At 33.5% G+C, this 56,953-nt stretch carries 63 protein-coding genes (1 of these 63 cut by a window edge); 44 read left to right on the top strand and 19 right to left on the bottom strand.

The window, feature by feature from the left end; all coding sequences use genetic code 11:
* A protein-coding gene (locus IKS50_RS03875) for an ATP-dependent helicase (protein ID WP_292845663.1) crosses the window boundary here: on the bottom strand, positions 1 to 2,002 show its 5' portion. The gene continues 596 nt to the left of window position 1, outside the view; 2,002 of the gene's 2,598 nt are visible here — the first part of the coding sequence; its start codon is at positions 2,000 to 2,002; its stop codon lies off the left edge, out of view.
* 268 nt (positions 2,003 to 2,270) lie between these two features.
* Between IKS50_RS03875 and IKS50_RS03870 the strand changes: the two genes are divergently transcribed.
* The gene (locus tag IKS50_RS03870) at positions 2,271 to 3,041 is read left to right on the top strand and encodes an SDR family NAD(P)-dependent oxidoreductase (protein WP_292845660.1); all 771 of its coding nucleotides are present in this window, start codon (positions 2,271 to 2,273) and stop codon (positions 3,039 to 3,041) included.
* 86 nt (positions 3,042 to 3,127) lie between these two features.
* Positions 3,128 to 3,973, top strand: a complete 846-nt coding sequence (locus IKS50_RS03865; RefSeq protein ID WP_292845657.1) for a HEAT repeat domain-containing protein — start codon at positions 3,128 to 3,130, stop codon at positions 3,971 to 3,973.
* Here IKS50_RS03865 and IKS50_RS03860 read toward each other — a convergent pair whose 3' ends face one another.
* Together IKS50_RS03860 and IKS50_RS03855 are read right to left on the bottom strand one after the other, a co-directional pair.
* Entirely contained in the window at positions 3,974 to 4,801 is an 828-nt protein-coding gene (locus IKS50_RS03860; protein ID WP_292845654.1) for a carbon-nitrogen hydrolase family protein, read from the bottom strand. It abuts the gene before it with no gap.
* A gap of 41 nt (positions 4,802 to 4,842) precedes the next feature.
* Positions 4,843 to 5,562, bottom strand: a complete 720-nt coding sequence (locus IKS50_RS03855) for a PsbP-related protein (protein WP_292845651.1) — start codon at positions 5,560 to 5,562, stop codon at positions 4,843 to 4,845.
* 68 nt (positions 5,563 to 5,630) lie between these two features.
* Here IKS50_RS03855 and IKS50_RS03850 point away from each other — a divergent pair, with 68 nt between their 5' ends.
* Complete coding sequence (locus IKS50_RS03850) at positions 5,631 to 6,110, top strand: hypothetical protein (RefSeq protein WP_292845648.1); 480 nt, start codon at positions 5,631 to 5,633, stop codon at positions 6,108 to 6,110.
* On the opposite strand, the gene nucS is transcribed toward IKS50_RS03850, so the two are convergent.
* Complete coding sequence (gene nucS / locus IKS50_RS03845; RefSeq protein ID WP_292845645.1) at positions 6,107 to 6,889, bottom strand: endonuclease NucS; 783 nt, start codon at positions 6,887 to 6,889, stop codon at positions 6,107 to 6,109. The genes IKS50_RS03850 and nucS overlap by 4 nt on opposite strands.
* A gap of 123 nt (positions 6,890 to 7,012) precedes the next feature.
* Here nucS and IKS50_RS03840 point away from each other — a divergent pair, with 123 nt between their 5' ends.
* From IKS50_RS03840 to IKS50_RS03830, 3 genes are all read left to right on the top strand, one after another.
* Complete coding sequence (locus IKS50_RS03840) at positions 7,013 to 7,963, top strand: alpha/beta fold hydrolase (RefSeq protein WP_292845643.1); 951 nt, start codon at positions 7,013 to 7,015, stop codon at positions 7,961 to 7,963.
* On the top strand, positions 7,953 to 8,228 hold the full coding sequence (locus IKS50_RS03835; RefSeq protein WP_292845640.1) for a DUF5750 family protein: 276 nt from the start codon (positions 7,953 to 7,955) through the stop codon (positions 8,226 to 8,228). The genes IKS50_RS03840 and IKS50_RS03835 overlap by 11 nt, the downstream gene beginning before the upstream one ends.
* A 150-nt stretch (positions 8,229 to 8,378) precedes the next feature.
* The gene (locus tag IKS50_RS03830; RefSeq protein ID WP_292845637.1) at positions 8,379 to 9,329 is read left to right on the top strand and encodes an alpha/beta fold hydrolase; all 951 of its coding nucleotides are present in this window, start codon (positions 8,379 to 8,381) and stop codon (positions 9,327 to 9,329) included.
* Positions 9,330 to 9,339: 10 nt separating this feature from the next.
* Here IKS50_RS03830 and nadA read toward each other — a convergent pair whose 3' ends face one another.
* The 3 genes from nadA to rnz are packed head-to-tail and all read right to left on the bottom strand — an operon-like array spanning position 9,340 to position 11,910.
* Positions 9,340 to 10,257, bottom strand: coding sequence for a quinolinate synthase NadA (gene nadA / locus IKS50_RS03825; RefSeq protein ID WP_292845634.1), 918 nt, complete (start codon positions 10,255 to 10,257; stop codon positions 9,340 to 9,342).
* A complete protein-coding gene (locus tag IKS50_RS03820; RefSeq protein WP_292845631.1) occupies positions 10,235 to 11,002 on the bottom strand; it encodes a mechanosensitive ion channel family protein in 768 nt (255 codons plus the stop codon). Before IKS50_RS03820 ends, nadA begins: the two co-directional genes overlap by 23 nt.
* Positions 11,003 to 11,007: 5 nt before the next feature.
* Positions 11,008 to 11,910 carry a ribonuclease Z gene (gene rnz / locus IKS50_RS03815; protein ID WP_292845628.1) on the bottom strand — a complete coding sequence of 301 codons (903 nt, stop codon included), beginning with the start codon at positions 11,908 to 11,910 and terminating at the stop codon, positions 11,008 to 11,010.
* A 69-nt stretch (positions 11,911 to 11,979) separates the two neighbouring features.
* Here rnz and nadC point away from each other — a divergent pair, with 69 nt between their 5' ends.
* A complete protein-coding gene (gene nadC, locus IKS50_RS03810) occupies positions 11,980 to 12,810 on the top strand; it encodes a carboxylating nicotinate-nucleotide diphosphorylase (RefSeq protein ID WP_292845625.1) in 831 nt (276 codons plus the stop codon).
* On the opposite strand, the gene IKS50_RS03805 is transcribed toward nadC, so the two are convergent.
* Positions 12,805 to 14,325 carry a DEAD/DEAH box helicase gene (locus IKS50_RS03805; protein WP_292845622.1) on the bottom strand — a complete coding sequence of 507 codons (1,521 nt, stop codon included), beginning with the start codon at positions 14,323 to 14,325 and terminating at the stop codon, positions 12,805 to 12,807. The genes nadC and IKS50_RS03805 overlap by 6 nt on opposite strands.
* A gap of 203 nt (positions 14,326 to 14,528) precedes the next feature.
* On the opposite strand from IKS50_RS03805, the gene carA reads away from it, so the two are divergent.
* Both carA and carB read left to right on the top strand, forming a co-directional pair.
* Entirely contained in the window at positions 14,529 to 15,611 is a 1,083-nt protein-coding gene (carA, locus tag IKS50_RS03800; RefSeq protein WP_292845619.1) for a glutamine-hydrolyzing carbamoyl-phosphate synthase small subunit, read from the top strand.
* Between the two features lie 14 nt (positions 15,612 to 15,625).
* The gene (gene carB / locus IKS50_RS03795) at positions 15,626 to 18,802 is read left to right on the top strand and encodes a carbamoyl-phosphate synthase large subunit (protein WP_292845616.1); all 3,177 of its coding nucleotides are present in this window, start codon (positions 15,626 to 15,628) and stop codon (positions 18,800 to 18,802) included.
* Positions 18,803 to 18,820: 18 nt separating this feature from the next.
* Here the strand turns inward: carB and IKS50_RS03790 are convergent, their stop codons facing one another.
* Positions 18,821 to 19,414 (bottom strand): zinc ribbon domain-containing protein, encoded by a 594-nt coding sequence (locus IKS50_RS03790; protein WP_292845613.1) that lies wholly within the window; start codon positions 19,412 to 19,414, stop codon positions 18,821 to 18,823.
* Positions 19,415 to 19,543: 129 nt separating this feature from the next.
* Between IKS50_RS03790 and IKS50_RS03785 the strand changes: the two genes are divergently transcribed.
* The 4 genes from IKS50_RS03785 to IKS50_RS03770 are packed head-to-tail and all read left to right on the top strand — an operon-like array spanning position 19,544 to position 22,512.
* Positions 19,544 to 20,698 (top strand): amidohydrolase family protein, encoded by a 1,155-nt coding sequence (locus tag IKS50_RS03785; RefSeq protein WP_292845610.1) that lies wholly within the window; start codon positions 19,544 to 19,546, stop codon positions 20,696 to 20,698.
* Between the two features lie 38 nt (positions 20,699 to 20,736).
* On the top strand, positions 20,737 to 21,162 hold the full coding sequence (locus tag IKS50_RS03780; RefSeq protein WP_292845607.1) for a universal stress protein: 426 nt from the start codon (positions 20,737 to 20,739) through the stop codon (positions 21,160 to 21,162).
* A gap of 41 nt (positions 21,163 to 21,203) precedes the next feature.
* The gene (locus IKS50_RS03775; RefSeq protein ID WP_292845604.1) at positions 21,204 to 22,043 is read left to right on the top strand and encodes a CBS domain-containing protein; all 840 of its coding nucleotides are present in this window, start codon (positions 21,204 to 21,206) and stop codon (positions 22,041 to 22,043) included.
* Between the two features lie 10 nt (positions 22,044 to 22,053).
* On the top strand, positions 22,054 to 22,512 hold the full coding sequence (locus IKS50_RS03770) for a hypothetical protein (protein WP_292845601.1): 459 nt from the start codon (positions 22,054 to 22,056) through the stop codon (positions 22,510 to 22,512).
* Between the two features lie 154 nt (positions 22,513 to 22,666).
* Here IKS50_RS03770 and IKS50_RS03765 read toward each other — a convergent pair whose 3' ends face one another.
* From IKS50_RS03765 to IKS50_RS03755, 3 genes are read right to left on the bottom strand one after another with little or no spacing between them, the layout of a single operon-like run.
* The gene (locus IKS50_RS03765) at positions 22,667 to 23,320 is read right to left on the bottom strand and encodes a TfuA-related McrA-glycine thioamidation protein (RefSeq protein WP_292845598.1); all 654 of its coding nucleotides are present in this window, start codon (positions 23,318 to 23,320) and stop codon (positions 22,667 to 22,669) included.
* A gap of 4 nt (positions 23,321 to 23,324) precedes the next feature.
* The gene (locus IKS50_RS03760; RefSeq protein WP_292845595.1) at positions 23,325 to 24,527 is read right to left on the bottom strand and encodes a YcaO-related McrA-glycine thioamidation protein; all 1,203 of its coding nucleotides are present in this window, start codon (positions 24,525 to 24,527) and stop codon (positions 23,325 to 23,327) included.
* A 1-nt stretch (position 24,528) separates the two neighbouring features.
* A complete protein-coding gene (locus tag IKS50_RS03755) occupies positions 24,529 to 25,170 on the bottom strand; it encodes a site-2 protease family protein (protein ID WP_292845592.1) in 642 nt (213 codons plus the stop codon).
* Between the two features lie 49 nt (positions 25,171 to 25,219).
* On the opposite strand from IKS50_RS03755, the gene IKS50_RS03750 reads away from it, so the two are divergent.
* The 7 genes from IKS50_RS03750 (at position 25,220) to IKS50_RS03720 (ending at position 30,891) form a co-directional block, all read left to right on the top strand.
* The gene (locus tag IKS50_RS03750) at positions 25,220 to 26,236 is read left to right on the top strand and encodes an aminopeptidase P family protein (RefSeq protein ID WP_292845589.1); all 1,017 of its coding nucleotides are present in this window, start codon (positions 25,220 to 25,222) and stop codon (positions 26,234 to 26,236) included.
* Positions 26,237 to 26,418: 182 nt separating this feature from the next.
* Positions 26,419 to 27,129: a DUF4013 domain-containing protein gene (locus IKS50_RS03745; RefSeq protein WP_292845586.1), complete on the top strand. Its 711-nt coding sequence runs from the start codon at positions 26,419 to 26,421 to the stop codon at positions 27,127 to 27,129.
* A gap of 34 nt (positions 27,130 to 27,163) precedes the next feature.
* Complete coding sequence (locus tag IKS50_RS03740) at positions 27,164 to 27,928, top strand: Cna B-type domain-containing protein (RefSeq protein WP_292845583.1); 765 nt, start codon at positions 27,164 to 27,166, stop codon at positions 27,926 to 27,928.
* A gap of 70 nt (positions 27,929 to 27,998) precedes the next feature.
* Positions 27,999 to 29,396, top strand: coding sequence for an MFS transporter (locus IKS50_RS03735; RefSeq protein ID WP_366664915.1), 1,398 nt, complete (start codon positions 27,999 to 28,001; stop codon positions 29,394 to 29,396).
* Positions 29,397 to 29,444: 48 nt separating this feature from the next.
* Entirely contained in the window at positions 29,445 to 29,639 is a 195-nt protein-coding gene (locus IKS50_RS03730) for a hypothetical protein (RefSeq protein ID WP_292845577.1), read from the top strand.
* A gap of 144 nt (positions 29,640 to 29,783) precedes the next feature.
* Positions 29,784 to 30,716 carry a type II secretion system F family protein gene (locus IKS50_RS03725; RefSeq protein ID WP_292845574.1) on the top strand — a complete coding sequence of 311 codons (933 nt, stop codon included), beginning with the start codon at positions 29,784 to 29,786 and terminating at the stop codon, positions 30,714 to 30,716.
* Positions 30,709 to 30,891: a class III signal peptide-containing protein gene (locus tag IKS50_RS03720; protein ID WP_292845571.1), complete on the top strand. Its 183-nt coding sequence runs from the start codon at positions 30,709 to 30,711 to the stop codon at positions 30,889 to 30,891. The genes IKS50_RS03725 and IKS50_RS03720 overlap by 8 nt, the downstream gene beginning before the upstream one ends.
* Here IKS50_RS03720 and IKS50_RS03715 read toward each other — a convergent pair.
* Positions 30,884 to 31,450, bottom strand: a complete 567-nt coding sequence (locus tag IKS50_RS03715; RefSeq protein ID WP_292845568.1) for a TMEM175 family protein — start codon at positions 31,448 to 31,450, stop codon at positions 30,884 to 30,886. The two genes, IKS50_RS03720 and IKS50_RS03715, sit on opposite strands and share 8 nt — an antisense overlap.
* Complete coding sequence (locus tag IKS50_RS03710; RefSeq protein ID WP_292845565.1) at positions 31,440 to 32,021, bottom strand: TMEM175 family protein; 582 nt, start codon at positions 32,019 to 32,021, stop codon at positions 31,440 to 31,442. Before IKS50_RS03710 ends, IKS50_RS03715 begins: the two co-directional genes overlap by 11 nt.
* Before the next feature lie 49 nt (positions 32,022 to 32,070).
* On the opposite strand from IKS50_RS03710, the gene IKS50_RS03705 reads away from it, so the two are divergent.
* Positions 32,071 to 33,483, top strand: a complete 1,413-nt coding sequence (locus IKS50_RS03705; protein WP_292845562.1) for a lactaldehyde dehydrogenase — start codon at positions 32,071 to 32,073, stop codon at positions 33,481 to 33,483.
* Between the two features lie 15 nt (positions 33,484 to 33,498).
* On the opposite strand, the gene IKS50_RS03700 is transcribed toward IKS50_RS03705, so the two are convergent.
* Entirely contained in the window at positions 33,499 to 34,221 is a 723-nt protein-coding gene (locus IKS50_RS03700; protein WP_292845559.1) for a tRNA-binding protein, read from the bottom strand.
* A gap of 167 nt (positions 34,222 to 34,388) precedes the next feature.
* Between IKS50_RS03700 and IKS50_RS03695 the strand changes: the two genes are divergently transcribed.
* From IKS50_RS03695 to IKS50_RS03680, 4 genes are read left to right on the top strand one after another with little or no spacing between them, the layout of a single operon-like run.
* Complete coding sequence (locus tag IKS50_RS03695; protein WP_292845556.1) at positions 34,389 to 34,793, top strand: PRC-barrel domain-containing protein; 405 nt, start codon at positions 34,389 to 34,391, stop codon at positions 34,791 to 34,793.
* A 52-nt stretch (positions 34,794 to 34,845) separates the two neighbouring features.
* Positions 34,846 to 35,610: an aspartate dehydrogenase gene (locus tag IKS50_RS03690; protein ID WP_292845552.1), complete on the top strand. Its 765-nt coding sequence runs from the start codon at positions 34,846 to 34,848 to the stop codon at positions 35,608 to 35,610.
* Positions 35,611 to 36,333, top strand: a complete 723-nt coding sequence (locus IKS50_RS03685; protein WP_292845549.1) for a tRNA(His) guanylyltransferase Thg1 family protein — start codon at positions 35,611 to 35,613, stop codon at positions 36,331 to 36,333.
* Positions 36,330 to 37,016 (top strand): Mov34/MPN/PAD-1 family protein, encoded by a 687-nt coding sequence (locus IKS50_RS03680; RefSeq protein WP_292845546.1) that lies wholly within the window; start codon positions 36,330 to 36,332, stop codon positions 37,014 to 37,016. The genes IKS50_RS03685 and IKS50_RS03680 overlap by 4 nt, the downstream gene beginning before the upstream one ends.
* 26 nt (positions 37,017 to 37,042) lie before the next feature.
* Here IKS50_RS03680 and serA read toward each other — a convergent pair whose 3' ends face one another.
* Entirely contained in the window at positions 37,043 to 38,614 is a 1,572-nt protein-coding gene (serA, locus tag IKS50_RS03675) for a phosphoglycerate dehydrogenase (protein ID WP_292845543.1), read from the bottom strand.
* A gap of 287 nt (positions 38,615 to 38,901) precedes the next feature.
* On the opposite strand from serA, the gene IKS50_RS03670 reads away from it, so the two are divergent.
* Positions 38,902 to 39,240, top strand: a complete 339-nt coding sequence (locus tag IKS50_RS03670) for a heavy metal-binding domain-containing protein (RefSeq protein ID WP_292845540.1) — start codon at positions 38,902 to 38,904, stop codon at positions 39,238 to 39,240.
* A 7-nt stretch (positions 39,241 to 39,247) separates the two neighbouring features.
* Positions 39,248 to 40,042 (top strand): hypothetical protein, encoded by a 795-nt coding sequence (locus tag IKS50_RS03665; RefSeq protein ID WP_292845537.1) that lies wholly within the window; start codon positions 39,248 to 39,250, stop codon positions 40,040 to 40,042.
* Here the strand turns inward: IKS50_RS03665 and IKS50_RS03660 are convergent.
* Both IKS50_RS03660 and IKS50_RS03655 read right to left on the bottom strand, forming a co-directional pair.
* Positions 40,039 to 40,425 (bottom strand): hypothetical protein, encoded by a 387-nt coding sequence (locus IKS50_RS03660; RefSeq protein ID WP_292845534.1) that lies wholly within the window; start codon positions 40,423 to 40,425, stop codon positions 40,039 to 40,041. The genes IKS50_RS03665 and IKS50_RS03660 overlap by 4 nt on opposite strands.
* A gap of 9 nt (positions 40,426 to 40,434) precedes the next feature.
* Positions 40,435 to 41,367, bottom strand: a complete 933-nt coding sequence (locus IKS50_RS03655) for a transcriptional regulator (protein WP_292845531.1) — start codon at positions 41,365 to 41,367, stop codon at positions 40,435 to 40,437.
* Between the two features lie 55 nt (positions 41,368 to 41,422).
* On the opposite strand from IKS50_RS03655, the gene IKS50_RS03650 reads away from it, so the two are divergent.
* From IKS50_RS03650 to IKS50_RS03610, 9 genes are all read left to right on the top strand, one after another.
* The gene (locus tag IKS50_RS03650; RefSeq protein WP_292845528.1) at positions 41,423 to 42,682 is read left to right on the top strand and encodes a tRNA(Ile)(2)-agmatinylcytidine synthase; all 1,260 of its coding nucleotides are present in this window, start codon (positions 41,423 to 41,425) and stop codon (positions 42,680 to 42,682) included.
* A gap of 162 nt (positions 42,683 to 42,844) precedes the next feature.
* Positions 42,845 to 43,753, top strand: a complete 909-nt coding sequence (locus IKS50_RS03645; RefSeq protein ID WP_292845525.1) for a DUF3100 domain-containing protein — start codon at positions 42,845 to 42,847, stop codon at positions 43,751 to 43,753.
* The gene (locus IKS50_RS03640) at positions 43,737 to 44,237 is read left to right on the top strand and encodes a hypothetical protein (RefSeq protein WP_292845522.1); all 501 of its coding nucleotides are present in this window, start codon (positions 43,737 to 43,739) and stop codon (positions 44,235 to 44,237) included. Before IKS50_RS03645 ends, IKS50_RS03640 begins: the two co-directional genes overlap by 17 nt.
* 69 nt (positions 44,238 to 44,306) lie before the next feature.
* The gene (locus IKS50_RS03635) at positions 44,307 to 45,716 is read left to right on the top strand and encodes an MmgE/PrpD family protein (RefSeq protein ID WP_292845519.1); all 1,410 of its coding nucleotides are present in this window, start codon (positions 44,307 to 44,309) and stop codon (positions 45,714 to 45,716) included.
* 5 nt (positions 45,717 to 45,721) lie between these two features.
* A complete protein-coding gene (locus tag IKS50_RS03630; protein WP_292845516.1) occupies positions 45,722 to 46,624 on the top strand; it encodes a peptidase in 903 nt (300 codons plus the stop codon).
* Between the two features lie 4 nt (positions 46,625 to 46,628).
* On the top strand, positions 46,629 to 47,501 hold the full coding sequence (locus tag IKS50_RS03625; RefSeq protein ID WP_292845513.1) for a fumarate hydratase: 873 nt from the start codon (positions 46,629 to 46,631) through the stop codon (positions 47,499 to 47,501).
* Between the two features lie 54 nt (positions 47,502 to 47,555).
* Positions 47,556 to 48,350 carry a citryl-CoA lyase gene (locus IKS50_RS03620; RefSeq protein WP_292845510.1) on the top strand — a complete coding sequence of 265 codons (795 nt, stop codon included), beginning with the start codon at positions 47,556 to 47,558 and terminating at the stop codon, positions 48,348 to 48,350.
* Positions 48,351 to 48,354: 4 nt separating this feature from the next.
* Positions 48,355 to 48,864: a nitroreductase family protein gene (locus IKS50_RS03615; protein ID WP_292845507.1), complete on the top strand. Its 510-nt coding sequence runs from the start codon at positions 48,355 to 48,357 to the stop codon at positions 48,862 to 48,864.
* Between the two features lies 1 nt (position 48,865).
* A complete protein-coding gene (locus tag IKS50_RS03610; protein WP_292845504.1) occupies positions 48,866 to 49,204 on the top strand; it encodes a hypothetical protein in 339 nt (112 codons plus the stop codon).
* On the opposite strand, the gene IKS50_RS03605 is transcribed toward IKS50_RS03610, so the two are convergent.
* Positions 49,197 to 49,523 carry a hypothetical protein gene (locus tag IKS50_RS03605; protein ID WP_292845501.1) on the bottom strand — a complete coding sequence of 109 codons (327 nt, stop codon included), beginning with the start codon at positions 49,521 to 49,523 and terminating at the stop codon, positions 49,197 to 49,199. The genes IKS50_RS03610 and IKS50_RS03605 overlap by 8 nt on opposite strands.
* A gap of 63 nt (positions 49,524 to 49,586) precedes the next feature.
* Here IKS50_RS03605 and IKS50_RS03600 point away from each other — a divergent pair, with 63 nt between their 5' ends.
* From IKS50_RS03600 to IKS50_RS03565, 8 genes are all read left to right on the top strand, one after another.
* Complete coding sequence (locus IKS50_RS03600) at positions 49,587 to 49,937, top strand: hypothetical protein (RefSeq protein WP_292845498.1); 351 nt, start codon at positions 49,587 to 49,589, stop codon at positions 49,935 to 49,937.
* Between the two features lie 165 nt (positions 49,938 to 50,102).
* Positions 50,103 to 50,417: an HrpE/YscL family type III secretion apparatus protein gene (locus tag IKS50_RS03595; protein WP_292845495.1), complete on the top strand. Its 315-nt coding sequence runs from the start codon at positions 50,103 to 50,105 to the stop codon at positions 50,415 to 50,417.
* Positions 50,418 to 50,428: 11 nt separating this feature from the next.
* Positions 50,429 to 52,429 (top strand): V-type ATP synthase subunit I, encoded by a 2,001-nt coding sequence (locus tag IKS50_RS03590; protein WP_292845492.1) that lies wholly within the window; start codon positions 50,429 to 50,431, stop codon positions 52,427 to 52,429.
* Between the two features lie 63 nt (positions 52,430 to 52,492).
* A complete protein-coding gene (locus IKS50_RS03585) occupies positions 52,493 to 52,978 on the top strand; it encodes a V-type ATP synthase subunit K (protein WP_069573492.1) in 486 nt (161 codons plus the stop codon).
* A gap of 13 nt (positions 52,979 to 52,991) precedes the next feature.
* Entirely contained in the window at positions 52,992 to 53,609 is a 618-nt protein-coding gene (locus IKS50_RS03580) for a V-type ATP synthase subunit E (protein WP_292845489.1), read from the top strand.
* Between the two features lie 15 nt (positions 53,610 to 53,624).
* Positions 53,625 to 54,779, top strand: coding sequence for a V-type ATP synthase subunit C (locus IKS50_RS03575; RefSeq protein ID WP_292845486.1), 1,155 nt, complete (start codon positions 53,625 to 53,627; stop codon positions 54,777 to 54,779).
* Positions 54,776 to 55,093 carry a V-type ATP synthase subunit F gene (locus IKS50_RS03570; RefSeq protein ID WP_292845484.1) on the top strand — a complete coding sequence of 106 codons (318 nt, stop codon included), beginning with the start codon at positions 54,776 to 54,778 and terminating at the stop codon, positions 55,091 to 55,093. The genes IKS50_RS03575 and IKS50_RS03570 overlap by 4 nt, the downstream gene beginning before the upstream one ends.
* Entirely contained in the window at positions 55,090 to 56,832 is a 1,743-nt protein-coding gene (locus IKS50_RS03565; RefSeq protein WP_292845481.1) for an ATP synthase subunit A, read from the top strand. The genes IKS50_RS03570 and IKS50_RS03565 overlap by 4 nt, the downstream gene beginning before the upstream one ends.
* Positions 56,833 to 56,953: the final 121 nt, after the last annotated feature.

Here is a 56,953-nt window from a genome sequence, read left to right as displayed (position 1 = left end):
CTTTTCTACCGAATAATGAATGGAAAATTACGAATTTCCTCCCGCCAAATCCTTTATAGTATTCAATGAGTAAGCAGCGATTGGAGGGGATTTTCGCATATTTGTATTGCTCAACAAAGTATTCATAAATGGAATTGGCTGCAAAATCATCAACATATAAATAATCATAAATAAACTCCATAATCTCTTCTTTGCTTCGCCTATACTCAAATCGGGTTTCCATATGTGATCTGAACTTTTGTATATCCATTGCAAGGTCAAAAGATAATGGGAGCTGTTGTGAAAACCATGAAGGTATTGTAGGGGGTCCGCTTGCGGGAGTTACATTGATTGTCATTCCTTTACCATAATTAAACCGGTAAGTTTTACCTCCCAGAACAAACGTGTCTCCTTTTTTCAGTCTTTCCATAAATGACTCTTCTATTTTTCCGACGGTTTCCCCATCATATTTAACAAGGACTCCCGAGGAATCAGGTATTGTTCCGATATTTGTCGAATAAAGCATTCTGGCTAATTTTCCCCGTTTTCCAAAAGTGTTCTCTTTATAATCAATCCAGATTTTTGCATATACATAACGTTCTTCAAGTTCAGGGTATTCCCCGGCCATATAACTTAAAACATCTTCGTAATCATCACGTGTGAGGTCTTTATAACAATAACTTTTTCGTATTACATCAAAGGCATAATCAATATCCCATTTGTTTTCAATACTCATTCCGTAAATATGTTGTGCCAATACATCTAAACAATTTGTGGGGATAGTTATTTTATCAATTCTTCCTTCTTTAGCATTTTTCAATAAGACGGAGCACTCTACTAAATCATCGCGATCAGTAACTATAATTCTGCCCTTTGATTTTTCATGCAATTTGTGTCCGCTGCGCCCGATTCTTTGAAGAGCTCTTGCAACCGATTTTGGAGAGTTGATTAAAACCACCAAGTCTATATACCCAATATCAATTCCTAACTCTAAGGATGTCGAAGAAACTACTGCTTTTAATTTTCCTTCTTTTAGTTTGTTTTCTGTTTCTAGCCTAACTTCTTTTGATAATGATGAATGATGAGCCATTATATTGGAATCGTTATAGTTCATAGGATACATTTTCTTTAAATTATAAACAAACCTTTCAGTTCCACTACGGGTGTTTGTAAATATTAATGTGGTCTTATTTTCTTGAATCAAATCATCCAATAAATCATACATTCCAAGACGGGTGTCTTCTTCATCAGCAAGTACGATATCGCTTACAGGACACATCACTTCCATATCCAGTTCTTTTAAATAGTTTATGTTAACTATCTTACAGTTTCTCTCAACTCCATACTCATAACCTACAAGAAAACGCGCAACCTCTTTAATGGGGCTGACAGTTGCAGACAGTCCAATTCTTGTATATTGTCCAATTAAATGCTGTAATCGTTCTAGGGATAAACTTAAATGCACTCCCCTTTTGTTTTCAGCCAACGAATGAATTTCATCCACAATAACATATTTGACATGGCTTAATTTTTCTCTAAACTTGGGGGCAACGAGTAAAATGGATAGTGTTTCAGGTGTTGTAATTAAGATATGCGGCGGTGTTTTAAGCATTTTTTGTCTTTGATATTGTGTAGTATCTCCGGTTCGAACTGCTTTTCTGATGCCGAGATTTTTTCCAGCTATTTTTTCTATTCCTTTAAGCGGTTCATCTAAATTCTTTTCAATATCATTATCTAATGCTTTTAGAGGGGAGATGTAGATACAATAAACTTTATCTTCTAATTCACCTTTTTCAGCAAGGGTTGTCAATTCACTTATCACCGATAAAAATGCGGTTAAGGTTTTACCTGAACCTGTTGGTGATGAAATAAGTATGTTGTTATTTTTGTGGATATCAATGATTGATTTCTTCTGAGCAGGGGTAAAATCATCAAATTGAGAGTCAAACCATTGCCTAACCCAAGGATGCAATGTTTTGAATATCTCTTTTTTTGAATAATCTTTTGTTTGCTCTTCAATCATTTTTTCCCCTCTGTTTTTCGAAAAAAATTTCTTACATTGTATTATTTTTTTAAAAGTATTTAATAATACTTGTATACTTTTGATATATTTATTTGTACAGTTTCGAAAATGCCGACTTAGTTTTTTAATCAGTTCATTCAAAAATTTTATTATTTTTTTGGATTTGTATATATTTTTAATAAAATATGATAAAAAATCATATAAAAATTATTAAATAGTTTAAAATATCATATATTTAAACATAGTCATATGACTAGGTGGTATAAAAATGAAAAACTATTTCGATATAAAAGACAAAGTTGCAGTTGTCACTGGAGCTTCCTCAGGACTCGGTTGGCAAATTGCACAAGCATACGCAAGCCAAGGTGCTAAATTAGCATTATTTGCTAGAAGAGAAGAAAGATTACAAGAAAACGTTGCCGAAATCGAAAAGGAATTCGGAACTGAAGTAATGTACGCTGTATGTGATGTCGGAGATTATGACAGTATCACCGCTGCTGTTGCAAAAGTTATGGATGCTTATGGAAGAATCGATATTCTTGTTAATGCAGCAGGTATGGGTAATAACAAAATGGTAGTTGACCAAACCAATGAAGAATGGGACAGACACATTCACATTGACTTAACTGGTGTATACTACATGTGTAAAGCTGTTGGAGAAATCATGATTGAACAAGAATACGGTAAAATCATTAACATTGGTTCAATCCACTCCAGAGTAATCTTCCCAGGAGGAGGAATCAGTGCATACTCCTCAGCTAAAGGTGCAGTAATGAACTTGACCAAAAACTTAGCTGTAGAATGGGCAAAATACAACATTACCGTAAACGCAATCGGTCCTGCAGTATTCGAAACAGAATTAACTGTAGATTCCATTGAATTACCAGGATTCATGGACCTTATTGCAGCATATTGTCCAGCAGGTCGTTTAGGTAAACCTGGTGAATTGGACGGTATTGCAATTTACTTAGCATCCGATGCATCCAGTTTCTGTACCGGTCAATTAATCTGTATTGACGGTGGATGGACTGCTATTTAAATAAGAGAATTTTTCTCTTATTTCTTTTTTTATTTTTTCACTACTTTTTGTTAAAGATTATATATTTTTAAAATCTAATTATAATCATGTCAAATTTAAGTTTTAATGAAGCTATTAATAATTTATCAGATGATGATGTTAAGGTCAGAAAACAAGCTGTTGAATCATTAGTCGGAGTCACTGATGAAGAAGCTATTGAACCTTTAATTAAGGCCACTACTGATGAAAATGCACAAGTAAGATTTAAAGCCGCTGAAATTTTAGGCAGTATGGGAGATGTGGCTGTTGATAAATTAATTGAAGAATTTAAAAATGCAGAAGGTAAAGATAAACGTTTCCTTGCTTTCGCGCTTAAAGAAACTGAAGATAAAAAAGTAATTCCTTATTTTGTCGAATCAACTGAAGATGAAGACTTTGGAGTTAGAAAGGTTGCAGTACGTGCATTAGGCGAACTCCAAGCGGAAGATGAAATAGATTCAATTGCAAAATGCCTTGAGGATGAAGACTGGGGAGTTAAACTTGCAGCCATTCAGGCATTAGGCGATTTAGCAACTGACGAATCAATAAAATTAATCAAGGATGCAAGAAAAGCTGAAGATGATAAAGACTTCAAAAAATCATGCAATAAAGCTATAAAAAAAGCTGAAAAAAGAAAAAAAGCAAAAGCATCTGGTAAAGCGGTTGTTAAAGTTATTCCAATGAGCACAATAAAAGAAATGGAAAAAACCAATATTCAAAAAGCCATTAAAGAATATGAACGTTACGTTGAAGCAAAACAACCAAAAGATGCTCCATATAAAAGGTTATGTGTTTTATACAGAAAAGAAAATGACTATGACAATGAAGTTAGAGTCATAGAAACAGCTATTGAAGTATTTGCAGGTACTAAAAAAGTAGATTACTTCGAAAAAAGACTAGCAAAATTGAAATAGTTATTTTTGGATAACTTCATAGAGATCTTTTCTTTTATTTTTTAAAAGAGGAATCTCTTCCCTTATTTTTTTTATTTCACTCAAATCAATTTCACAAATAATTAAATCTTCTTTTTCATCCGCTTGGGCTACAACTTCTCCCCACGGGTCTGTGACGATTGAATGACCATAACTATGGTAGCTAGCATCCATATTTAATGCAGGAGCAACGCCAACACAGAAAACCTGATTGTCCAACGCTCTTGCACGGAATAATAACTCCCAATGTGCCGGCCCGGTTGTCATGTTAAATGCACCAGGATAAAAAAGTATTGATGCCCCATTTTCAACCATTATTCTTGCAAGCTCAACAAAACGAACATCATAACAGATTCCAATACCAATTCTGCCGAATTCGGTTTCAGCAAGGGTAAATTCATTGCCAGCAGTCAAAACATCCGATTCTTTAAAAGTAATCTTATCTTTAACATCAATATCAAAAAGATGTATTTTCCTATGTTTTGCTATAATTTGGCCTTCTTTATCAAATAAGTAGCTAGTATTAAATATCTTATCCTCTTCTTTTTCAGGAATGGATCCTGATAAAATGTAAACATTATTGTTCCTAGCCAGTTTTGAAATTGTATTTAAAGTAGTGCTGTCATGTTCTTCTTCCGCATATTCTATAAATTTGTCATTAGAATAAGGGCAGTTAAACATTTCAGGCAAAACTATAAAATCAGCATTATTATTCACACTATCGGCTATCATTAAGCTAGCTTTTTTGAGATTGGCCTCTTTATCATCAATTACATTCATCTGACAAAGAGCAATTTTAATTTTTGTCATGTTTTCACAAAAAATAGAAGAAAGTATGATTTAAATCATACTTAAGCAATATCTGCAGAACTTATAGCGCTGTTAATAGATTCAGAGGTAATAGAATTCTCTGAAGATCCCATTACTTTAAATACATATAACTTTCCATCACTAAACATTGAAACATATCTGGTGTAGTCCCCATCTGCATTTTCTAATAGCATATTTGATGAGTTTCTACCATCTAAAGTTATTGTTTCAACAAGTTCGACATAATCGCCTTGTTTTTGAGCATGGCTAATTCTTTGTTGAGTTATATCTTTTAATGATTTTGCATCACTAGTTATGTTGTAAAACTCTATTGTTACATTCTCCTCATTCACGAAGAATATAGCATCTTCATGGTCGCTATCGCTACCGTTTACCTGTTTCCAAGTAGTAGGATATTTGAATGAAAAATCACTTTCATTGTGCTCAAGTAAATTATTAGCACTGGATTGAAGTATAGGAGTAGAACTACTACTACTCTTAGAGTTATTATTTCCCATTAAAAAAATTCCACCAATTACAAGTAAAGTTATAAGCAATATTGCTCCAATAAGGAGTTTGTTTTCTTTAATAATACTTAAAATATCTTCATTATCGGAAGATTTTTTTTCTTTAGGTTCTTTTTGGAAAATATCCTCTCTTTTAGGAGCTACAATTTTTGGTTTTGGGAATTTGTAACCACAATTTCCACAAATAGGAGCACCATCATAACTAGGATTTCCACATTCAGGACATTTTTTCACAGCTTAACCTCCATTAGAATTACATTTATTATTTATATTATAAAAATATATTTAATTAATGTGATAACATGGCAGATGATAAAGTTATTAATCTTGATGATATAAATTATGCAGTTTATAAAATTGGTGAATGGAAAAATCATTATGAAATTAATCAGATAGGATTATCAAAAGAAATTCCAGCCACTAAAAATACAATTGACCATATTAAGTTTTCTATGGAAGAGATTAGAAATACTGAATTTTCCATATCCGATAAAAAAGTTAATGGATTTGTGGCTATCGCAATGCAATTAAGTTCTGTAGTTCAAGAAATGGAATTAGATGATGTCATTGAATTAGAAGAAAAAGAATTTCAAGATATTTTGGAAGAATTGGGAAATCTTGATGTTTTAAGTGACGATGATACCCTGCCTCTTGAAACCGATGAATATCTTATTTATAAATTAGAAAAACATTGCCATGTAACAACTTCAATTCCTGCAAATGAGTTCACTAAAAAATTCTATAAAGAGGAATTAAAGAAAATTGAAGAAGCTTTAGACTAAAAGAAATCTAAAGTTACTTTTTTATCTCTTTTTAACTCTCGAGGAGGTTCAACAGATACAAATTCAATGCCTTCCTCTTCAATCATTTCTAAGGCATCGTCCATAATCGATGGCGCAACAAGCAATCCTCTAATTTTTTTCTTTTCGGCTTTGCATTCCCTTAGATAATCATTATCAGTATTTTCCATATCTTGAATATATCGTCTAAGTTGTTTTACTGCTGTAACCCCTGCCTTCCGGGCTTTTAATTCCAGAATCATTAAATTATTTTCGCTGTCTTTTCCCAGAATATCAATAAAGCCGTGTTCAACGCTATACTCTCGGGTAGTTGGTTTAAAACCTTCTTCAATAATATGAGGTTTTTCCATTATCATATCGCTCATATCTTTTTCATATCCCGCCTGTTCAAGCTCTTCGAAGTCTTCAACATTAGCATAGTTAATAAATTGGATTTGTTTTATTTCAACGGTTAATAATTCTTTAGGTGTTCTCCTATGGCTTTCCAAGAATAAATTATCATTTTTAATATATGCTCTTGTTCTTGATTTAGGAGGCTGCCAATTCACTGGTTCTACCTTTTTCTCTTGATGGATTAAAAAAGCACCATCAGGCTTAATCATTATTATACGTTCTCCCCAGTTCAACTCACTTAATGCCCTTCCTTCATAATTTACTTTACAGCATGCAAAAATAAGTATTGTGGCTCTTTTTCTAAGCGCCTCTTCAATTAGATCATATGCCTCTTCGGGATTTGGTTTTTCTAAAATTTTATATTTCATCACAATAACATTGTTTAGATTAATTTAAATAATTTGTTTTTTAAAAAAATTATCATGGCCTTATTTGGAGGAATTTAAATTTACGATGATGAATATTTCGAAAGCAAAAAAGAGTATTTTACAATGGATTCATTCGAATTTGAAAATGGGGATGTTTTAAACGATGTTTTAGTGGAATTCATGACATTCGGCAGTCCAAAATATGATGATGAGGGCAATATTGTTAATGCTATTGTTTATAATGGGGGGTCTTTATCTAATTTTTCCAGCATTAAAAAGATCGCTCCTTTGGCTTGTCAAAACGGTCCTTTCGATAAGGATAAATACTTTTTCATTTGCCTTTCCCCATTAGGTTCATCAGGGTCATGTTCTCCTTTTCAAACTAATCTGAAAAATAAATTTCCCAAATATACAATGAGGGATGTTGCAAATTTCCAAAGACAGTTTTTAGCCGAAAAATTCAATATGACTCATATTTTAGGCATTATCGGCAACTCAATGGGAGGCTTTGTAGCATTAACACAGGCAATTTATAATCCTGAGTTTCTGGAGTTCATAATTTGTGGAGTGACTAGTTATAAGGTTGCAGGACATGATTTTATTTTATCAAAGTTTGTCGATGAAATCATAACGTCCGATCCGGACTATGCAAAAGGCGAATTGACCTACTCTCTAATTAGAACTTTAAGAATAGCTAATTTAGCAGAATTTAATTTTGGTCTTTCAAAAGAAGCTTTAAGGGAAATGTCAAATATTGAACTGGCCAGTGAGTTTGAAAGCTTTGGAAATGAAATGATTGAAATCGACATTTATGATTTAAAATATTGCAATGAATGTTCAATGAATTTCGATGTTGAAGATGAATTGGATAAAATCAAAGCTAAAACATTGATTATTTCATGTTATCAAGATCCGCATTTTCCGCCAGAACTTGATGCAATTCCAATGTCTAAAATGATAAAAAACTCTGAATTAATAATTATGGACTCAAAATTAGGGCATTTATGTTTCAATGAACTTGAAACAATCTCTGATGAGTTAAATGACTTTATGGAGGAGTTTAATGATTGTTAAAATTTTAGATTATGGGGAAGAAAATAACCAAAAATTCATCGAATATGGCGTTTTGGGATTAACTTTGAATCAGATGGAATTTCTAAATGAAAACCTAGAAGAGAAAACGGCTATTGATGATGATACTTTTAAGTTAAAAATGTATTTTTCCCGGGAATTATATCCCTTTCAAAGCGATGTTGCGAAATATCGTTTAGACGATTTTATGGCCCGTGAAGAAATTGAAATGAATATATTCTTATCTAGCTTCTTAGATGATATGTAAATTTTTTTTTACTTTATTCACTATTTTTTTAAAAAACTATATTTTTTTTAGCTTATACGAAAATATATATACTTTTAATTAACTATTAATTATTGTAAATAAGGTTGTGATATTATTCTTAGTTTATTAAATGAGAAGGGGATTCATGTAATGGATTCCTTTGAATTTGAATATGGGAGGGTCCTTGAAAATGTTGAAGTTTCCTATTCAACCTATGGAAATCCCAAATATGATGATGAAGGTTATATCACTAATGCAATCTTATTTTTCTCTAATTTTAAGGGAGCATACTCCTTTTTAACAGAATCACATCAATATATATTAGAGCATAGTGGTTTTATAGGTGATGAATTTTATTTTATTGTAGTCAATTCGTTAGGATCCCCAAATTCCTGTTCTCCGTCAACAACTAATCTAAAATTTAATTTCCCAAATTATACCTATTTAGATTTAGTTAATTTCCAAAGACAGTTCCTAGCCGAAAAATTTAAAATTAAAAAAATTTTAGGTTTAATTGGAGAGGGTTACGGAGCTTTTCAAGTTTTAACATGGGCATGTGAATATCCAGATGATATGGAATTCATTTTCGCTGTAAATGTTGCGGCTAAAATAAATGGTTATAAATTTATCATTGCAAAGGTCATTGATAATATTATTGACTCAATTGATGATTTTTATTCTGAAGAGTATAGTGTTTCAAAAACTAGGTCTCTTGTAGCAATTAATACATTAATTTTTGCCTTTTCTTCTTCTAAACGGGTGTTTAATGATTTAAACAATGAGGAAATGGGAGTTATTCTAGATGATTTCATCGATGAAGGTTTATTTTTAGATATTTACGATGTCAAATTTCATAATGATGCATTGATGCAATATGATATTGAGGATAAACTTTCTAATATAAAAGCTAAATCGTTATTTGTCCATACTAGTAGTTCTCATTATTTTGATTTTGAATCAGATATGTTGCCGTTAAAAGAATTAGTTAATGATTCAATAGTCATAAAATATGATAATATCATAGATGAGCAGTATTTCTCAGAAAAAGATTATGTTCCAATAGGAAAAGAGGTCATTTCCTTTTTAGAGCAATTTAAATAAGAAAATTAAGTTATTTAGATACATCTAACATATGTTGCACTGCTTTTCTAGATTTATCTGCAACTTCTTTTGGTAATGTAACTTCCGGAGCTTCATTGATTAATGAATCCCTTATTTTTTCAAGAGTATGCAGTTTCATAGTTTTACAAATGGCTCCTTCAAGTAACGGGTATAATTTTTTGCCTGGAACTTCTGAATTAATTCTTGTAATCATGTCAATTTCAGTTCCAATAACAAATTCCTCTTGGTCACTTTCGGCAATGTGCCTTAACATTCCTCCGGTGGACATTACGACATCACATGCTTTTTGAACTTCAATGTTACATTCTGGATGGCAGATTATCTCTGCATTCGGATATTCTTTTCTCTTAAGTTCAACATCTTCAACATGGAATAATCTGTGAACATAACAATGGCCATCTTTTGGAACTGGTATTATCTCTTTATCAATTTTTTCTGCAACATGAGTTCCTAAGTTTTTATCAGGTCCAAATAATATTTTATCATGAGGCAAACTTTCAGTGACTTTAACTGCATTGGCGGATGTACATAAGGTGTCTGCATGTTGTTTTGCTTCTGCAATACTGTTTACATAAAGAATAACTCCCGCATCAGGATGTTCTTCTTTAGCTTTTAATAATTCCTCTTCTGGAAGCATATGGGCCATAGGGCATTCTGCTTCAAGGGTAGGTATAACAATTTTTTTATTAGGATTTAAGATAAATGCAGTTTCTGCCATGAAATCCACGCCACAAAATATTACTAAATCTTTATCTTCAATTTTGGAAGCTTTGATGCATAATTCCAGAGAATCCCCAAGAAAATCTGCAATTTCTTGGACTTCTTTTGGTTGGTAGTTGTGTGCGAGGATTATAGCATTTTTTTCCTCTTTCAATTTTAAAATTTCATCTTGAATTGTATTGCTCATTGTTTCCACCTTGTTGTACATATTTTCTGATATCGTTTGTGATTATTATTTTATATTTATCTTTGTCATTAAAATTATTTACCCAAAAGGATACTTTTAACTTGCTTTCTTCAAAGGAAATTTCCTTAGCAAAAACTTGAGGGTTAGGAGTTTTAGCTATATCTTGATAGCTTTCCATTTTTTTAATAATATACTCCTTAAAATCTTCAATATCCTTATCCAATGCTAATCCAGTGATGATGTCGACTCTATACTTTTCAGGATTTTTAAATTTTGAATAAACATTATTTGTCAATGTTGAATTTGGAACAACATTTCTCACTCCAATATCATCAACAATTACAGTTGATCTAAGTGAAATCTTTTCAACAAAGCCTTTTTTATTGTTTATCTCAAGAGTATCTCCAACTTTAATACTTCTGCCTAAAATTAATATGATTCCTGAAAATAGGTTTGAAATAATGTCCTTTGCCGCAAAACTCACAGCAATACCTACAATACCCAAACTCAATAGAGTTCCCGCAAGATTAATTCCGAAGAATTGTAAGATTGTCATTAATGCTATAAAATAGATTACATAATCGATAATATCTCTAATAAGATAGATTGCGGTCATATCCTTTTTGAATCTATTCATTTTATTCATTAAAAACGCAATTACTCTAGTTAAAATAAATGCAATTATTATAATGGCAAAAATATAAATCAATGTTGTTGTCGGTTCATTAAATATTGTAAAATTCATATAAATCATTTAACTTCTATTTCTAATAAATCATAAGCTAATTCAGTATTTTCAAAGACTTCACGGGCTTCATTCAACATTTTTTCTTCATATTCTTTTGTATATCTTGAACTTATATGAGTCAAAATCAACTTTTTACTATTCGATTCTCGAGCGACATATGCCGCATCAACAGAAGTGGAGTGGGCATGTTCTTCTGCATTAAGTTTGTCCTCTTCGACAAATGTTGACTCGTGTATGAGTAATGTCGAATCGCGAGCAAGCATAATCATTTCTTCACAAGGTTTGGTGTCCCCGGAATAAGTAATTTTGGCTCCTTTTCTAGGTTCTCCAAGCACTTGCTCAGGTTTAATGATTTTCCCATCAATTTCAACTTCCTCACCATTATGCAAACGTCCGAAAGCAGGACCCACAGGAACGCCCAATTCAATTGCTTTTTCTCTTAAGAATCTAGGTTTTTTCTTTTCTTCAATCGAATAAGCTAATGTGGGAACATTATGCCTAACTCTTTCAGCTTGGATAAAATATTCTTCATTATCTTCAATTATTCCCGAATCTATTTCGATAAATTCGACAGGATATTCAATTGCACAGTAACCTAAAGAATAAATGGCATTTTTAACTTTATCCAATCCTTTTGGACCATAAATCGTTAATGTAGTTTCTCTGCCGTTCAAACTCATTGATTGCAGGAGTCCCGGAAGGCCTAAAATGTGGTCCCCATGATAATGGGTTATAAATATTTTAGATACTTTCATGGGACTAATATTGCTTGAAATCATTTGCTTTTGAGTTGCTTCACCACAATCAAATAATATAGTCTCACCAAATGCCTTAATGGCAATCGATGGATGATTTCTCTCATTTGAGTGAACTGCGGACGAAGTTCCTAAAAATGTTATTTGCATAATGTAATCACTTTTATATTTATGAATTACTATATATTCATAATAATATTAAATAATTTAGGTGATTTTTTGGACAAAATTATTGAATATATGCTGGCTGAAGATGAAGGATTTGGAGACATTACATCTAATGCAGTAGTTGAAGAGGGCAAAATTGTAAATGCGCATATCAAATCTAAAGATGAAGGTATTTTAGCCGGTATTGATGTTATCCGGGAGTTATTTGAAGAATATGGAGTTAATGTAACCTTTTGGTTAAAAGATGGGACTGAAATATCAAATAATGACGTGTTAATATCACTTAAAGGAGATGCAAGGACTATTTTGCTTTTAGAGAGAACTGCTTTAAACTTGCTTATGAGAATGAGCGGAGTCGCAACTGCAGCCAATCATTATGTTGGCATTGTTAAAGATTTTGAGGTTATAGTGGCAGGAACTCGTAAAACTTCACCTGCAATCGGAAAATTTGACAAATATGCTCTAAAAGTTGGAGGAGCAGATCCCCACAGATTTGGCTTAGATGATATGGTTCTGATTAAAGATAATCATATTGCTACATGCAAATCCCCTCTTGAAGCACTTTTAAAAGCAAAAGAAAACACCAGCTTTTCCAATAAAATAGAAATCGAAGTAGAAACACTAGAGGATGCAATAGATTGTGTTAAAAATGGTGCGGATATTGTCATGCTTGATAATATGAATCCAAATGAGGTTAAAGAAGTCCTTGATGAACTCGAAGAATTAGATGTTCGTCAAAATTCATTAATTGAAGTTTCAGGCGGAATCACTGATGAAACAATTTTAGATTATGCTTCCTTAGGCGTAGACATCATTTCAATCGGCGCTTTGACACATTCATCAAGAAGTTTAAATTTTAGTTTAAAGATTGAAGAATCATAATCTTAATGTTAAAACCTTTTTTAACTCTTCGTTTGTCATTTCGGTAAGGAACGTTTCATCATTACTGATTGATTTTTCAGCCAAATCAACTTTTCTTTTACTTATTGCATCAATGGCCTCTTCAAGGGTTCCTTTTGTAATGAGCCTGTATACCATCACATCCTTATCCTGTCCAATACGGTGCACCCTGTCAGTTGCCTGATTTTCCACAGCGGGGTTCCACCATAAATCGTAATGAATCACGTTTCTGGCGGCGGTCAGATTCAAACCGGTTCCACCAGTTTTAAGTGTTGCAACAAATATTTTATAGTTTTCATCTTCCTGGAAGGTTTCAATAATCCTTGTTTTTTCTTTCATTGATTGTGAACCGTGTAAGAATAATACTTCCTGTTTAAACTTTTTAGAGACCAACTCTTGAATGAGTTTGCCCATTTCAACATACTGGGTAAATATTATCACCTTTTCATCATTATCAAGAATGTTTTCTAAAATATTGATTAGCAATTCCATTTTTCCAGATTCTGAAATTTTAGGATTTTTAATGTCTAAAAACTGTGCAGGATGATTGCAGGTCTGCTTTAGGGCAGTCAATATCTTAAGGATTATTCCTTTTCTTTGGATTCCTTTTGAATTTTCAATATCAAAGAATATTTCTTCTAAAATCGCTGTGTATAATTTTACTTGTTTTTTCGTTAAGCTGCAGTAGATATCATTTACAAATTTCTCAGGCAATTCTTTTTTAATGTCTTCATCGCTTTTAAGGCGTCTCATAACAAAGGGTTTGGCTATTGTTTTCAGGTTTTCTAAAACTTCCTCATCTTCTAATTTTTCAATCGGCATGACGTAATTCCGTTTAAAGTCATCCTTTGTTGATAAATAGCCTTTATTTACAAAATCAAAAATTGACCAGTAATCCATTAATTTATTTTCAATTGGCGTACCTGTTAGGGCAACCTTAGTTGAAGCAGGAATTTCTTTAATTGCTTTTGTTTGCTCGGTATTTGGATTTTTAATATTTTGGGCTTCATCAATAACGCATAAAAACCAAGTTCTATCTAAGAACATATCCAAATCAAGCCTCACAACTCCATAGGAAGTTAAAATTATGTCATAGTTTTCCAGAGGAAATGTCCTGTTGGATCCGTGATAGATAAAATAAGTCAAATCCGGAGTGAATTTCTTTATTTCATTTTCCCAATTAGGTATTAATGTTGGAGGCACAATGATTAATGTTGATTCGTCTTCCAATATGTTATTTTCTTTAAAATATAATATTGCGGATAGTATCTGGATTGTTTTTCCAAGACCCATATCATCAGCCAATATGCTTCCAAATTTAAATCTGATGTTTTGAACTAGCCATGAATAGCCAATTTTCTGATAGGGCCGTAGCTCACCGGTCAATGATTTTGGAGGATTATAAACATTTGTCTGTCTGATTAATTTTTTAAATCTGGCATAATCTTTCGGATTTTTCAAATGTTTTTTAGCTAATTTTTCGACATTGGTGCCCATATTCACTTCTCTTTTAAATTCGATGTGTATAATTTAGTTTCTAATCAAATATTAATTTACTTATTCATTCATTTTTCATAGGTTTTTAACAAAATAATTTGAATGAATTTTTACAAAATTTTGTAAAAAAACAAAGTTTAATAATATATTAAAATAAAATATAATAAAGATAGTAAATTTTTATATCTTATTATGGTGATTGAATGGTAAAAATAGCTAAATTGGCTTTGGAAGATGGAACTGTTTTGAAAGGTGAAGCATTTGGTTATGAGACCACCAAATTAGGAGAACTTGTTTTCTCCACAGGTATGGGTGGTTACACTGAATCTTTAACCGATCCGTCTTTTAAAGGAGAAATATTAATGTCCACTTATCCTTTAGAAGGAAATCATGGGGTAAGTGAGGAATGGTATCAATCTGATAAAGTTCAGGTTGAAGGATTTGTTTGTCGTGAGGTTTGTCGTGAACTTTCTAATTTCGGACCTCAAAAAACATTAGATGAATTTTTAACTGAATTTAAAACCCCTGGAATAAGCGGAATCGACACTCGTGATTTAACATTAAAAATCAGAGAAAGAGGTTCACTTAAAGCAGCTATTACAACTGAAGATATTGACGATGATAAACTTTTAGAAATGGCTCGCTCACAACCTAGTATTGAAGATGTGGATGTTGTGCCGTTAGTTTCTACAAAGGAAATTAAAATTTTCAATGAAGATGCCGATAAAAAAGTTGCTTTAATTGATTGCGGTGTTAAAAAGAATATTATTAACTCATTTTTAGAAAGAGACATTGGCGTTATCTTATTCCCATATGATACTGATTATAAGACTATTTTAGATTACTCCCCTTCAGGATTAATGATTACATCAGGGCCTGGAAACCCGGATAGGGTATCCGAAACCATTGAGACCATGAAAAAATTATCAAACAGATTGCCAATATTTGGAATTTGTATGGGTCAACAATTGATTGCAAAATCATTCGGAGCAAGATCATATAAAATGAAATTTGGGCACCGTGGTGAAAATCAACCAGTTAAAGATTTAAATACTGGAAAAGTATTTATCACATCACAAAATCATGGTTTCACAATTGATAAGGAATCACTTAAAGAAACTGATTTAGTTTTAACCCAAATCAACTTGAATGATGGAACACCTGAAGGTATTTCACATAAAGAATTGCCATTGCATTGTATACAGTACCACCCTGAAGCGGGACCCGGTCCAAATGATACAAGACATATTTTTGACGAATTTAACCAAATGATGGATGATTATTAAAAGAGGGATTACATATGCCAGTTGATAAAGATATTAAAAAAGTATTGATTATTGGTTCCGGACCAATTCAAATCGGACAAGCTGCTGAGTTCGATTATTCCGGTTCACAAGCATGTAAATCACTAAGAGAAGAAGGTATTGAAACAGTACTCGTTAACAGTAATCCTGCTACTATTCAAACTGATTTAGGGATGGCCGATACTGTTTATACTGAACCATTAACTCCAGAAGTTGTTGCAAAAATTATTGAAGAAGAAGATATTGATGCTATTTTACCAACCATGGGCGGACAAACCGGATTAAATATTGCAACCGGACTTGGAGATTTAGGATTACTTGAAGGAATTAAAGTCATAGGGTCTGATGTTCAAACTATTAAAGATGTGGAAGACCGTGACTTATTCGCAAACCTTATGGAACAAATCGGAGAGGAGATTCCGAAATGTCAGGCTGTTGAAAGTGTTGAAGATGCACTTAAAGCGGTTGAAGATATCGGTTATCCGGTAATTGTCAGACCGGCTTTCACCTTAGGGGGAACCGGTGGGGGAATTGCCCACAACGAGGAAGAATTAATTGAGATTGCAAATCACGGATTGGACATGAGTTTCATTAACCAAGTTCTAATTGACGAATCTGTTCTCGGATGGAAAGAAATAGAATTTGAAGTAATGAGGGATAAGGAAGACACCTGTATCATCGTATGTACAATGGAAAACATAGATCCGATGGGTATTCACACAGGAGACAGTGTCGTAGTTGCCCCTATTCAATGTTTATGCGATGAGACAATTCAAAAAATGCGTGACGCATCAATTAAGATTATCAGAGCATTAGGAATCCGCGGTGGATGTAACATTCAGTTTGCTTTAAACCCTGAAAATGATGAATATAAAGTAATTGAAGTGAATCCGCGTGTATCAAGAAGTAGTGCACTTGCATCAAAAGCAACAGGTTATCCGATCGCTAAAATTTCATCAAAAGTGGCATTAGGTTTAACTTTAGATGAAATTAAAAACGACATTACAAAAGAAACCCCTGCTTCTTTTGAACCTGCCATCGATTATGTGGTTATTAAAATCCCAAGATGGCCGTTTGACAAATTTAAAGGAATCAGCCGTCAAGTGGGAGTTCAAATGAAAGCGACAGGTGAAGTAATGGCTATCGGAAGAACCTTTGAAGAAGCATTCCAAAAAGCATTAAGATCACTTGATATGGGCTTTGACGGATTTGAATATGTAGAATACACAGAAGAGGATTTGGCCAATCCGACAGATTTGATTTACTTCCAAATCTATTCCGCAATTAAGGATGGAATGGATATTGATAAAATCAGAGAACTAACCAAAATCGATAATTTCTTCTTATACAAAATCAGAAATATCGTAAACTTTGAAAACAGCGTAACTGCTGAAAAACTAAATGACGAAGAGTTTTTAAGAAAAGCAAAACAAATCGGTTGTTCCAATAAACGTTTAGCAGATTTATCTGGCCAAACTGAAGAATATATTAGAAACTTACTTTCAAGATACAATATTAAACAATCATATAAAATGGTAGATACTTGTGCTGCTGAATTTGAGGCAAAAACTCCTTATTACTACAGTAGTTATGATGAAGGTAATGAGCTGGTGTCTACCAATAAGAAAAAAGTTGTAATTTTAGGTGCAGGACCAATCAGAATAGGTCAAGGTATTGAATTTGATTACTGTTGTGTACACTCTTCTTTAGCTTTAAAAGAAGACGGAATAGAAACAATATTAATCAACAACAACCCGGAAACCGTAAGTACAGATTATGACATTTCAGATAAATTGTTCTTTGAACCATTGACATTTGAAGATGTGATGGGAGTCATCGAACAAGAAAAACCTGATGGAGTTATTGTACAATTCGGTGGTCAAACATCAATTAACCTTGCAGTACCATTAGCTAATGCAGGTGTAAAGATATGGGGAACCTCATATGATAGTATTGATAGAGTAGAAGACCGTGAATTATTTGCAGAGTTATTAGAAAAACTCCATATTCACCAAGCCCCATACGGAACAGCAAATTCATTCGAGGAAGCAAAAGAAATTGCAGAAAGAATCACATTCCCAGTCCTTGTACGTCCATCATATGTAATCGGTGGAAGGGCAATGGAAATTGTTTATGATATGAATGAACTTGAGGAATATATGAAGGAAGCCGTAAAGGTCTCACCGGATCATCCAATCTTAGTGGACAAATTCCTGGAAGATGCAATCGAGCTTGATGTGGACCTTTTATGCGATGGCGACGACGTATTCATTGCAGGAATCATGGAACACATTGAAGAAGCAGGTGTTCATTCAGGAGATTCAGCATGCGTAATACCTCCTCAAACACTTCCGAAACATATTCTAGACACAATTCGTGAAAATTCAAGAAAACTAGCTTTAGAATTAGATGTTAAAGGTTTAATGAACATTCAGTATGCAGTAAAACTTGATGAGGAAATGGTTTACATTATTGAAGCAAACCCGCGTGCAAGTAGGACAGTACCATTTGTAAGTAAAGCCATCGGCGTGCCTCTTGCAAAAGTGGCCACATGGATTATGAATGGGGCAAAATTAAAAGACTTCGGTTTGACCAAAGAAGTTAAAATAGACCATGTTGCTGTAAAAGAATCAGTATTCCCATTCTTGAAATTGCCGGAATCCGATACTGTACTCGGACCTGAAATGAAATCAACAGGGGAAAGTATCGGTATTGATGAAAGTTATGGAATGGCATTTTACAAATCACAGCTTTCAGCAGGTATGGAATTGCCTAAAGAAGGTAAAATATTCATTAGCGTTAAAGAATCCGATAAGAAAAAAATCAGACCTATTGCAGAAAAAGCAGCTAATTTAGGATTTAAGATTATGGCAACCTCAGGCACTGGAGATGCAACCGGCCTTGATTCAGTTGAAAAAGTCTTAAAAGTATCACAGGGGTCACCTAACATCAGGGATGCTATTTTAGACAAAGAGGTTGATTTGATTATTAACACTTCTGAAGGTAAACAATCTGCGAAAGACGGTTATATCATTAGACGTTTAGCTATTGAACTTGGTATACCTTATGTTACCACATTAGCTGGTGCAAGAGCGGTTTTAAATGCTATTGCAGCCGTTCAAAATAATGAAATCAATGTAAAATCTTTAAATGAATATGTAGATGGAGAATAATTATTCTCTATCCTTTTTTTAATTATTAAACAAATAATCTTTAATATTAATACCGCAGGAAGGACATTCTTCCACGCCGATTTTTAATTTGCTTCTACAATTAGGACAGTAATTTAATTGAACTTTATATCTCTTAGTTGGATCAATGACAATGTTGACTTCGATTTTTTGAGTAATATTTGTTTTTAAGACATTTTTATCCCAATTGTTGTCCATCAATAATTTTTTATAATAGAATGCTTCGGTCATGGTATCGTAATGGCCGATTATTTCATCACCTTTCTGAATGTAAAATTTACGAATTTTATGATTAAATAGAATTTCTCCTTCCCTTTCTTTTTTGTTAAATGTAGTTCCCTTAATTCTACCTTTTGGTCGTTTTTCGGGAAATGGTGGCAATTCCATATTCTCATATTTGTTTTCAAGATCACATTCGACTAGCAAATCATAATCGAAATTACAAAAAAATAGCGCATCCCTTTCATATAATGCATCAGATAATTTTCTAAACTCTCCATAGTCTTTATTATTATATTTAACCCTGTATACATCGCCAGTTTTTACAATGTTCCTGTAGAAGTATCTTATTTCTTGAGAGTTAATAGGAATCACCTTGATGGTTTAAAAAGAAAAATATTATCGCAAATCAATTTTTCACGATTGTTGATTTATAATATGGTTTTTCGATTAAATAAATGTAATGATAAATTATTTTAATTAAAAAAATTAGAGTTTATTTTAATGTTTACTATATCAAATGGAATTATATTAAAAGGCCAAGATTTAGTTGCCGCTCGCGAAAATATTGTTGTAGATGACGGCAAAATAATCGAAATTTCAAAAGAAGCTAAAGAGGGTAAAATAATTGATGTAGATGGCGCTATAGTTTGCCCTTCTTTTATTAATGGCCACACCCATATTGGTGATTCAATTATTAAAGATGAAGGTTATGGCCTCTCATTAAGTGAAATGGTCAGACCTCCGAATGGCGTTAAACATGTTGCCATATCAAACGCTTCCGATGATGAGTTAATTGAAGCAATGAGACAATCAATGCAGGACATGATTGACTCAGGCACAACCCATTTCATCGACTATAGGGAAGGTGGAATTAAAGGAGTCAAACTCTTGAAAGAAGCTTCAAAAGACCTTCCAATCAAACCGATAATATTGGGTCGTGATGACAGCTTTTATGGTGAGGATCCGGATTTAAGCAAAGTTAAAGTTGCTATCAGGAAACTTTTAAAGGTGGCTGACGGTATTGCACCAAGCGGTTTTGGTGAAATCACAACAGAAGTTGCCGATTTGATTGTTGAAGAATGCAGTAAACAGGATAAGATTTCATCAATCCATGTTGCGGAATCCGAATCTAATCAAATCGAGTCTTTAAATAATAGTAACAGCACAGAAATTGCTAAAGGTGTTAAAAGCAATTTTAGTCAGTTGGTTCATCTAACAAATCCCAAGTCCAATGATTTGGAAGAGGTAGCTAATTCAAATCAAAATGTTGTAGTGTGCCCAAGAGCAAATGCAACCTTAAACGTTGGTGTGGCTCCCTTAAATAAAATGCTCAATTTAGGAATCAAACCTTTGCTGGGAACTGATAATGTAATGCTTAATTCGCCAAATATGTTTAGAGAATTAGAATTCTGTTTGAAAATCATGTCAGTTTACTATAAACGCTATATCAATCCATGTGATTTAGTAAAAATGGCAACAACCAATGTTTGTAAATTTGATATTAACAATATTGTTCAGAAATCTATAATCCTGGAAGATAATTTTGCCGAATTCATTGTTTTAAAATCTTTTTCTAAAAATCCTTACCTTAATATATGTAATCGCATAGAAACGAAAAATATATTATATACCATTAACAAAAAAGTTAATGTATAATATCATGGATATAAATCTACATATCTTGGGAGAGATTGATGATGTATAACAAAATATTGGTGCCCATTGACGGTTCCGATTTTGCAAAAAAAGCTCAAAGACATGCATTATTCTTATCCAAAGTCACTGGAGCGGAAATTACTGCTGTGAGCGTTGCAGAAAATAATTTTGTTGCTGGACTCCCATTAGATGATGAAGTATACCAGTTAAATCAAATCTTAAAAGAGAAATCTGAAGAATATCTCAAAGAATTTGATGAATTAAATGAAGATAATTTAAAAATTACTCATGTGGTTAGAGAAGGGTCACCGGCTAAGGTAATTTTAGAAGTTGCAAAAGAAGAAGCTGTTGACTTAATAGTAATGGGTAGTTCTGGTAAATCTGGCTTCGATAGATTTATTATGGGTAGTGTCGCAGATAAAGTTGTCAACTCAGCAAAGTGCGCAGTACTCATAGTTCATTAATTTTACCATTTTATTATTAAATTTTACAAAAAGGTGTTTTTATGTTAGTTAAAAGAACAATGTCTAAAAATGTAGTTAGCGTTTCCGTTCCAGGAAATCGTGAAAAAGTTTTAGACTTAATGAGAAAAGAAAACAAAGCAGTACTTCCTGTAGTTAAAGAAGATACTGATATTTTAGTAGGACTAGTAACTCGTTCTGATTTAATTAATAATCCTGATGAAGAACAAATTGCAATGTTAATGACAAGAGATTTAATTACTATTAAACCTGGTGATGATGTCGTAGATGCTGCTCGTGTTATGATGGAAAATAATGTTAGAAGAGTTCCTGTTGTTAACGATGATGGCGAATTAGTAGGTATTATCACTTCATTTGATTTAGTATCAAAAGCTTTGACTAAAATTGAAGTAAATGATGCTGTTGAAAATTATATGATCACTACTGTCCCAACTACTTGGGAAAAAGCTCCATTGAATGTTGCTTTTGAAACTATGAATCAGTTTGGATTAAAATCTATTTTAGCACTTGATGATGATGCAAAATTATCAGGTATTTTAACTGAAACTGATTTTATCTCTGAAATCGAAATTATCTCTGAAAGAAGTGAACACAGTTCTACTGTTGGAACTGAAGGAGATAAATGGTCATGGGATAGTACTTCTGTATTATACATTGAGAAAAACAGTTTGAAATTCGCAGATAAAACTGTAAGCGATGTTGCTGTTAGCAATGTTGAAGTGGCTAATTCCAAAACCAAAGTTTCTGATTGTGCTAAAAAAATGAAATCCTTAAACATCGAACAAATTCCTGTTATTGGTGTTGAAGGAGATTTAGTCGGACTTGTAAGAGCAAGCGATTTAATTAAAGCATTAGTCAAATAATTGGGATAAGATGGCGGTTAGTCCAGTTTTGGTAGTTAAGGTAGATGATAGTACGGTTCGTGTTCGTGCGAGGTTGTATGATGATTTCTCCGAACATGTAATTGTATTAAACTCTGTTCTAACTTACTGGTGGACTAATGATATGCCTCCCGCTTTAAAATTTTTAGAACTTCTTGATTCAGTAATCAAAAGAACAATTAATGAAATAATGCCTCATAAGGTATTAAAATTAAAATATGACGTTGAAGCTAATGAGGTATTGGAAAAAGCTTCTGAAATTGAAGTTAATTTAGTTTCTGTTTCTGCTGATGATGTTGGCTTTAAAATTGATGGAAACATTATTTCTTTAAAAGGAATCAGAAATGTTGAAGACGATTTTGAAGATCATAAATTTTCGACTAGTTTTGACCAGTGCATTGAAACACCGGATATTGTTTTGAAAAAATATATGGAAATGAATGAAAAATAATATTCATTTTCATCCTTTTGTTTTGAGCTTATTATTTTTATTTCCCGATTAATTTAAATTAATATTGGGAAATCATTATTAATTATAATGGATTATTATTTTTATTAAATTAAGGGCATTCAAGTTTTTCAATTGAAATTAATTAATTGGTGTATTAACTAATTTCTTTTTTAATTATTTCAAGTAACCCTTTTGCATCTTCTTTTTTTATATCTGGTGATGTTCGAATAAAATCGATTAATTCGGTTTTTTTATTGCCATCCAAATCTGATTCACTCAAGGTTTTAGCATAATTTCTTTGAGGATAGTAAGTCTTTTTAGAAATTTTCAATAATTCCTCTTTTTCGTCATCCGTAATAATGCCTTCAGATACAGCATTTGTAAAAACGTATTTCATATTAATTAATGGAACAGATAGGGGTTCGAGAGTTTCACTATCAAGCATCACCGCAACATCATCATCAGAATCAACTTCACCAGTTGCATATTGGGTGTAGACATAACCTGCTCCAACCATTCCTAATGTATCAAGTTCGGAGGCTCTTAGGGCACCCATACTTGAAGCCCCATATACTTTACTGCCATTCTTCATAGCATTAAGTATTTCTTTATGGCCTACAGCCGAATTTTGATGAAATACTCCATCTATAATGGCAATGATGTCAGGATGTTTTTTTAAGGCTTGGCCCAAATCTCCTCTCTGGATTGGCCTTTCATAGATTACTTCAACATTATCAGTTGAATCTAAAATCTCTTTTGCTTCATCAAAAGGAATTGATAATCCCGCATAAACTATAATCCTAACCATATTATCATACTTTTAAAAATCTGTAACCTGCTCTTGAAGGGTCAAGTGCAAAAAGTTCCATTTCAGGAATAATGACACGAACAACACTAACATCAAGTTCTGGACGAGTTAAGTCATAGTATAATATCTTATCAATATCATTAGCCATTAACTCCTCCTTAACAATCTCCAAATCCTTATTGATTGATGTTGTGGATTTATTTTCAATACTTGAAAGCGCTATCTTTTCATCTTCATCTCTAAAGTAGTATTTGTTTATCCTTTTCATTCGCTCATAACCTGCTTCACGAGCAAAATCCGCTCTTACAGTATCTTCGCGAGCGCCGTTAATTTGTGTTGCTCTGCTTTGGGCCACTTCAGTCAGGGCTCTTAGAATTGCAACTTCAGGGTCGAGATGTGTTCCCATTCCCAATGTTAAAAGTCCGGCATCTTTTGTAACTGTGTCATCAGCAGAAGCAGCAATGGTTGGAACATTGATGTCAGCAGTAAAATCCATTAATTTAATTTTAATGCCTTTTGATTCAAATTTATCAATTGTATCATTGACAACATCACTTTCAATGCTGTCTATATCAATTTGCGCATAATTTTTGTGAGTCAACTCAAAAATACTCCATGCGTCACGTTCAATTACTTCAAATATTCCATGCAGAATAGCTTCTTCTAAGATATTTCCGGAAGCAAGTCCATTGGTATTTGATTTGAATAAACTTTCAGAATCATCGCTATGAATATAAGGATGGTAAATAGCATTTGTTGGAACATAATAATCATTATCAGTAATAATATCTTTCGTAAGGCTCCATTCTAATTTCATTGAATTTAAATTTTCTTTTTTAAAGTCTTTAGGCAAATTTAAAGATTCAGGATTAATGTATTTTCCCAAAGCGGAAATTTCTTCTAAAGTAGCTATTGTTGTTTCATCGCTATCGTGCCTTTCAGCAGAGTATCTCTCAAAACCTTCCATCATTGCAGAGGCTCTTGCATGATCTTTGGTAATTCCTTTTCCACCATAAATGCTAACTGCACCATCTTCTGCAGTTGGCCTAATGGCGGTATAAATTGGAAGTCCAATTCTATCTAAATCAGTAATATCTGCAATACGTGTGATTCCAGCTATCTTTAACTTATCTTCGTTGATTTCAATTGTTTTTTTAGGAGCTATTACTCTGTGTGTTCCTTTAAAATATGTTAATTCATCTGACATTTTATATTCCTATAATCAACCTAACAATATTTTCAACGCCTATTGTCATAGATGCCAAGGTTAATATTGCCGCGATTGCTATTGTGATAATCCAAATACCGAGATTCCATTGCAACACTTTAGACCCATCTAAGTTTCCAATTGGCAATAAGTTAAATACGGCCAGGAAGCTGTTAATTGAATAACCAACTGAACAGATGATGAATATCAAAAGTGAAGTTTCTGAAGAAAATGCGGAAGTATAAACGGATGTCGCTATTGCTAAAAATATTAAAGCGAGAATTATGTTAACAATAGGTCCTGCAATTGATATTTTACCGTTAATCTCATCTGTCATGTAATTTGCATAAGTATAAACGGCACCGGGTGCAGCAAATACGAATCCAAAAAATGATGTAATGAGTGCAAACAGTAATCCTTGAGGCCATAATTTAAATTCAGCCCAGTAACCATATTTCATTGACACAAATTTGTGTCCGAGCTCGTGTAGGATAAAACCTGCCCCTACACCAACCATGACTATTGGTAAAATGCTAAGAATTGCATTGACATCTCTTCCGGCATTCACTATTGCAAAACAAAGTGAAATGACGATAAATGCAATTATTAAATCTCTAACTTCACTACTAGTAAACTTAAACATAATGTTAAAATATCTAATTTTATATATAAAGTTTTTTCTAAATATTAATATGGACTTACATATTAACAATATTCTGAACGATTTAAAAAAAGATGATTTTCAAGCTTATCTGCTTACAGGGTTCACAAATGTGGAATATATCTCCGGTTATAAGCCAACCAGTTTTGCTTTTTGCATAATCAAAGAAGAACCTGTAATTTATGCCTCTGGAATGGATATGGAATTGGCTAATCGCGATTCCTGTATTGAAGTTAAAGAATACGAATCATTTGAGGGTATTGTTAAAGAATTAAAGCAAGAGGGCATAAAAAACTTGGCCATTGAGCCAACTTTGCCATACAGTTCTTATGTTAGATTCAGGGACGATTTCGAAATTGATTCCAAAACATATATAGATAAGCAGAGGATGATCAAATCGCCTCAAGAAATTAAAAAAATTATAAAAGCAACTGAAATCGCCCAAAAATCATTTCTACAATTAGATATTTTGAATAATAAGTCCAATGAAAAGTATATCGCTTTTGATTTGAATCGTTTGATGATTGAAAATGGCGCTTCCAAGGAATCCTTTGATACCATTGTTACAAGCGGTCCGGATTCAAGTCTTCCTCATGCAATTCCTCAGGATAAGCAATTATCACAGCCTGTTTTAATAGATTGGGGAGCTATTTATGAGGGGTACTGTTCTGACAATACCCGTACAATGGTTTACACAGAATCACAGCAGGAAATATGGGATATTGTGGCTGAAGCACATGATAAGGCGATAAAGGCCATTAAACCCGGACTTAAATGTTGTGAAGTGGATAAGGTTGCAAGGGATATTATTTCAGAATATGGATATGAGGATAAGTTTATTCACTCAACTGGTCATAGTTTAGGGCTTGACATTCATGAAACACCTGGATTTTCACCTCGTGATGAAACAACAGTTGAAGAGGGAATGGTTATAACTGTGGAGCCGGGAATATATCTTGAAGGGGAATTTGGTGTTCGTTTAGAAGATACGGTAAGCATATCAAAAAGAGCTAATGTTATTGGGGACTTGCCGTTAAAAATTGATTAAATCCGATTGGGGTTAAGATCATGCCATTATTTAAACTTAAGAAAGTTTGGCAATATTGTACCTATATTTAACCCTTTTTCATTAATTCTAACTTTTTTCTTAATAATTTAAATATTGTTAATAATATAAATAGAAATAACTCAAAATTAGAGTTTTTTCAATTAATTAAAAGGTGACAAAAAATGGAATTAATGGAAATATTTAAAGATGCTTTAGTTTATCCATTTAATAATATCAAAGCATTATTGATTTATGTTGTTTTAGGCATAATTTTGGGAATTGCAATCGTGGGAACTGTTGTTGCAATTGGAGCCAGCTTTGCTGCTGAAAATATATTGGCGCTTATTGGATCCGGAATTCTTGGAATTATTGTTGCACTTCTTATTGGATTTTTTATTTTTGGTTATGAATTGGATATCATTAAATATGGTATTCAAAGAGATGAAGGCGCTCCATCAATTGATTTTGTAAGACAATTCATCAATGGAGTAAAATTTGTTGTTGTAAATATCGTTTATATGCTTATTCCAATCATTATTGGTTCAATTTTAGCGATTATCTTCCAACATTGGATTTCTTCCGCAATTGTAGTAATTTTAAGCATAATCTTTTCTTTAGCTTTATTAATGGCTGAATGTAGATTGGCTAAAAGCGAAGATTTAGGAAATGCTTTGGCAATTGGTGAAGCAATTGGAGATATATCAAGAGTAGGTATTGTCAAACTTATTTTATTCATCGTTATTATGTTCATCATCGCTTTTATTTTGTATTTAATCGTATTCGCTATTGCTGGATGGGATCAAAATATTGGCGGTATTTTAATGGGTATTTTAGGTGTTTACATTACTTTCTTTACAGCTAGAGCAACAGGTTTATTATACTCTGATGTATAAATAAACCTTGTTTTACTTTTTAAGAGGGAGCAATATGAATAAAAAGACATTAATTGTACTGTTGATTGCAATATTTCTAATAACTTCTGTAGGGGTTATTTCAGCAGCTAAAGATTCAAATTCTATTAAAGTTAAAGTTGTCTGGGATGGTACAGATGATAAACCTGATTCTGTTATTGTGAATCTTATAAAAAATGGCGAAATTATTGACACTGCTAAATTAAATGCTGAAAATTCATGGAAAACTACTTTTAAAGTAGAGGATAATGGAAGTTATGAAATTAAAGAAAAGATTTCTGAAAATTATTCATATGAAATTAGTGGAAATGCTAATGAGGGTTTTGTAATTCATAATAAAATGGTTGAAAATGCTGTTACAGATGATTCTGATGATGTTTTAGGCGTTTCTGATGCAGAACCTGCAGAAGGAGACAGCTTTGTAGATGAGGAGGTAATATCTGCTGTAGATGAAGGAGTTATAGCAGATTCATCTGAGGGCATTGCTACTGATTCTAATAATTCCGAAGATAATGCTACCGATGATTCAAATTCTACTGATAATTCTACTGATGGCGCTACTGATGATGATTCAGATGATGAATCTAATGCCAATGATACAGAAGATGAGAAAACCACAACTACAACAACAAAAACCACAACTACAACAAAAATAATTAAGCAGACAAAAAAACCTGAAAACACTACCAGCAATCATATAAACACTGGTTTTCCAATTCTTGTTTTAATTATTGCATTGTTTATAGCGATATTTATACCACTTTCACGTAGGAATAAGTAAGGTAAATGATTAATTCATTTACTTCTTTTTTTTTACAACTATAAGATTTTCTAAAAATTAATAAATTAAAATGAATGCTATGCAAAGAAAAAATCTAGATACAAAAACACGAAATTTAATACTTGTTTTATTTTTAATAGGAGTATTTATGGGATCGTTGGATACTGGGATAATAGGCCCGGTATTGCCTTCAATTGAACAAAGCTTCAAGTTAACAAGCAGGGAATCAAGTTGGATATTCACACTATTCGTCATTACTTTCATGATTGGTTCTCCGGTCATGGCTAAATTTTCAGACTTTTATGGAAGAAAAAAGATTTTTATTTTAGATGTATTTCTGTTCGGAATAGGATCTTGTTTAATCGCATTTTCCATGAATATTGAGTCAATATTTTTAGGCAGAATCATACAAGGTTTCGGTTGTGGAGGCCTTTTCCCTGTTGCAGGAGCATTCATCGGCGATGCATTTCCTTTAACAGAAAGAGGAAAAGCATTAGGAATTCTTGGAAGTGTATTTGGAATTTCTGCAATTGGAGGGCCATTAGTGGGGGCGGTTTTAATCCCATATGGTTGGAATTGGTGTTTTACAATAAATATCCCGATTAGCATATTTTTAATAATATTTGCATGGTATATCCTTCCTGATTTGGAAGATGAAAGAAAACTAAAAATAGATTATTTGGGAATAATAGTTTTAAGTCTGCTTTCAGTATTTTTAGCCTATGGGTTAAATCAGATCGATTCAAGTAATTTTATAAACAGCTTATTGTCCATAAACGTACTTCCATTCTTAGTATTATTCATTGTTTTAATTCCAATTTTCTTAAAAATAGAAAAGAGAGCAGAAGAGTCTATTGTACCAATACATATGTTGAAGAATAGGGAGATAAGTATTGCATGCATTGAAACTTTAGCTTATGGACTAATATACTCTTCAGTGATATTCGTTCCCTCACTGGTGATTCTTTCAATGGGATTAAGTAATCAATATGCTAGTTTAATGTTAATTCCGATTTTAGGGGCAAATGCCGTTGCAGCACCGATACTTGGTAAAATCCTGGATTCTGTAGGGTCACGTAAGATTATGGCTATTGGAACATTCATATTGGCTATTGGCTTGATAGCTATTGCATTTTATCCAAGCAATTTGATATTCTTCATTATAGCCGGTTGTTTAATGGGCGTAGGTATGGTAACTATTATTGGCGCTCCTTTAAGATATATAGTTTTAAGTGAAGCAAAACCTACTGAAAGAGGTGCAGGTCAAGCTATTGTTAATATGTTGTCAAGTGCAGGCCAATTAATAGGTGGAGCTCTCATTGGAGGAATAATCGCATCTTTTTCAGGAATTTTTGGTTATAAAATTAGTTTAATTTTAGCGGCAGCAGTTGCATTCATTGCATTTTTATTTACTTTAAAATTAAAAAGCCGTGATGAACAGATAGCAACAATGAAATCAAATCAATAATATTTATTGCTCAAGGAAGTTGGTTTAAAAGAATCTAATGGTGATAGAATGAAAATTATAGATGGATTGAAAATTTATTTAACAGATTGGAAAAATCTTCTTACACATGGGATTGTAGGGGTCATCCTTCTTTATTGCTTGCTTTTTGCTCCTGTAGCTTGGTATTGGAGAGTTATTTTATTAATACTTGTAATCGCTTTCAATCTTGTTAGAATGAAATACTCTAAAAATAAGAAAGAGTGAATTTTTCAGTGATTTTTACATGTTTTATCTTTGGGGAAGTGATGTCGGATTTTGAGTTAGTTATTCATACTATTGTACGCATCTTGTAAATTTGATTTTAAAAATAACTAAGACTTTATATTCTTTAAAACTTAATATTATTTCATGGAATTTAAAATAATTGATGATTTAGTAGTATTTTTAGACAATATTGTCCCTGAAAAGTATTTATCTAAGCTACAGGAATTTTTGCTTAGTGGAGCTATTTTTACGGAAGCAAGTAAAGTTTTAGCAATACTTGTAATTTTCATTTTGGTAAGTGAAATTGCCCTAACGTTAACACTAACATTTCTAAATCTTCCAGTATCTGTATTAATTTTACCATTTTTCATATTTCCTGGGCTTTTCACATATATTGTCGTTCAGCAAGAAAGGAGAGCTCAAGAGATTGAAAAAACAGCACCTGACTTTTTAAGACAGCTTGCAAGCATGCTGCAGGTCGGATTAAGTTTCGAAAATGCAATGGAGGACATGTCCCAGTATGGTGAAGGCCCATTGTATGATGAAATGCGCAGAACAATCATTGAAATTCGTATGGGACGTAATTTCGATGATGCCTGGAGGGCAATGAGCAAACGATTAAAATCAAAAGAATTAGAGCGAGTTTTTGGAATTATATTGGATGGCCGTAAAAGTGGATCAAGCATATCAAATGTGTTATCTGATGTTTCTGATGATTTAAGAGAATTGCTCGCACTTAAACGGGAAAGAAAATCAGCAGTGATGATGTCTGTAATGTTTTTGTTAATATCGGCCATTATTGCAACGCCTTTTGCTATTGGAATGGTTAGTGTATATTCGGGGTTCATGCAGATTTATGGAATGGAATCTGAAATAATTCTGGCGGCGCCAATCGCAGGAGAGTTGTATCTTGTTATACATTCTGTTTTAGTGGCATTTATCATTAGCATTATTATGTATGGCGATTTTAAAAAAGGAATTAAGTTTTCTCTGCCGTTGGTTGTTGTGTCATTTGCAATTTTTTACTTTATCTCTAATTTCGGAGGAAATCTATTAATGGGAGGGTTATATGGATAATAAAGGTCAGGCTTCAGCAGAACTTGTTTTGCTTTTTGGGGGGATATTTGTTGTAGTTTTACTGGCCATTCATATGTATAGGAGATATATGAATGATTTAAGTGGAGAAATATCCTCAAAAGAAGTAAATGAATTTAATAATCAGTTATCTGTTCTTAAAAAGTATTTTAATTAATTCCAATTTTTGGAATAATCCAAACTCCACACATTGAAATCAAACAGCATAACATTATAACTGGAGGATATACAAAATAACCAATCACTATTCCGATTAAAACTAAACAAATTGTAAAGTACAGTGAATAAGGTTTATCTAAAGCAACTTGAAGTGCAACATTTCCGGGGTCGGCCTCTTTTAAAAATTTACTGTTCACCAATGAAAGTATTGCGGTTATGATAAAAATCAAACCATATAGTAATTGTGGGAAGAATGCATAAAAGTTTTCAGCAACAAAAGTTGTTAAATATGGCAATAATGAGAATATAAATAATGTAAGCCCCATTGTCCAAATAACCTGCGGGTCAATTTTATTCACGATACTAAATATGTTATTGTTGAAATTCCAGAAATTAAAACAAATCATGAAGCTTATTGCATATATTATGAACTCGTACTTGATATCTATGAGAGCTTGCCAGCTGCCGTTACTTGCAAGAGGAATTTCTAAAACAATAATTGTGATAATAATTGCCAGAATAGCATCAATCAATGCTTCAAATCTCTCAGTTTCCATTATTATTCCTCCTAATTACTCTACCAATTATGATCCATAAAACAATTGACAATAAACAGGCAATATAAATTCCTGGAGTATATATGGTGTATGTTAAAATGAACCCTATTAAAATTAAAATTAGAGGCAGATTCATATAATAAGAGTCATGATTGATTTCATGTAGGTTTTTATTATATGGGTTGCTTTTGTAAACCGCTTTTGTAGCTAACGTGTTTAGGATATGGGTTACAATAAAAATAACTCCAAACATGCTCTCAGCGGCAACTGAATAAACATTATTGGCCAGCCAAATTGTAAAATAAGGTATTAAGGATATTACAAATGTCATCATTCCATAAATCCAAAGAGTGGTATTGTCAATAGTTTCAACAAGATGGAATAAGTTATGATTAGCATACCATAAGTTATATAATATTAAGAAACTTATAAAATAAGCGACATAAATGGTGTTCAGACTTAAAAAGGCATTCAATGTTGGGCTTGCAGGTTGGGGGATTTTTAAAACAAGCACTGTTATTACGATTGCAATAATCGCATCAAAAAATGTTTCAAATCTGGTTGTTTCCATGAAATAATATTTATTATTTTTAATATAAAATATTAATCAAGGTGATAAAATGGACATGTTAATAGGCGGAAAACATATTTCAAGTGATGATTTGGCGGAAGTTAAAAACCCATATAATGGTGAAGTAATCGATACAGTTCCTATAGCCCACAGGCAAACTGCAGATTTAGCGATAATGGAAGCGAATAAAGCAAAGGAATCTTTAATAGAAATGTCTGCTTTTAAAGTTTCAAATAAATTATTGAATGTAGTTAAAAAATTAGAGGATAAACGTGAGGAATTTGCCAAATTATTAACATTAGAAGTTGGAAAACCTATTAATGAGTCATTAGTTGAAGTAGATAGATCTATTGAAACTTTAAGGTTATCTGCTGAGGAAGCAAAAAGAATTTATGGCGAAAGCGTACCGTTGGATGCGGGATTAAACGGTAAAGGATTTTTTGCCTTCACTCAAAAGTTGCCTGTAGGCGTAGTTGCTGCAATAACTCCCTTCAACTATCCATTAAACCTGACAATCCATAAAATTGCCCCGGCTATTGCATGCAAAAACACTGTAATCGTAAAACCGCCAACAGAAGCGCCATTAACGGTAATCAAATTCTGTGAACTGTTAAATGAAGAATTTCCTCCTGGTGTTGTTAATGTCGTCACAGGATATGGGTCTGAAGTTGGAGACTACTTAGTTTGCTCTGATGAGGTTAACAAAATATCATTTACAGGAAGTGTAACTACAGGAATGATGATTTCACAAAAAGCCGGCATGAAAAAAGTTACTTTAGAATTGGGAGGTAATGATCCGGTAATTATCTTAAAGGATGCAGATATCGATAAGGCGGTAAAAGGCATAATTAATGGGGCATTCTTAAATGCAGGGCAAGTCTGCATGGGTGTAAAAAGGGTAATTGTTGAAGAGGATATTGCAGATGAATTTGCTCGTAAATTAGTTAATGAAACTGAAAAATTGATCATGGGAAATCCTTTAGACACTAAAACTACTTTAGGTACATTAATCAGTGAAAAAGCCGCAATCCAAGTTGAAGAAACAGTAAAAAACGCAGTCGAAAAGGGCGCTAAAATTCTAACCGGAGGGGTTCGTGATGGAGCATTTTATTCCGCAACAGTCGTCGATTATGTTACTCGGGATATGGATTTGGTTGTAAGAGAAACATTCGGGCCAATTGCACCGATTATCCGTGTTAAAAATTTAGATGAAGCAATTGATGTTGCAAATGACACTGAATATGGCCTGCAAGCAGGCGTCTTTACTTCAGATTACTCCTCCTCAATGAGATGTGCTCAGGAAATTGAAGCAGGAACAGTATTTGTAAACAAACAGTCCACATTCAGAACTGACAACATGCCTTTTGGAGGATTTAAAAATAGTGGCGTTGGAAAAGAAGGCATTAAATATGCATTTGATGAAATGACAAAAACAAAATTAATAGGTTTAAATTTAAGATAAAATAGCTAAATTTAGCTATTTTAAATAATTTTCAACAAGATTGCGTGTTTCATTTAAAGATTCTATAGGAATGCCTTTTGGCATAGCGCCAAGCTCTCCGTCGACATCCTTCAATATGCTTCCATTCATTCCAAGAAACATTCCTTCACTTACGATGTCGCTGAATGATTGTGGAGGCAATAGGGATACTCCAACCTTGTTTTCATCTTTAACATTCAAATCATTTGTCACGACTGTAATTGCTCTTTTTCCAAGGTTCACGTTACAAAGCATTAGGTTTTCATTTTTAGGGTGTTGTGTAACGCTCATTATTTCTCCGACTTTAATGTCCACTCCCATAATCGGGTCGTTAATAGGGCCTAAAGCCAATCTGTTTTTCAAACCGAGGATTGTGTCTAGGAAAAATCTGACCTTTGCAATATTCTCTTGGGTTTTTTCACGGTCTTCTTTCGGAGCATTGCTCAGGAACTTTTTATTCCAGTCATTTCCTCCCAAACATTCAATAATCTTTTCAGCTTTTTCCATTAATGCTGCAACATCCGGAGAGTTTACAAGTTCATCTCCTTCGAGGTAAGAATAAGTTAATGATTGAAAATCACTATTCATCTGTTTTCCTAAATCAATTGCTTGTTTTTTATTCCAGCTTCCTCTAAATGAAGCAGTTGGAATAAGATTTAGGTAATTCTCTCTTGCTTTACTTGCTACTAAAATTCTGTAATCTTTTGTTGTATCCCACATTTAAAGCCCTCTTTAATGTCTAAATTATATTTTTATTTTAGAATTTAATAAATTTTTTGTAAAAAACTCATTTTTAAACTTTAAAAAAACATAAAGTATTTATATTAACAATTAAATAAAATTATACATATTTATTTAATAATTATATTTAATAATGTGGTGTAAACATGGTAGAAGTTTCAAAATTACGCAGTTTAGATATTTATACCAACACTGGTCATTATGTTGGTCGTGTAGAAGATGTTGTTCTTAATATCAGATTAGGAACTATCTCAAAATTACAAGTTAGAGCTATTGAACAACAACCAAAACCTGCAGGGTTTGTTAATTCATTTTTAGGAAGTATTCGTGGAGAAGTTCCTGAAGACAACAATATGAGATCTTTCCAAAGTGATTTATTAACTGTAGACTTTGATAAAGTTCAAGCTATTGGGGACATTATGTTAATTAATCCAAGAGATATTAAAAAAGTAAACCCTGAACCACCAGTCCCTGAAGTTCCAGCTCCAAAACCTGAAACTCCACAACCACAAGTTGAAACTCAAAGCCAATTCGATACTGAAAGATTTTAAGTAATCTTTCTGTAATTCTTTTTTTTAAAACTTTTTTTTTAGTGTGATTGCTATGAAAGTAGGTATTATAGGATGCGGAGCTATTGCCAACATTATAACCACCAGTATTGTTCCAGAGGATAATGACATTAATATTGCATATTTTTTTGATAAAGACATTGAAAGAGCAGAAAATTTAGCAAGTTTGGCTGGTGGAGTAGCAGTACTTAACTTTGATGATATGTTAAAGGATGTAGATTTAATTTTAGAATGCGCCGCACCGGTTTCAGTTAAGGAATATGCGCCAAAGGTTTTAGAACACGGTATTGACATGATTGTAATGAGCATTGGTGCATTAATGGATAATGAATTTTACAAAGAACTTGAATCATTAGCCAAAAAACACAACGCTAAAATACATTTGCCTTCAGGAGCTATTGTAGGATTAGATGGAATTAAAGCTGTTGCTAAGTTTGGTCTTGAAGAAGTAACTCTTACTACTAAAAAATCACCAAAATCTCTTGGAAAAGATATTGATACTGAAGAAGTGTTGTTTGAAGGAAAAGCCTCTGAAGCAGTAAAAAAATTCCCATTAAATATTAATGTAGCTGCGACTATCAGTCTGGCATGTCAAAAAGATATTGACGTTAAAATCATTGTTGATCCGAAGGTTGATAGGAATGTTCATGAAATTGTAGCAAAAGGAGATTTTGGAGTATTTAAAACAAGAACTGAAAATTTGCCTTGTGAAGCTAACCCAAAAACAAGTATGTTGGCAGCACTTTCTGCAATTAGGCTACTTAAAAGCTTTAATGAAACCATCTGTGTGGGAATGTAAATGAAAGAGTATGAAGTTTATTCATCTTTAAAAGTTCCAAAAAACTCAAAGATTATTGTCCGTTTAGATGGCAGGGCTTTTCATAAACTGTCTTCTGATTTGGAGTTGGAAAAACCGTATGATGAAACTTTTTATAATGTAATCGTAAAAGTTTGTGAGGATTTATTTAGGGAATTTTCACCGGTTTTTCTTTATACATTTTCTGATGAAATAAGCTTGCTTTTAGAAAACATTCCTTTTGAGGGTAGAATTGAAAAAATAAATTCTATCATGGCTAGTTTTACATCTAGTTCCTTTGTGATGAATTATGATGCTACTTTTAAAAAGCCTCCTGCCTTTGATTCAAGAATTATTCCAATAAATGATGAAGATATTTTAAAATATTTCAAGTGGAGGCAGGATGAATCCTGGAGAAATTGCGTTAACTCCTATGGAATCTCATACCTCAAAACTAAGTATTCGAATAATGAAGCCAACGATAAAATAAAAGGCATGAAATTAAATGAAATACATGAATTATTGTTCCAGAATGGTATTAATTTGAATGATGTTGAAACATATAAGAAACGCGGAATAGGAATATACAGGAAAGATAAAAAAGTTGAAGGTTTTAACAAAAAAGAGAATAAAAATCAAATATCCTATAGAAGTTATGTTTACACGGATTGGGAACTTCCGATATTTAGTGAAGATTTCTTTAAAAATATTGGAGCGATAAAATGAGCTTCATTTCAAAGTTACTTGGAAATAACGATGAAGAATTTAGGGAAGTCAGAGTTGATCGTGAAGTTCTTGACTCAGTTATTTATTATTCAAAAAAGGCATATCCAAATGAATTTTTAGCATTCTTCGATGGGGAGATAAAAGATAAAATACTCTACATTACAGGTTTGATTTTCCTTCCGGGGGAAACTTGTGAAACTGGAGCGGTTGTCCACACAGAATTAATGCCCATGAATACAAAATCCGTGGGATCAGTTCATTCCCACCCTGGACCAAGTGCGATGCCGTCAGATGCAGATTTGAAGACTTTTTCAAGAAATGGATATTTTCATATGATTGTATGCCTTCCTTATTCTTTAGAAACTTTTAAATCTTATGACCGCTATGGTCAACCTATGGAGTATAGTGTGGGCGATTATGGATATTTAGTCGATGATAATTCTGATGACTTTTTCGATGAAAGTGATGTTGTAACTGATGATGATGAGTTTAAACCTGGATTTTTTGATGAAGAAGATGATGAATTCTTCAAAACACTTGATGATGAAAGAGTTAATCATTATGAAGAATTTGAAAATCAAAATCGTGTTGAAGTAATATCCAATACTCAAATGCCTCAATTAATTAGAATTGAGTTAAATCCTGATGGTAGTGTTAAAAAAATAATAAAAAAGGAAAAATAAAAAACAATTATGGTGAAAATTGTTTTTTACAAGTTTAAACCGATAGCTTCATAAACGTTGTTCAACTCTCGGATTTCTTTAATGACTGGTGCCGGAATTTCTTTGTCTAAGGTTAGAACCATAATGGCTCTTCCACCTTTTTCATCTCTTCCAACTTGCATAATTCCAATGTTTACGCCATATTCTCCTAATTTTGTTCCAATTTTACCAATACTTCCAGGCACGTCTTCATATTTTGCAATAAACATGTGTCCTTTAGGAATAACATCTACCCAGTAACCATTTACTTTTAATATTCTTGATTCGTGTAAATGAGTACCTTCAGCGGAGAATGTATCGTCATCACTTACTGCAATAACATTAATTAAAGAGTCATATCCTGTAACATTATCTTTCCTGCCTTCAGTGATGCTAATTCCTCTTTCTTTTGCAACAATGGAAGCATTTACCTCATTAACTGGAGAACTTAAAAATGGATTTACGACACCTTTAATCACATTTCTTGTTAAAATTTCAAGATTATCAATTTCTGCTAATTCTCCACTATAAATAATTCCAATTTCTCTGATTTTACCATTAATTCCTTGTGAAACGAAACTACCTAATTTTTCACATAAGTCCATGTATGGAGATAACTCTTGGTAAGTGTTATTGTCAATACGAGGCATGTTTAAAACATTTTTAGGGTTGTTTCCTTTAATCAATTCAATAATTTCATCAGCCACAATAATGGCCGCATCTCTTTGCGCTTCTTTAGTTGAAGCAGCAATATGAGGAGTCAAAACAATATTATCTAATTCGAATAATTTTGAGTCAACAGGAGGTTCTTCTTCGTAAACATCCAATGCGGCTCCACCTATTTTATTATTTACTAATGCGTCATATAACGCGTCTTCATCAATGATTCCACCACGAGCACAGTTTACAATGTATGCAGTGTCTTTCATGGTTTCAAATTGTTCAGTTGAAATTGAATGTTCGGTTTCAGGAGTTAATGGAACGTGAATTGTGATGAAATCTGCATTTTTAAGTACAGTATCTAAATCGGTTAATTCAACACCCATTTGTTTTGCAACTTCTTCAGGCAAGTATGGATCATATGCCATTGCATCCATTCCAAATGCTTTACATCTGTTTACCACTTGTGAACCTATTCTTCCCATACCGATTACACCAAGGGTTTTGTCTCTAAGTTCAACACCCATGAATTTTTTCTTTTCCCATTTGCCTTCTTTAACAGATTTATCAGCAATAGAGATTTTACGGGCCATACTTAAGATTAAACCCATAGTATGTTCTGCAACAGTCACAGAAGTTGATTCAGGGGAGTTAACGACCATGATACCTTTTTCGGTTGCGGCATCAATGTCGATGTTGTCCACTCCGACACCTGCTCTTGCAATGATTTTTAAATTATCTGCTTTTTCAATAATGTCTTTGGTTAATTTTGTTCTACTTCTTACAATAATTCCACCATATTCGTGGATGGTATTAGCCAATTCTTCAGGAGTAATTTCAGTATCTACAACAACATCAGCTACTTCCTTTAGATTTTCTATACCTTTTTCGTTAATAGCATCAGCAATAAGTACTTTCATTTTTTCACCATAATTTTTAAGTAATAATATTAATTAATAATAAATACAACTAAAATATCTATTTTTTATATTATTTAAAAATTTAGACAAAAGTAATGTTTTCATAATTTTTCAGTTAATTATTCTAATTTATTTTTTGACGCGTTCGTTGAAAATATTTTGTGAAGCTATGAAAAGTTACATATTTTTCCTTTAATTTTGACATTCAACATTTAAAGTAATACTTTCAATAATTTTTTATAGTTTGATTGATAAAATTAATGTTAAATTTTTAAAAGGTGATAAATATGGTAAGCATGGATGAATTCCCAATCTCAAGTGCAAATTATATTGCAGGATATAAAATCGTTGAAAATAAAGGATTTGTATACGGTTTAACAGTACGTGCAAGAGGTATCGGCGGAGATATTGGTGCAGGTATCAAAGGACTTTTAGGCGGGGAAATCAAACAGTATGTTCAAATGATGGAAGAGTCAAGAGAAGAATCTATTCAAAGATGCATTGATCATGCAAAGGAATTAGGTGCAAATGCAATTATTTCAATGAGAATGGACTCAGATAGCATTTCTCAAAACATGCAAGAAGTTTTAGCATATGGAACTGCTGTAGTTATTGAAAAAGAATAGGATTAATATGTTTTTTGAGGATTTTGAGTATAAAGGAAAAGTAATTCCGCAGTGTATTTTAGGGTATGGTCCATTCATGGCCGAACTGTACTATGGCCACAGATCAAGACTCTACTTAGATGATTTATATAACAATCCTCAAAATGCTTCTGAAGTTATTGTAGAAGCCTATAATCAAGGTGTAAGAGCCATTAACTTAGTCAATGATTCTAAATTACTTGAAGCTTATGATATTGCTGTATCTGAAGGCTGTGAAATGAAAGTAATTGCAACAATCGGTAAAAGCGATGTCGATTATTTGAATCCGAATTATGAAGTTGCAAAAGAAGTTGACTGGGATGAGGACATTGAATTATTCAGCCAATATGATTGTCCTTTAATGATTGTTGATGAATTTATAACCGATGCATATGATTGGAGGTTAACTTCAAAAATTCTAAATGGAATCAAAGATGCCGGATCACTTTCAGGCCTTTCCACAGCATTTCCATCAAGAACATCAGATTTGCTGGCTGATAATTTGGACATGGATTTATTCGATTTTTATATGATTCCGTATAACAGTTTATCCTATATGATGGATATCAGTGCCTTTAATGCTTCTCAAAGACAAGAATTCATAGAAAAAATAGTTAGTTTAAATAAGAAAATCATTGCCACAAGGATACTCGCAGCGGGCGTCTTAAAACCAAAAGAGGCATTTACATTTTATAAAAATGTTGATTTTGTAGATGCGATTTGCATGGGCGTTGCTAAAGTAGAGGAAGCTCGTGAAGACTTTGAATTGTTAAAAGAATATTAAAGTTTTACAACTTCATATTCTTCAAATGGAATGTATCCATCTTCTTCAAGTGATTGGTTTAAATCAGCCAATCCGTTAATTAAATCTTTTATATTTTTATTGGATGGTTTTTTACCGGTAATTTGCAAATATTGTCTTGGTGAGATTTCACAAAGTTCGCATTCGAAATTGCAACATCTGTCCTTTTCTTCACAGCCGTAACCTTCCTGCTCTTCATCGGTTCCTATAACAATATCGTCAAGTATTCTTGAAACACGTTCATCGGAAGCAAACATCGCTATTTTTTGTGTTTTTCCACATATTCCAATAGCTTTTTGGCCTTTGAAGTTACAAACCCATTTGATTGGATAATTTTCCATGTCAGTTATTTGTAAGTTTTCCATATTACCACTTTAATTTTCTTTTCTCTCTTTAATCATCTTCAATAATTCTTTTGAATTTTCAAATTCTTTTAATTCCCAGGATTTAATAACTGGAATGGTTCCAAGGGATTCTTTTATTTTGTCATTATTAATTATAAAAACAGGTTCTGATGTTGTAACCATGGATAAATCTTTTAAAGGAATCGCCATTCGTTTTAGAGTTTTTTCCGTCCGATTTTTCTCAACATTTGCCATTAACGGCGAATGTTTATCAGAACTTTTCATTTTAGCGACTGCATCAAAAGGACTTTTATTTGTTGATATTACTCCATATCCGAGTTTTGATAAGTCATTAACATCATCGGTATATTCAATGTTTTCCTTTTGGGGTTGTTTTAACAAATCGATATCTAATGTCACTTTTGTATTTAAGATTTCTTCTAAAATCATTGCGGTTTCCGTATTCGCTCTAACAATCCCGTTTTCATATTTATACATTGTAGCACGTGACACATGCGCGAGGCTTGCTAAATCTTTAAGTGACATTGAATATTCTTCACGGTATTGCTTAATAATATTCCCGTCAATTTTAACGAAGTATCCTCCGCGGTCTGCTAAGATTTCAGGGTATTCTCCATATGCAATCATATTTTTTAAGGTATCGAAGCCAATTGTAGGAATCTCATATCTTTCATAAATTACTCCTTCTTCTAAATAACCATTCCTTGACCTTTCACCGATTATGATTGGGGAAGCGAGGAATATGTTGGCTAATTGTTTCATTTCATGAGCATTGTGCTCGTTAATGCTGTCAATGTTTAGAAACGTTTTCAGAAGTAAAATTTGTAAGTTTTTTCTAGCTACAATATCAAAAGAACCCTGTTCATAAATATCCGAGGTTCTAAAACCATTTGAGGTTAATAAGTTTTCAATATTGTGCAAAAGTTGACTTCGAGTTAACATTGTAAATACCTCTCTTAAACTATATATTAATTTAACATTAAATATATTTTAGTAGGTGATTTTGATTAAATATTTATACATTGGAATAGATGATACAGATTCTCCAGATGGAATGTGCACAACATATCTTGCAAGCCAAATTATCAATGAATTCAAGGAGAATGGGATTGAATTAATGGATTATCCTAGATTAATAAGATTGAATCCTTTCGCTAGGCATAAAACTCGTGGAAATGGAGGTGTGGCCTTAAAAATACTAAATGATTCTAAAGTTAGTTTGGCAAAGGAAATTGTTTTGGAATCTGTTGAAAAACTATCAATGTTTGACTGCGATAATACAAATCCCGGTGTAGTCTTTTATGATGGTGAAATCACAAAGGAAATGGAAGATTATGCATTCAGAGCCATCTATGAATTTATAACAATCGATGAGGCTGAAAAGTTTGGAAAATCTGTTGGATGTGAAATTCATAAATTCAAGAAGGGAAGAGGAATAATTGGGTCTATTGCAGCAATCAGTCTGCCTTTATCTGATTTTACTTATGAATTGCTTGCTTACAGGGCACCTGAAAACTTTGGAACTAAACGCCAAATTGATTATGAATCCGTGTATGAAATGGATAAAAAAACTTTCCCGGATACTTTTGAAAATATTGATTACTCTGAAGGATATATTGCAATAGAACCAAAAACACCGTGTCCTGTTTTATATGGAATCAGATCAAATACTCCTGAAGTTTTAAAAGAAGCAAAAAGCATAGTTAAAGTAGCTGAACCGATAGATGATTGGTGTATTTTTAAGACTAATCAACATACTGATATGCATATCCAAAAAGCATCTAAAATTTCAGATATGAAACAGTTTGGATGTTATTGTGTATGTGGAGAGGTGAAAAACAAACCTACAATCATTGATGGGGGGCATATGTTCTTTTATATTCAAGATGAATCAGGGGAAATCGAATGCGGAGCATATGAGCCAACTAAAAACTTTAGAAAAATAGTTTCTTATTTAATGCCTGGTGACATTATTAAGGTGTATGGCGGAATTGGTGAGCAGAATACTTTTAATGTTGAGAAATTCCAAGTTATAAAATTAAATGAAGTTGAATATAAAAACCCTGTATGTAAATGTGGAAAAAGAATGACTTCAGCAGGTAAAGATAAAGGTTTTAAATGCAAAAAATGCGGAAATAAGATAGAATCTAATGAAAAGGTTCCCGAAAAAATTCATCGCAGTTTAAAAAATTCTAAGTTTTATGAAACTCCGGTTTCAGCTAGGAGACATTTGTCCAAACCACTTTGCCGTTTCTAATTTTTCAATAAAAACCTTCATTTTTTTCGTATTTAGTGAAAATTATTACTATATTTTATTCCTATTTGGTGAATTTTTAGCGATTGAATGCTATTAATTTATATATAATGTTTTGAAAAATAATATGTATACTGTAAGAATTAATACTGCAATAAATAATGCTTGGAGTGGATTATTATTCCTGATAAAAAACCAGACACGCATGTTGAACATATTTACCGTGAAAAAACGGATAAACGTATTTTAAAAAGAAATCCATGGAGAGATGTTCGTTTACACGGAACTGTTCTTGTTTTAGTAATTATTGCAGAGTTAATAGGTACAATTAAAATTCCTATCACCAAAGATGTTGCAATTACAATAATGCCTTTGATTTATACTATTATTTTAGGCCTTGCTTTTTATCTAATCAAACCGATCAAATGGATTCATAGAAAGCAAGCCCGTATTGCTGAAGGGGCTATGATGCTTTTCATTGGTGTTTTGATTGCAAAATTAGCTATTTCTAGTGGACAGTCAATCGGTTTGATTTTTGAAATGGGTCCCGCTTTAATATTACAGGAAATCGGGCACTTGGCAACAATTTTGGTACTTCCAATTGCATTGCTTTTAGGATTCAAAAAAGAAGCAATTGGTATGACAAATTCCATTGGTAGGGAACCGAACGTTGCTGTTGTTGTTGATAAATATGGATTTAACTCCCCTGAATCAAGAGGGGTATTTGCGATATTCATTATCGGTACTGTTATCGGTACAATATTTATCAGTTTTTTAGTAACATTTTCACTATCCTTCTTACCACTACACCCATACGCATTTGCGATGGCAAGTGGGGTGGGCAGTGCCAGTATGAATGCTGCAGCTATTGGCCCTACTTTGGCGGCATTTCCAGGAATGGAAACTCAAATTGAAGCATTTGCAGGATTCAGTAATTTATTATCATTCTGTGTTGGAATATATATTGTAATATTTATAGCACTTCCGTTAACAGAAAGAGTATATGATTGGTTAGAACCTAAAATTGGAAGAGATTCAATAATGCCGGAGAAGGAGGATGATAATAATGCCTGATTTGATTGACAGCTCTGAAAACGTATCAGTTCATGGTATTTTCAATTGGATTTTATTGTTATTCATATTTTCAGTCATAACCGCAGTCGGTAATTTCTTGGGTTATCATCATCCTATTGAAGGTTCATTAATTGGGATGGCCATATTGTCTTTCATAACCCTTATAGGAGTATGGCTGGAAAGATACGTGCCATTGGACATTTCTTCAATTCTATACATAAGCGTAATCGGTATTATCGTGGCTTTCCCAGGCATGCCTACTTCAGAGTTCGTTCTAAAATATGTTTCTCAAATCGAACTTTTAGCCATAGTAACCGTATTTTTAGCATATGTTGGTATTGGAATGGGTAAAAGCTGGGATGAATTTAAGGCATTAGGTTGGAGAGCAATTGTCATTACTGTTTTAGTTATTGCAGCAACCTATTATGGAGCAGCTATTGTAGCACACATCGTACTTGTTTTAACCGGTGTTCCAGCTGTTTAAATTAACTTTTTTAATTATAATCTTAACTATTTAATACTACTTTTTACATAGATATATTATAGGTGGGGTATGTTTTTACAAAATATTTCTAAATTTATTTCAAACTATCGCTATGAACAAGCAACTTCAGAATCAATCGCTACGGTAAAAGCAGCATTTCTAGACTTTTTCGGTGTAACTTATAGGGGCATGGCCGAAGAAGCTCCAACAATAGCACTAAACACTGTTGGAGAAATATTTCATGGAATCTCTAATTCAAATCTGGAGGCATCCATAATTGGAACTGGTGTGAAAACAGATGTTCTGAATGCAGGATTGGTAAATGGAGTTTCTGCACATGTATTGGAATTGGATGACGGTCACAGAGGAGCCCAGATTCACTTAGGTTCTGTCATCTTCCCAACAGCTCTGGCAATTTCTGAAGCTTATGATTTGACAGGAAGGGAATTCATAGAAGCTGTCATGGTAGGCTATGAAATAGGCATTCTTTTAGGTAAAATCGTCAATCCCGAACACAGGAACAAAGGATTCCACACTACCGGAACAATAGGCACATTTGTGGCGGGCAGTGTCGCTTCCAAATTGTTGAAACTTGATGAAAATCAAATACTGAACGCTTTAGGGTTATGTGGAACTCAGGCGGCGGGGTTGTTGGAATCAGACCATGGCGGATCAATGGGAAAATCATTGCATGTTGGAAAAGCCGTTTATAATGGAATTTTATCAGCATATCTTGCAAGAAACGGTTTTACTGGAAGCGGAACCATTTTTGAAGGTAACGAAGGATTTTTAAAAACCATGGTTGTTGGCGGCGATGACTTTAAGCAGGAAGATTTCTCATTTGACAATATCTTGAAAGATGTTGGAAAAGTGAGGGTTAGAGATATTTACTTTAAAAAATACCCATTCTGCAGACACCTGCATTCATCAATAGATACGGCATTAAAGCTAAAGGCAAGTATAGGAGATGAATATAACCATATCCAGAATGTGGCCATCAAGACGTATTCCGTTGCGGCGGAACACAACAATTTCAATCCCAAAAATATTGAAGAGTTGAGGCAAAGCCTTCCTTATGCCGTTGCAATTTCATTGGTTGTTGGAGAAGTAAGTGTCGATGACATTAATCAGCTAATGGAATTCGGTCTTTTGGAAAATTATTCGACTGTGGATAAGGTAAAAAGCATCAAACATATAGTTGACCACATGATAATTGTCGAAGATGATAAATTAAATGAATTGTATCCCGAAAGAAGGCCGTCAAATGTCGTTATTAAATTAGACAAAAGCTTTAGAAATGGAATTTTCCAGAACATTACTTTTCTTCCAAAGGGAGATTATGAAAATCCATTCCAGCTAAAAGAATTGATTGACAAGTTCAAAGGATTAAATCCACATTATAATATTAGCAATCTGACAGTAATCGATTCACTTGAAGATTATACAATGAAATATGTTGTTCGCAAATTAAATGAGTAGATATTATGGAAAAAACAAAAAAATTCCTTAAAAAAATAGGTATTGAAGAGGTTTCTGCGGATTATGTCTCCTCCAAAAGATTTGATGATGGAGGCCAGTTCCGTTTTGAAGTTCCGGGAATCCAATCTCCAAAAACAATGAAGGCGCTTCTCGACGAAGCCGGCAAAAATGATATTTTCATTCATCGGGTTACACAGACAAAAGGAATAATGATGTTAACTGATGAAGAGATTATGGAAATGGTTGGCTTGGCTAAGGAGTATGGATGCGAATTGTTTTTGGCAGTAGGTCCAAGGGCTACATACGATACTTCAGCTACTGTCAATACCAAAGAAGGAAGCAGAATTGGTTATAGATTAAGAGGTTATGATAATCTTGTTTATGCAATTGAAGATGTAAAGAGAGCATGCAGGTTGGGAGTTCGCGGAATATTGCTTTATGATGAGGGTCTGCTTTGGGTTCTAAGCAAAATGCGAGAGGAATCCGAAATTCCAAATAATGTTCATTTTAAATTATCTGCTCATGCAGGTCATTCAAATCCAGGATCTGCAAAATTACTTGAAGAAACCGGATTGGACTCACTGAATCCCGTTCGTGATTTGCAAATTCCGATGATTGCAGCCATTAGGGATGCATGTGACATGACATTGGACTTGCACACCGAAAATCCGAAATCAACCGGAGGATTCATAAGGCATTATGAAGTTCCGAAATTCATCAAGGTGGCGGCGCCGGTTTACCTAAAAACCGGAGGATCAGTTGCAGCCAACCATAATTGGGATACAACAGAAGCAGAAGCTATTGCCCGTATTAAACAGGTGAAACTAGTCAAAAGGATGATTGATGAATATTATCCTGATGCAATTGCTTCACCGGATAAGTCCAGTGATTTGGCGGTTCCTGAGTGATTCTATGGATATTTTAAATGATATTTCTAAAGCCATAATTGAGGCTTCAACCACACTTTCAGATGATAAGCATGATGCATTGAAGCATGCAATCGACAATGAAGACAATGAAAATGCCCGCTGGGCTTTATCACAGATTTTAGAAAACTATCAGGTCGCCCAAAAAAACAGATTCCCTTTATGTGACGATACTGGGATTCCTCATGTAATAATTGAAATAGGTGATGAAAGGCAAATCACCGGAGAGTTGTTGAATCAGATTCATGAAGGAATAGCTTTAGGTTTAAATAGTCTCCCAGCCAGGCCAATGGCCGTTAAAGGTGATGAATTAGAACGTATTGAGCAAAATAAAGGATTATATGATGAACCCGGCAAACTCGCCAATGCATCAATATTAATCGATACCATTAATGATGAATCAACTTATAAAAGGGATATTTCTCCAGATACCTTGAATCTGCACTTTCTGCTTGAAGGAGGAGGTCCTGAAATCAGGTCAAAGACTTACAGAGTTTATCATAAGCGGTCTTTTGAAAATGTAATCAATACCGCTTGTGAATGGCTGGAATCATCCCTTAAAATGTTGGGTTGCACCCCTTCAATTCCATCAATAGGAATCGGAAGGACACATTATGAAGCAACTTCACTACTCCTTAAATCCATTGCTTATGGGAATTTAGTAAACCAAAGTCAGTATGAACGGGAAATAACAGACAGATTAAACCAGACAGGTATTGGGCCATTAGGTTTAGGGGGAAAAACAACTGTTTTAGGTTGTTATTTAAATATTGGAAATCAAAGAGCCAGTGGCGTTAGAATAGTCTCTATTAGGCCCTCCTGTTTTGTAGAACCGAGAGTAGCGACATTAAAATTGTAAAGTTTATATATGAATTAAGATTATTTTAAATTAACAAGTGTAAAGGTTTAAAAAATGCAAGAAAATAATTTCAAGGTTAATCCAAAGTCTTTAAAAACTGCGATTACTCGAGTTGAAGAAAATAAAATTGTAACTCGAGGATATAATCAAAGAGATTTGATTGAAAAAATAAGGTATGGGGATATGGTATTTCTACTCCTAAAAGGCAGATTGCCATCTCTTAAAGAGAGTAAAATTTTCAATCATGTTTTAGTTTCTTTTTGTGACCATGGTGTAACTCCCCCAAGCACTCAAACCGCACGTTTGATTGCCTCTTCAGGATCACCGATGAATTCAGCGGCCGCAGGGGCATTTTTATCTTTTGGACATAAACATGCAGGAGCTATTGAAAAAGCAATGGAATTATATCAATCCAAAATCGGTTCAGCACATTTGATTGACGATCCGGACATTGACAATAAGCAGATTGCAAGTTTAGCTATCGAAATTCATAATGAATATATCCTTAAGGACAGAAAGATTCCAGGATTTGGCCACAGATATCATAATGTCGACCCAAGGGCGGACAAATTAATAGACATCGCCATCAATGAAGGGTTCATAGGTCCCCATGTCAAATTGGCATTGGCACTTCAGGATTTGGTTTTTGAAAAGAAAGGCATCCGTTTAAATGTTGACGGTGCAAATGCAGCATTATTGTCTGATTTGGGATTTGAACCGGAGTTAGGTCTTGGAATATTTATGATAGGCAGACTTCCAGGAATTATAGCACATATTCATGAAGAAAAAATGGATGAAGAAGAGTTTAGAAGGTTTTGCGACCTTGATGATGTAGAATACATGGGATGATAAAATGGAATTTATTGACGTTATTAACGAAAGATACAGTGTAAGAGGATATTTAGATAAAGAAGTGGAACCAGAAAAACTGGAATATGTCTTAAAAGCAGCAACAATTGCACCAACAGGTGTAAATAATCAACCATTTAAAGTCTATGTAATTGATACTAAAAAGTATAAAGAAGAGCTATCTGAAATTTATGGAGCTAAATGGTTTGTCGAAGCGCCTTATGTGTTATGTGTAGTGGGTATAAAAGACCAAGCATGGACTAGACCATGGGATCAAAAAAACATTGCTGATATTGATGCAACAATCGTAATGGATCACATGATTCTTGCAGCAACTGATGTTGGCCTTGGAACTTGTTATATTGGTGCATTTAAGAAAAATAAAGCTCATGAATTTTTAAACTTGGATGAAAATGAGGAAGCGGTCTTATTTACTCCATTGGGATATGGTAATGCTGAACCAAGGGACACTCCAAGAAAAGAATTAGACGAATTTGTAGTTTATATGGATTAAAATGGATTTATTTATATTGCATGCAGACAATTCTAAAGAAATGGAAGAGATTTCCGAGGAATTGTCTCAAAATAAATTTAAAAAGATTGAAGAACAGGATAATTATATCCTGATGAAAAAAAGAAGGTATGGAAATCTTTTAATTCATGCAGTTTGTTTGATAACTGCTTTGAGCTTTATTGGAATACTAATTTTCATTAATGTAGCATATTTTGCATATTCTTTTTTATGGGCTTCCCCACATGTATTGATTACAACAGAAACAGTTGGAGATAATGGAGAACCATTGGAATTTAGTAATATGGATGAAATACTAAAAAAGGCTACTGCACTTATATAATTTCATCAACATGATACTCTTCTATTTTTCTTATTAATAAGGGATTTTTACAATTAAGATACTCGGATTCCTCACCTATCTTTGCATTGATGAATACTTCATTGGCGGTAGGTTCTGCAAACAATGTGAATATGTCGGATATGAACTCGTCATAATCCTTTTGAACATTTTCGTCACTAAAACCCAAGATAGGAATCTCATTAGTCCAAATATCTTCGCCGGGTGAGAACTTCTTATCAATAACTTTATCGTCTTTTACTTCACCATCCAATGTGAGTGAAAAATTTTTGTTTAAAATTATCCATACTGCTCGTTCCATGATATTAGTTAAGATAAAATCATATAAATATCATGAAGATTAAATTAAAAACTAAGTGTTATTATGGCAAATGTTAAGATGTTTAAATTATTAGGGGTACTGTTAGCATTAGTGTTAATTGTTTGGGCAATTGCTCCATTCTTAAGACACCAACCAATTACAACTGATGTGATGGCTACTGCAATTATACTGATTTTAATAGCTGTTGCTTACTTCATCATATTATTCAATCCAAGTTGGACCAAGGCTGTATTCTTTTTTGAGGGTATTGTTATAGGGGTAAGCGGGTATATGTTACTTGATTATCCATACAGTTTAGAGTTCGTAATTGTTGGGTTAATTATTGTCTTAATAGCAATTCTTGCTTATTTGCAAAAGTTACCTCCTGCTATATTGAAATGGTTTTATAGATAATTTAATTATCTCTTATTCTTTTTTTTATCCGATATTTTCATGCAAATTTTCTTTTTTAAATACTTTTTTTTATTCAAAATTAAATTTTACAAACTCTAAACAAAATTTAATAGTAAAAGATATATATATTGCTCAACAAAAATAAATACACCATGGTGATTAATTATGGCAGAGATATCAGACGCAATCGCAATGATAAAAAAAGCTGAATCCGATGCTGAGCAACTTATTGCTGATTCAGAAGTTAAATCAAAAGATTTAATCGCTGAGTCCAAAGTTAAAGCTGAAGAAATTATTTCTATGGCTAAGTTGCAAGCTGAAGATGAAGCTAACGATACTGTTTTTGATGCAGAAGATAAAGCTAAAAAAGAAGCACAATCTATTGCCGAACAGTCCAAATTGGATGTGAAATCCATTAAAGACAAATCTATGGCAAATGTAGATGAAGCTGCTTCTATTATTGTCAAAAATATTTTGTAGTGTGAGATTATATGTTCAAGACAGCTAGAATGCGAAAAATTAGAATAGTTACGCTGGAAGAGTATGTGGGTCCTACAGTGGATGCGCTCCACGAATCAGGGCTTATACAAATCAGCGATATTTCTGAAAGCATTCAGCAAGATCCTGAATTAGCGGAATTAGTAACTCCTGCTAAAGCTACTCCATTTACTGGTAAATTATCTTCTCTTCTCATGAAAACAAACGGTATATCTGATTTATTAGGTAATTCTTTATCAGAAGGCCATGGGTTAAAGGACACATTAATGTCTTTTATTAGTCCAGATATGCCTGTTCAAAAGGAAGTTGAGAAGTTAGACACTGAAGCTTTTATTGCAAAAGCTGAAGACACTCTAGGTCAAGTGGAAGCCAAAACAGGTGTTATAGAAGAAAAATTATCCGCACTCGACGCTGAAACAAGTGAACTACAGTCTAATAAAAGTTTGGCTAATCGCTTATCTAATTTTGACATGAACTTAGCTGACTTAAAAGATTCAAAGTACACTTCTACTACTGTTGGAAGGATTAATGCTGAATCTGCTTCAGAAATCAAAAACGAATTAAGTAAATTGACAGACGAATTAGATATTTTTACTGTTCCTGCGGATGATAAAGAAAGTGAAATTATTGTCGTAGTAACATTAAAAGAATTAAGTGATGATGTTTATTCAACACTTCGTAAATTTGACTTTGAGAAAATTGATGTAGGTAATGTTGAAGGTACTCCTCAACAAATCATTTCAAATGCCGATTCAAGATTATCAACCATCGAATCTGAACGTGCTTCAGTCAAAACTGAATTAAGGGCAGTTGCAGAACAATGGGACGATGACATATTGGCTCTCAAAGAACAATTAGAAAATGAAAAAGAAAAGAACGAGATTCTTTCATCCTTTGTTCAAACTAAAGATGCTTATGTACTTGAAGCATGGGTGCCTGTAGAAGACACTGAAAAAGTCGAACAAATAGTTGAAAAGAGTTCTGACGGACATTGTGCCTTTGAAACAATTGAAGTTGAAGGTACAGATGATGAGAATGTTCCTATTTTACAACAAAATGGATGGTATGCAAAACCTTTCGAATACCTCGTAGATATGTACGCTCCAGTACGTTATAATGCGATTGATCCAACAATATTTGTTGCAATTACTTTCCCATTCTTCTTCGGTTTCTGTTTAACCGATGCAGTATATGGTTTGGTTGTAGCAGCTATTGGTGTAGTATTATTGAAAGGTCTTGGTAAAATCAAAGAATCAATGCATTCATTCGGTTGGATTTTAATCTGGTCAGGTCTGTGGGCCGTAGTACTGGGTTTGATAACCAATGGTTTTATTGGGGACTTCCCAGAAAGAATCGCTGGGTTCCGTTTGCCAACCGTATTCGCTCCTGTTGAAGCATTCAAACATCCTGAAACCATTTTGATAATAGCTATTGCTGTTGGTTTAATATACGTCAATATTGGATTCATATTAGGTGCTATTAACAACTTGAGATACGGAAGGACTAAAGAGGCTTTAGGTTCTCAAATTTGTTGGTTTGTATTTGAAGCAGGATTACTTTTACTTGTTTTAGGATATATGATGCCTGCAATCGGCATGATTGGTATGGCATTAGGTGGAATTTTAATACTTGCAGCTATTGGAATATTAATTTGGGCTAATGGTGCATTCGGATTAATGGATATCTTCGGATTCTTGGGAGATGTTTTATCCTTTGCTCGTCTTTTAGCATTATGTTTAGCTACCGGTGGTATTGCTATGACTGTAAACATCTTAGCACAAATGCTTGATCAAATGGTTCCATTTGCAGGAATTGTACTTGCAGTAATCGTTTTCATATTCGGTCATATAGCAAACTTCGCTTTCCAAGTATTAGGTGCATTTATTAACGCTTTACGTCTTAACTATGTAGAGTTCTTCGCACAATTCTTTGAAGAAGGTAAAGGTAAATTTGAAGCTTTCAAAGCAAAAAGAACATTTACAAAAATTAAATAAAATTTTTCATTTATATCTTAAATTAAATTTAAAAAATCAATATTATTTCAAAGGTGAATAAATATGGTAGAAATTGCTTTAGGTACTGCTTTAGCAGCTATTGGTGCTGGAGTAGCAATTGGTTTTGCCGGATTAGGTTCCGGTTTAGGTCAAGGTATGGCAGCTGCTGGTTCTGTAGGTGCAGTTGCAGAAGACAATGACATGTTTGCAAGAGGTATTATTTTCTCTGCATTACCAGAAACTCAGGCTATTTACGGTTTCTTGGTTGCAATCTTATTATTAGTATTCTCAGGATTATTAGGTGGAGGACAAGGATTACCTACTGAAGCAGGTATTGTAGCTATTGGTGTAGGTGCATCCATTGGTTTTGCTGGTTTAGGTTCCGGTATGGGACAAGGTATGGCAGCAGCATCCTCTGTCGGCGCTATCGTAGAAGACAATGATATGTTTGCTCGTGGTATTATTTTCTCTGCATTACCAGAGACACAAGCTATTTACGGTTTCTTGATTGCTATTTTACTTATGGTATTCGGTGGAATCTTAGGTTAAGGAGGCAGTTTATATGAGCTCAGGCACAAGTAAAATTGTTGAAAGCATTATGTCTGTAGCCCAAGAGAAAGCTGATTTAATCATTCAAGATGCTAATGCAGAAGTTTCACAAATTAATGCAAGTGCAGAAAAAACTGCTGAAGCCGAAAAAACAAAAATTTTGGAAAATGGTAAAAAACAATCTGATATGAGATATCAGCAAATTATCTCTGAAGCTAAGATGAATGCTCGTAGAGCAGAATTAGGCGCTAAAGAAGAAGTTATCGAAGCGGCTTTTAATCAAGCTGTTGGAGAATTAAAAATCAAAGCTTCTTCTGGTGACGAAGAATACAAAGAATCATTAAGTAAAATGATTAAAGAAGCTGCTGAAGAACTCGGCGGTAATGATTTAATCTTACAATTAAATGAAGCTGATACACAGAAAATTAAAGACGACTTATCTTCACAAGGTTCAGACTCTTTTGAATTAGGTGGTATTAACTTTACCTTAGGTGAACCTATTAATGCAATTGGCGGCGCTATCTTAAAAACCGCTAATGGAGATATTGAAGTAAATAACACAATTGAAGCTAGATTAGAAAGATTTAAAAGTATCTTACGTAGTGAAGTTGCTGAAATATTATTTAAATAATTAGGAGGATAAATTATGGCAGATGGAATTGCTACCTTAATAAGTTCTGTAGGACTTACACAAGAAACATTTCTTGTATTTTGTATCTTAGCAGTCCTTGTTGTAGGTGCAGTAGTTGTAATCATTACATCCAGACCAATTTTGGACATTTATCCTTATCTTAACCCAAGTGCAAGAGTAAGAGCTAGAAAAGGAAGATTATTTGATGAAAAACAAATTTCCGAACTCGTTGAAACCAACGATGTTGAAGAAGTTGAAAACTATCTCAAAGGTGTTCCTGAATATGCTGATGTTTTAGATGCTTATCCGCTCGATAAAGCATTAGACGTAGAACGTGCTAACACTTATGATTTCGTTGCAAGAGTAGCTCCTAAGGACATAAAAGATCCTTTTGTTGTAATGTCTAAAAAATCAGATATCGACAACATCAAAAGTCTTTTAACCGCTAAGGAAGTTGGTCTCGGTCCGGAAGAAACAAGGGAATTGTTAATTCCTAGCGGATCACTATACGACGAATTGGATTCATTAGCTGACACCGAAACTGTTACTGATATTGTAACCAGTTTGGACGGCACTGAATACGCAGCAGCTCTAGAAGATGCTCTTCCACAATATGAAGAAACTAATATGGTTCTTCCTTTAGAATCTGCTTTAGATAAATATTATTTAGGCAAATTATTACGTTCTTCTGATGTTCCTTCCGATGAAAATAAACAAATTTTATATTCATATGTTGGAACTCAAGTTGATGTAGCTAATCTTAAACTAATTATAAGGGCAAAACAAGATGGCCTTGATTATGATGCAATCGCCCCTTATATATTAGAGGAAGGATACCAATTACGTGATTGGAAACTAAAAGATTTAATGGAATCTCCAGACGTTACAAATATCGTTTCTGGTTTAGAAGGAACAAAATATGCTGATGCTTTAACTGATGTAATGCCAGTATATAACGAAACTGGTTCAGTAGCAGTATTCGAAAAAGCATTAGATGGTTACACTTCAGATTATTCAAAATCTTTAGCTTCTAAAAAACCATTAGGTATTGGTCCAATTATTGGTTATTTAAGTCAAAAAGAAAATGAAATTAAGAATTTAAAAATTATTGCAAGAGCAAAAAGAGAAGCAGACTTCCCTAATTCTAAAATCATGGAGATGTTAATATGAGTTCAGTAGCAATTATAGGTGATATTGACACTGTTTCCGGATTTAGATTAGGTGGTGTCAAAAGAGCAGAAGTAGTAAATACTCCTGAAGAGGCTATCGCAGCTTTTGATAAATTTTTAGATGAAGAACTTTCAATTATTATCATTACTCAATTAATGGCAAATGAAATAAGAGAGCATATTAATAGGAAAATTGGTTCTGATGTATTACCAATGATAATTGAAATACCTGATAAAGATGGGTCCTCAGGAGGATCATCTGATCAAATAAATGACCTTATTAAAAGAGTTATCGGGGTAGAGATGGTTAAATGATTATTGAAGGAAATATTATTAAGATTGCTGGGCCTGTTATTATCGCAGATGGTATGAGAGGGGCTCAGATGCTTGAGATGGTAAGAGTAGGTGATGAAAAGCTTATCGGAGAAATTATCGAGCTTGAAGGTGACACCGCAACTATCCAAGTATATGAAGAAACAGCCGGTATCCAACCGGGTGAAGTAGTTGAATGTACTGGAGGTCCATTGTCCGTAGAACTCGGTCCAGGTATTATGAGTTCTATTTACGATGGTATTCAAAGACCTTTAAGAATCATCAGAGAAGTGTCTGGTGATTTCATTGCAAGAGGAATTGATGTAGATTCCATCAACAAAGAGAAAAAATGGGCATTTAAACCAGTAGCAAAAGTCGGAGATGTTTTAAAAGCCGGTGATGTACTTGGTGAAGTACAGGAAACCACTGCAGTTTTACACAAAATTATGGTGCCTCCAACATTAGAAGGTGAAGTAACTGAAATTGCAGCTGAAGGTGAATACACTGTACTCGAAGACATCGCTGAAGTAGGCGGCGAAAAAGTTCAAATGCTCCAAAAATGGCCTGTAAAGAAAAGTCGTCCATATGTAAGAAAATTAGACCCAGATATACCATTAGTCACTGGTCAAAGGGCACAAGACACTTTCTTCAGTGTAGCTAAAGGTGGGGCAGCAGCTATTCCAGGTCCTTTCGGATCAGGTAAAACTGTTACACAACAACAATTAGCTAAATGGGCAGACGCAGACATCGTTGTATATATCGGATGTGGAGAACGTGGTAACGAAATGACTGACGTACTTACCGAATTCCCATTCCTCGACGACCCTAAAACAGGAAACCCATTGATGGACAGAACTGTTCTTATTGCTAACACTTCCAACATGCCGGTAGCAGCTCGTGAAGCATGTGTATATACTGGTATGACTATTGCTGAATACTACCGTGACCAAGGTTACGACGTAGCGCTCATGGCGGACTCAACTTCAAGATGGGCTGAAGCTATGAGGGAGATTTCAGGAAGATTAGAAGAAATGCCTGGGGAAGAAGGTTACCCTGCATACTTAGCATCAAGATTAGCTCAATTCTACGAAAGAGCTGGAAGGGTAGAAACTATTGGTACAGAATCAAAAATAGCATCTATTTCCGTAGTCGGTGCAGTATCACCTCCTGGTGGGGACTTATCTGAACCTGTTACACAAAACACATTACGTATCTGTAAAGTGTTCTGGGCGTTAGATGCATCTCTTGCAGATAAACGTCACTTCCCTTCAATCGACTGGTTGCAAAGTTATTCCTTGTACATTGACAGTATTGAAGGATGGTACGCAGAAAATGTAGCGGCAGACTGGAGAGCAACTCGTGACAAAGCTATGAGTTTGTTACAAAAAGAATCCGAGTTACAAGAAATTGTACAATTAGTCGGTCCTGACGCATTACCTGAAACCGACCAAGCTACATTAGAAGCTACCCGTATGTTAAGAGAAGACTTCTTACAACAAAATGCATTTGATGACGTAGATACATACTGTGCTCCTGATAAACAGTACAAAATGTTAAAAACTATTCTTAAGTTCTACGATGAATCTCTTGCAGCTGTAAACAGAGGTGCTCCAATTGCAAATATTGTTGCATTACCTGTAAAAGAAGAAATCGGTAAAATGAAATACATCCCACAAGATGTATTTGATGAAAAAGTTGCAGAAATACAAGCAGCAATTACTAAACAATGCAGTGAGGCTTAAAAATGAATACAAATATTAAAACTAGAGAATATACTACTGTATCTGAAGTCTCAGGTCCTTTAATGGTTGTTGAAGGAGTAGAAGGCGTTGGTTACAATGAAATTGTAGATATTGAAACACC

Source organism: Methanobrevibacter sp. (genome assembly GCF_017539065.1).
Lineage (GTDB): Archaea > Methanobacteriota > Methanobacteria > Methanobacteriales > Methanobacteriaceae > Methanocatella.
This window is presented reverse-complemented; position numbering and strand designations above follow the sequence as displayed.

Excerpts from the sequence above, each read along its gene's own strand:
- IKS50_RS03870 (WP_292845660.1), top strand. The coding sequence starts at position 2,271 with ATGAAAAACTATTTCGATATAAAAGACAAAGTTGCAGTTGTCACTGGA.
- IKS50_RS03865 (WP_292845657.1), top strand. The coding sequence starts at position 3,128 with ATGTCAAATTTAAGTTTTAATGAAGCTATTAATAATTTATCAGATGAT.
- IKS50_RS03860 (WP_292845654.1), bottom strand. The coding sequence starts at position 4,801 with ATGACAAAAATTAAAATTGCTCTTTGTCAGATGAATGTAATTGATGAT.
- IKS50_RS03850 (WP_292845648.1), top strand. The coding sequence starts at position 5,631 with ATGGCAGATGATAAAGTTATTAATCTTGATGATATAAATTATGCAGTT.
- nucS (WP_292845645.1), bottom strand. The coding sequence starts at position 6,889 with ATGAAATATAAAATTTTAGAAAAACCAAATCCCGAAGAGGCATATGAT.
- IKS50_RS03840 (WP_292845643.1), top strand. The coding sequence starts at position 7,013 with ATGGATTCATTCGAATTTGAAAATGGGGATGTTTTAAACGATGTTTTA.
- IKS50_RS03835 (WP_292845640.1), top strand. The coding sequence starts at position 7,953 with ATGATTGTTAAAATTTTAGATTATGGGGAAGAAAATAACCAAAAATTC.
- IKS50_RS03830 (WP_292845637.1), top strand. The coding sequence starts at position 8,379 with ATGGATTCCTTTGAATTTGAATATGGGAGGGTCCTTGAAAATGTTGAA.
- nadA (WP_292845634.1), bottom strand. The coding sequence starts at position 10,257 with ATGAGCAATACAATTCAAGATGAAATTTTAAAATTGAAAGAGGAAAAA.
- IKS50_RS03820 (WP_292845631.1), bottom strand. The coding sequence starts at position 11,002 with ATGAATTTTACAATATTTAATGAACCGACAACAACATTGATTTATATT.
- rnz (WP_292845628.1), bottom strand. The coding sequence starts at position 11,910 with ATGCAAATAACATTTTTAGGAACTTCGTCCGCAGTTCACTCAAATGAG.
- IKS50_RS03805 (WP_292845622.1), bottom strand. The coding sequence starts at position 14,325 with ATGGGCACCAATGTCGAAAAATTAGCTAAAAAACATTTGAAAAATCCG.
- carA (WP_292845619.1), top strand. The coding sequence starts at position 14,529 with ATGGTAAAAATAGCTAAATTGGCTTTGGAAGATGGAACTGTTTTGAAA.
- carB (WP_292845616.1), top strand. The coding sequence starts at position 15,626 with ATGCCAGTTGATAAAGATATTAAAAAAGTATTGATTATTGGTTCCGGA.
- IKS50_RS03785 (WP_292845610.1), top strand. The coding sequence starts at position 19,544 with ATGTTTACTATATCAAATGGAATTATATTAAAAGGCCAAGATTTAGTT.
- IKS50_RS03780 (WP_292845607.1), top strand. The coding sequence starts at position 20,737 with ATGATGTATAACAAAATATTGGTGCCCATTGACGGTTCCGATTTTGCA.
- IKS50_RS03775 (WP_292845604.1), top strand. The coding sequence starts at position 21,204 with ATGTTAGTTAAAAGAACAATGTCTAAAAATGTAGTTAGCGTTTCCGTT.
- IKS50_RS03770 (WP_292845601.1), top strand. The coding sequence starts at position 22,054 with ATGGCGGTTAGTCCAGTTTTGGTAGTTAAGGTAGATGATAGTACGGTT.
- IKS50_RS03765 (WP_292845598.1), bottom strand. The coding sequence starts at position 23,320 with ATGGTTAGGATTATAGTTTATGCGGGATTATCAATTCCTTTTGATGAA.
- IKS50_RS03760 (WP_292845595.1), bottom strand. The coding sequence starts at position 24,527 with ATGTCAGATGAATTAACATATTTTAAAGGAACACACAGAGTAATAGCT.
- IKS50_RS03755 (WP_292845592.1), bottom strand. The coding sequence starts at position 25,170 with ATGTTTAAGTTTACTAGTAGTGAAGTTAGAGATTTAATAATTGCATTT.
- IKS50_RS03750 (WP_292845589.1), top strand. The coding sequence starts at position 25,220 with ATGGACTTACATATTAACAATATTCTGAACGATTTAAAAAAAGATGAT.
- IKS50_RS03745 (WP_292845586.1), top strand. The coding sequence starts at position 26,419 with ATGGAATTAATGGAAATATTTAAAGATGCTTTAGTTTATCCATTTAAT.
- IKS50_RS03740 (WP_292845583.1), top strand. The coding sequence starts at position 27,164 with ATGAATAAAAAGACATTAATTGTACTGTTGATTGCAATATTTCTAATA.
- IKS50_RS03735 (WP_366664915.1), top strand. The coding sequence starts at position 27,999 with ATGAATGCTATGCAAAGAAAAAATCTAGATACAAAAACACGAAATTTA.
- IKS50_RS03730 (WP_292845577.1), top strand. The coding sequence starts at position 29,445 with ATGAAAATTATAGATGGATTGAAAATTTATTTAACAGATTGGAAAAAT.
- IKS50_RS03725 (WP_292845574.1), top strand. The coding sequence starts at position 29,784 with ATGGAATTTAAAATAATTGATGATTTAGTAGTATTTTTAGACAATATT.
- IKS50_RS03720 (WP_292845571.1), top strand. The coding sequence starts at position 30,709 with ATGGATAATAAAGGTCAGGCTTCAGCAGAACTTGTTTTGCTTTTTGGG.
- IKS50_RS03715 (WP_292845568.1), bottom strand. The coding sequence starts at position 31,450 with ATGGAAACTGAGAGATTTGAAGCATTGATTGATGCTATTCTGGCAATT.
- IKS50_RS03710 (WP_292845565.1), bottom strand. The coding sequence starts at position 32,021 with ATGGAAACAACCAGATTTGAAACATTTTTTGATGCGATTATTGCAATC.
- IKS50_RS03705 (WP_292845562.1), top strand. The coding sequence starts at position 32,071 with ATGGACATGTTAATAGGCGGAAAACATATTTCAAGTGATGATTTGGCG.
- IKS50_RS03700 (WP_292845559.1), bottom strand. The coding sequence starts at position 34,221 with ATGTGGGATACAACAAAAGATTACAGAATTTTAGTAGCAAGTAAAGCA.
- IKS50_RS03695 (WP_292845556.1), top strand. The coding sequence starts at position 34,389 with ATGGTAGAAGTTTCAAAATTACGCAGTTTAGATATTTATACCAACACT.
- IKS50_RS03690 (WP_292845552.1), top strand. The coding sequence starts at position 34,846 with ATGAAAGTAGGTATTATAGGATGCGGAGCTATTGCCAACATTATAACC.
- IKS50_RS03685 (WP_292845549.1), top strand. The coding sequence starts at position 35,611 with ATGAAAGAGTATGAAGTTTATTCATCTTTAAAAGTTCCAAAAAACTCA.
- IKS50_RS03680 (WP_292845546.1), top strand. The coding sequence starts at position 36,330 with ATGAGCTTCATTTCAAAGTTACTTGGAAATAACGATGAAGAATTTAGG.
- serA (WP_292845543.1), bottom strand. The coding sequence starts at position 38,614 with ATGAAAGTACTTATTGCTGATGCTATTAACGAAAAAGGTATAGAAAAT.
- IKS50_RS03670 (WP_292845540.1), top strand. The coding sequence starts at position 38,902 with ATGGTAAGCATGGATGAATTCCCAATCTCAAGTGCAAATTATATTGCA.
- IKS50_RS03665 (WP_292845537.1), top strand. The coding sequence starts at position 39,248 with ATGTTTTTTGAGGATTTTGAGTATAAAGGAAAAGTAATTCCGCAGTGT.
- IKS50_RS03660 (WP_292845534.1), bottom strand. The coding sequence starts at position 40,425 with ATGGAAAACTTACAAATAACTGACATGGAAAATTATCCAATCAAATGG.
- IKS50_RS03655 (WP_292845531.1), bottom strand. The coding sequence starts at position 41,367 with ATGTTAACTCGAAGTCAACTTTTGCACAATATTGAAAACTTATTAACC.
- IKS50_RS03640 (WP_292845522.1), top strand. The coding sequence starts at position 43,737 with ATGATAATAATGCCTGATTTGATTGACAGCTCTGAAAACGTATCAGTT.
- IKS50_RS03635 (WP_292845519.1), top strand. The coding sequence starts at position 44,307 with ATGTTTTTACAAAATATTTCTAAATTTATTTCAAACTATCGCTATGAA.
- IKS50_RS03630 (WP_292845516.1), top strand. The coding sequence starts at position 45,722 with ATGGAAAAAACAAAAAAATTCCTTAAAAAAATAGGTATTGAAGAGGTT.
- IKS50_RS03625 (WP_292845513.1), top strand. The coding sequence starts at position 46,629 with ATGGATATTTTAAATGATATTTCTAAAGCCATAATTGAGGCTTCAACC.
- IKS50_RS03620 (WP_292845510.1), top strand. The coding sequence starts at position 47,556 with ATGCAAGAAAATAATTTCAAGGTTAATCCAAAGTCTTTAAAAACTGCG.
- IKS50_RS03615 (WP_292845507.1), top strand. The coding sequence starts at position 48,355 with ATGGAATTTATTGACGTTATTAACGAAAGATACAGTGTAAGAGGATAT.
- IKS50_RS03610 (WP_292845504.1), top strand. The coding sequence starts at position 48,866 with ATGGATTTATTTATATTGCATGCAGACAATTCTAAAGAAATGGAAGAG.
- IKS50_RS03605 (WP_292845501.1), bottom strand. The coding sequence starts at position 49,523 with ATGGAACGAGCAGTATGGATAATTTTAAACAAAAATTTTTCACTCACA.
- IKS50_RS03600 (WP_292845498.1), top strand. The coding sequence starts at position 49,587 with ATGGCAAATGTTAAGATGTTTAAATTATTAGGGGTACTGTTAGCATTA.
- IKS50_RS03595 (WP_292845495.1), top strand. The coding sequence starts at position 50,103 with ATGGCAGAGATATCAGACGCAATCGCAATGATAAAAAAAGCTGAATCC.
- IKS50_RS03590 (WP_292845492.1), top strand. The coding sequence starts at position 50,429 with ATGTTCAAGACAGCTAGAATGCGAAAAATTAGAATAGTTACGCTGGAA.
- IKS50_RS03585 (WP_069573492.1), top strand. The coding sequence starts at position 52,493 with ATGGTAGAAATTGCTTTAGGTACTGCTTTAGCAGCTATTGGTGCTGGA.
- IKS50_RS03580 (WP_292845489.1), top strand. The coding sequence starts at position 52,992 with ATGAGCTCAGGCACAAGTAAAATTGTTGAAAGCATTATGTCTGTAGCC.
- IKS50_RS03575 (WP_292845486.1), top strand. The coding sequence starts at position 53,625 with ATGGCAGATGGAATTGCTACCTTAATAAGTTCTGTAGGACTTACACAA.
- IKS50_RS03570 (WP_292845484.1), top strand. The coding sequence starts at position 54,776 with ATGAGTTCAGTAGCAATTATAGGTGATATTGACACTGTTTCCGGATTT.
- IKS50_RS03565 (WP_292845481.1), top strand. The coding sequence starts at position 55,090 with ATGATTATTGAAGGAAATATTATTAAGATTGCTGGGCCTGTTATTATC.